We start from the raw sequence: 56,865 nt of genomic DNA, 5'->3' as shown, positions 1-56,865 counted from the left end.
CGGCAGCCGCTCGAGGAACGCGTCGAGCGCACCCTGGGCCGCACCCACCGGTGCTCCCATGCTGTTCACGAGCACGGTGGGGAAGAAGGCCGCCTTGTAGAGGGAGGAGTCCTTCGTGGCCTCTGAGAGGTTGAGCCCCCCGAGGGCCTCCATGAGCGGCAGTGTGCGGTGCTCGGGCACGAAGACGTCGTGGGCCACGACGGCGTTGCTTCCGGTGCCGGCGAGACCGGAGGGATCCCAGTCGTCCTCGATCGTGAGGTCCTCCACGCGCACGAGCGGCAGGAGCATGCGGGGTGGCCCGCCCGCGCCGGGCGTGCCCTCGTCGACGGCCGCGGCGAGCGCATCCCACGCCGCCGAGCGGCATCCGGTGTTGAACGGCCACCGGCCGCTCAGCCGGTACCCGCCCTCCACCGGGGTGAGCGTGCCGCCCGGGCTGAAGATCGCGGCCACACGGGCGTCGGGGCTCGTGAAGACCTCGTGCTGCGCCTCGTCCGGGTAGTGCCCCACGAAGTAGGTGCCGACGGTGTGCAGCGAGCACACCCAGGCGGTCGAGAGGTCGGCGCGGCCGATGGCCGAGAGGATGCGCACCTGGTCGGTGAGCGGCGCCTCGAGGCCTCCGTGCCCGACAGGCGCGGTGAGGCGGAAGACGCCGGCCTGCTCGAGCAGGTCGATCGACTCGTCGGGCACACGGTGCTCCGCCTCGGCGCGCAGGGCGTTCTCGCGGAGCGGGCCCCGGATGCGCTCGACGGCGCGCAGCACATCGTCACCCGAGGTGATCGACTCGGTCGCGGATTCGGTGATGGTCATGTCGGTCTCCTCCAGTGCAGTGCCGGTGACGCGACGCTAGTCGCACCACGCCCACGACTCGATCCGGTTCCGGCGGAGAGCATCCGGATCCGGCACCCGATGCGGTTGAGTTCGCACCGGCCGCGAGCGCATAATGCTGGAACGCCAGCAGGTACGACGAGGTACGAAGAGGTGTCGATGGAATCGATCCGGCCGCTCCGCGCCTTCCCGGTCGTCGCCGCCTCCGACCCCGACGACGTGTACCGTGCTGCCGCGAAGCTGATGAGCCGGCACCGCATGCACCTGCCGCAGCGCACCACCACCATGCACGCCCGCATCCAGGCGGCGCAGCTCGAGACCTCGGCGCTGCTGTGGTTCGAGTACGGCACGCCCACCGAGATCTTCTCCGACCCGCTGGAGGGCTACTCCACGGTGCATGTGCCGATGGCCGGTCACCTCGAGGTGGAGCATGACGGCGACTGGCACCCGGTGGGCACCGGCACGGGCGCCGTCTTCTCCGAGGGCAGCCCCGTGCGGATGCGCTGGAGCGGAGACCTGAGACTCCTGGTCGCCCGGATCGACCAGACCGCCCTGCTCGAGCGGCTCGGCCGCTTCACCCGGGTCGACTCACGCCCGCTCGTCTTCTCCCCTTTCCTCGACCGGCAGGGCGCCGGCGGCGCCGTCACGGGTGCCGTGATCGCCGCGAGCCGTGCCGTGGAGTCGGCGGGCGGCTCCGGCCCGCCCCCGCGGATGGCCCGCGCCTTCGACGACGCCCTCGTCGACGCCCTCCTTCTCGGCCACGGCCACAGCTACACCGACGACATCCTCGCCCCTGTGCCGCTGCCCTCGCCCCGAGTCGTCCGCACCGTCGTCGACCACCTCGAGGCCCACTACGCCGCCGACCTCACCGCCGCCGATCTCGCGCGCGTGGCCGGAGTCTCGCAGCGCTCCCTCTACGACGCCTTCCACCGCCGCTTCGGCGTGAGCCCCCTCCGCTACCTCCGTGACCTCCGCCTCGACCGGGCCCGCGCGGCCCTCCAGTCGGACCCCTCCGCGACGGTGGCGTCCGTAGCCCACGCAGTCGGCTTCCCCCACCCCAGCCGCTTCGCAGCGGCATTCAGAGCCCGCTTCGGCGAACCCCCGAGCAGAACCTCTCACTGACCCCACCCCCGAGTCGCCCCCACGCAACAGGCCCTACTCGCTGACCCAGAGCGATACCGTCGCCGGATGACGCCGCGAAGCGACGCCATCCGACGCCGGCATCGCATGTCGCCTGCGCCGCACAGGGGGCGGCGCAGCTACTTACCAGCCAGCGTGCGCACCAGCGCCACCGTCTCCTTCGCCGACATCGACGGGAGGTAGGCGCGGCCGATCGCCGCGCCGATCGCCGGGAGCCCCAGCGGATCCGGATACGCCATGTGGATCGTGGAGTAGGTGGGGTTGAACTTCGCCTTGAACTTGAAGAGGGAGGAGAAGCCGTAGGCGGGCTCGAGGGTCTTGGCGAGGAAGTCGGCGAGCTCCGTCATCACGGTCGGCGCTGGCGCCTCGGAGCCCTTCGGCACCGGGGCGGTGGCGAGCGGGGCCCCCGAGAGCGAGAGCACCTCCACGCCGAGCTCCTTCATGTGCAGCGCGGAGGAGGCGATGAGGTACTCCATGACTCCGGGCATCGATCCGTCGCCCCGACGCATGAAGTCGAGCGTGTAGCCCACGGCGACGCCGTCGCGGTACATCGGCAGCCAGCTGGTCACGGCCGCGATCCGCCCGTCGGCGTCGAGCGCGAGCATGAGCGCGACATCCGGATCCTTGATCTCCTCGAGCGCGCCGAGGGTGAAGCCCATCTCGGGCAGCTCCTTCTCGGAGACCCAGGCCTCCGAGATGGCGTTGATCTGCGAGATCATCGAGCGCGACAGCTCGTCGTAGGTCGTCCAGACCGTCGTCATGCCCTCGCGCACGCCCTTGTTGAGCGACGAGCGCACGTTCTGCCACGACTTGCCCGCCATCTCGAGCGTCTGCGGGTGCATGAGCGTCTCTTCGCCCACCGACATGTGCGACCAGCCCATCTCCTCGAAGAAGGGCAGGTACTGCGAGTGCACGCTGTAGAACACGGGGATCCAGCTGTGGCTGTCGCAGAAGCGCGCGAAGTCGCGCACGGTCTGCCGCTCGGCGCCGGGGGCGCAGACGGGGTCGGACATCGTGATGGCGACGTCGTTGATCACACGGTAGGCGACCGCGGCATCCCCGGCCTCATTGAACCAGTACACGTTGCCGGGCCAGGTGGTCATCCAGCCGAGCGTGCCACCGCCGCCACGGCGGAGCAGGGCGCGGATGCGCTGGTGGTCGCCCACCTGCACGCGCTGCTCCATCGAGGCGATGAGCTGGAAGGCGGCGAGGGTGAAGACGATCCAGAACACCGGTCCCACCCAGTGGAAGACGAACAGGGTGGGGCTCGGCGGCGGGATGATGACGTCTCCGGTGACGCCCACGAGGGTGACGGGGAGGAACCGGCGAGGCACGTCGAACACGACCTCGACCACCGTGGTGCCGGCGGGCGTCAGCGAGGTGAGGGTCAGGATGCACGCCACGATGTAGATCAGCGAGAGGGCGGCGAAGGCCCCCGCCACGATCACGGCGAAGCGGATGAACGCCTCCCGCGGCGCCTTGAGGGCGAACCGACGGCGGTTGACGAACAGCAGGATGGCGACGGCGAGCGGCACGAGCACCGTGGAGCCGAGCCACACCGCGTACTCGCCGATGTCGATGGCCTGGAGCGCCGGCAGGTCGTCGGTGGTGGCCGTGTCGCCGAGCACGAAGCTGCCCACGAGACCGAGGAACACCAGCGCGAGCGCGATCATGGCGAGGTTGGTGACGATGCCGAGCCAGAGCGCGAAGCGGCGGCCCTTGCGGAGCCCCCAGGCGGCCACGAGCAGCAGGGCGAGCGGCACGAAGGTCTGCACGATCGGCCCGACGCCGCCGAGGGCGGAGAGCTTCTTGACGTCGTCGCAGACCTGAGAGGTGGCGGTCGAGCAGAGCGACGAGATGTCCGAGGCGCTCGGGAAGATGTCGCCGTAGAAGCTCCCCGCGAGCCCGAACGCTCCGCTGCCGGAGGGGTCGAGCCACGACACCAGCGGGCCCACCGCCGTGATCAGCACGATCGTGGCGATGAGCACGCGCACCTCGCCGAACGAGCTCTTCAGCCAGAGCATCTTCTGCCCGCGCCGCGCCGAGAGAAGGTAGCCGATGACGAGCCCGGCGATGCCCGCGATCAGGCGGTAGACGGTGGAGGTGTCGCCCACGTAGAGGGCGAACATGATGAGGAAGCCGAAGGCCACGAGCCGCACCCGCCGCCGCCAGAGGGGCCCCATCATGCCGCTCGCCACGAGCAGGGAGCCGACGATGGGGGTGAGCGGGTCGACCGTGAGGTCGATGCTCGTGCCGTCGGCCCACCACTCGCCGGCGAGCGAGCCGAGCCACTGCAGCAGCACACCGAGGCCCACGCCCAGGATGCCCGTGGCGAAGAACGCGAGGATCAGGCGGCGCCGGCCGAGCAGCCGCTCCGCCACACCGAGGAGCACGAGCGAGAACACGACGCCCGCGACGAGCTGGAACGGGTCCCAGGGGATGAACATCGCGGTGAGGATGGTCCACCAGTGCCCGGCGTCGACCGTGGTCGTGACCCCGGCCGCCCACGTCTTCTGGGTGACCTCGGAGGCGGGGCCGAAGAAGGTTCCTGCGGCGAGGGAGGTGACGACGATGAGCACGGCGAAGCCGATGCTGAGCGGAACCGTCGCGAGGTACCGCCCCACGAATGCGATGGTCTTCTGCATGCCGGCGATTCCCCTTTGGTTGCTCGGTTCTAATGTAGCCTCGTCGATGTGGACGAATCGAACCTCCCGGACACCCCCCTTCAGGTGGTCTCGTCCGGCATCACCGCCGAAGAGCTCGCCGCGGTCACCGCGGTTCTCGACGCCGCGGTCGAGGAGGAGCTCGACGAGCTGCACTCCGAGGTGCTCATCGAGCCCTCGGCCTGGGAACGGAGCCAGCGGGCCCCCCGCGGCCCCCTGCATCCTGGCCCCGGGGTCTGGCGTTCGTTCTCGGGCTGACCCGCCGTCAACCTGAACGTCGTCTGGGCGAATTCTGTGCCGGGTCGCGAAAATGTCCTCCTAACAACGGACTGTGCACGCGCATTCGGGCCCGCAGGATAGGTAGTGCTAGGTGCGTCTCTTCGGAAACGCACTGCCGGATACGGGTCGACTAGGGTAAGCGGGCTCGTATTCCGGGGGCGAGTCAGGGCGGCATTCGGGTTGCCGCCCTGACTCGATATTCTTCTTCTCCGCCTCGAGGCCGGAGTTCAGACCGCGTCGCCCTGCCGCGGCACCTCGAGCCAGAGGTCGAGCTCGGGCTCCTCCTCCAGCCCCTCGGCGGTGAGCGCCGGATCGGCGTCGCGGAGGCCCACGATTGTCACGGCCACCTCGTCGTCGTCGTGCGCGGTGCGCACCACCACGCGATCCGCAGTCGTGCCACCGATCTCGCGCGCGATCACCCCGGTCACCCGGGAGTGCGCGGTGCGATCGAGGTCGTCGATGCCGCCGTCGTCGAGCAGCGTCACCTCCACCCCTCGCCGCCTGGCGTCGCGCACCGCGTTCCGCACCCTGTCGTCGAGCAGCCGCCGGCCGCGGATCTCGTCGCGCATCGCCGCCTCGAGGTGCAGGCACTCGCGCCGCTCGTCGGCGGTCAGCTCGCCGTCGGCCGTCACGATGCGCCGGAGCATGGGAGCCACCTCCGAGTCCATCTGGCCGAGCCGCAGGCGCCGCTCGAAGAACTCCGCCTCCTCCTGGGCCTGCCACTCCGCGGCCCGCTGCTCGGCGAGCTCGAGCAGGCGCGCGTCTCGCGAGGCCCGCACGATGGTGAGAGTCGTGGCGTGCGCGACGCCCACCCAGACCGGCCCCCCGATGGCGCCGAGTGCCGGGAGCTCGAGCGGGTCGCCCGTCCAGACCAGCACCGCGACGATCATCACCCCGATGCCCGCCCAGGCGAACCACGGCCGCTGGCGCACGGCCGTGATGGTCATGAGGGTGCCGACCGCCCCGATGATCCAGGTGGCGTAGCCGTTCTCCTCGGCGGCATCGAGCTGGCTGAGCACGAGGATGAGGCCCACGGCGGTCACCCCGATGTTGCCTGCCGCCACGCCGATGGGCAGCCGGAGCGTGGGCCATGGCGCGAGGCTCAGCACGGTCGCCGCGGCGTAGAGGGCCATCGCGACGACCGCGGGCACGGCCGATTCCGGCATCCGGATCGTGTAGACGCCGAGCACCACGTGAAAGGCGGAGAAGGCGGCGGCGAGGCCGACGAGCAGGTGCCGCGGGAGCGAGATCATGCGAACACCTCGTGCTGCCGGCCCGCGTGCCACTCGATGATCACCGACGTGCCGGCCTCGGGCACCGAGCGCACCTGCACCGAGCCGCCGATCGAGTTCACGCGCTCGCGGATGGAGATGCGCATGCCGAGTCGGTCGGCCGGGACGGCATCGGGGGCGAATCCGGATCCCGTGTCCGAGACCACCAGGGTGAAGCCCTCGTCCGCGTCGCCGAGCAGGGAGATGTGGCGAGCGACCGGGTGACCCAGCGCATCCGTGACCCCGGCGTGCTGGATGCTGTTCACGATGGCCTGCACGGCCGCCGCGTAGACGCCCTCGAGCACCCGCGCCGGCAGGGTGCCCTCGAACGAGCCCGTCGCTTCGAACCCCACGTCGGCCGGGAGGGCCTCGGCGAGTGCTCGGCAGCGCTCGACGAGCACGGTGCGGGGCAGGTCGGGCGAGGCCTCGGTCTCGGCGTCGGCGCTCTGCAGCGCCACCAGAGCGCGCTCGGCCATCTGCACCGCGATGCGGCGCTCCTCTTCTGTGGTGCTCCGGGCGGCCGCGAGCAGGGAGGAGAGCACACGGTCGTGGATGACCGTGTCGACCCTCGTGCGCTCCTGCTCGGTGGCGGCGCGCTTGGCGGCATCCGCGTATCGCGCCACGGCGGTGGCCTGCGCCTGGTCGACCCGCGAGGCGGCCTGGCGGAGCGAGGCGATCACGATCACGAGGAACGAGCCGAGCAGCAGCGTGTACGTGGCGTCGAGCAGGGCCAGCGGAACGGAGGCCCCTCCCCCGGCGGGCAGGATGCGCAGGACCGTGTAGACGATCGGCACGAGCACCGTGTAGACGCCCGCCCACGACGGCGTGAACGAGATGGCGGCCGCGCCGACCGACACGATGACGACGTACCAGAGCCACGGCTGGGTGCCGAGGGCCGCCTCGGGGCTCCGCACGGCGAACGGCCAGAGCGCGAGCGCCAGCACGAACAGGCACGCCACGACGGCCATCGACGCCCGGACGCCGCGGCCGAGGAACGAGCACACGCACGCGACCACGAGGCTGCCGAACAGGGCGATCAGGATCCCGATGGCCCAGTCGGGCTTGAGCGTGCCGATCGAATCGCTCAGCACCGGCAGGGAGAGCAGGGCGAAGCCGAGGCCGAAGATGCCCACGAGGCGGGCGAGCGCGCGGTCGATCTTGGCGCGGCTGAGCGGCACCACCCCGCGGGCGGAGAGACCGCTGCTAGTGGACATGTCCGTTGTCGTCGAAGGCGAGGATGCCGTCCTCCACCGCCCGGCGCAAGAGCTCCACCTTGCTGCGGGCGGGCCGGCCGACCTCCACGTACTTCGCGCGGATGCGGTCGAGGTACTCCTTGGCGGTCGACACCTTGATGTTGAGCTTGAGCGCCACCTGAGACAGCGGGAGGCCCGAGGCGTAGAGGTGCAGCACGTCGCGCTCGCGCTGCGCGAGCTGGGCCTTGCCGAACTCGCGGTCGGCGTCGATGGCGCTCGCCCACTCCAGGTTGTTGAGCACGTCGCCGCGTGCCACGGCCGCGATGGCGGCGATCACGGCGCTCGTGGCGGCCGATTTGGGGATGACCCCGGCGGCGCCGGCGGCGAGAGCTTCACGCACGAGCCCCACCCGGTCGGCGATGCTGTGCACGAGTACGGCGGCACCCATCGAACGGGCGTGCTGCACGTTCTCGGTCACCGTGAAGCCGTCGCCGAGGCTGAGGTCGAGCACCACGACGTCGCAGCGGATGCCGGCGAGCGCGACCCAGAGCTCGCTCACCGAGGCGCTGGCGGCCACCACCTCGAAGCCCGCCTCCTGGCAGGCGGCGCGGACGCCGAGGCGAACCGACTCGTGGTCGTCGACGATCGCCACTCGCACGGGCGCGGGGTCGAGATCGGGGTTCGGGTCCACCGCACCATCCTACGGGTGGGGCTCTCGGCGGGCAGGCCCGCCGGGGCCGCCTGCGGGTCAGGCCCGCACGAGCACGCCGACGGTCTCCACGTGGTGGGTGTGCGGGAAGAGGTCGTAGGCGCGGGCCGCGTCGAGCTCGTAGCCCGACTCGCGGAAGAGGGCGACGTCGCGCGCGAAGGCGACCGGATCGCACGCCACGTAGACGACCTGCGCCACGCCGAGGCGGGTGAGCGAGCCGACGACCTGCTTGCCTGCGCCCGAGCGCGGCGGGTCGATCACCATCGTGGCCGCTTCGAGCCGGCGCCGCTCCTCGGCGGAGGCCTGCTTCTCGAGATCGGTGAGGTAGCGGTCGACGCGGGCCGTGACGGCGCCGGCACCGATCCACTCGGCGAGGTTGTCGCCCGCGTGATCGGTGGCCGTCTCGTCGCTCTCGACGCTCGTGATGCGGGTGGCGGGGCCGAACTCGTCGGCCATCGCCGCGGCGAGGAGGCCGACGCCGCCGTAGAGGTCGTGATTGGCGGCGCGCGGATCGAAGAGGTCGTGCCGGGTGAGGGAGCGCACGGCGTCGGAGAGGGTGGCCGCGGCGTCGCGGTGCACCTGCCAGAAGCCGTTCTCGGCGAGGCGGAACTCGCGGTCGCCGACCCGTTCCACGATGGTGGCGGGGCGGTCGGCGCGGGCCGTGGAGGAGTCGGGGAGGCGGCGGTCTGCGCTGCCGCCGTTCTTGCCTGCGCCCCGGCTCTGGCCGGCTCGGCCTTTCTGCCCCCTGGCTCCGCCGCCGCCACCGCTGCGACCACCTGAGCCGCCGCCGGTCTTCGACTGCTCCTCGGCCACGAGCGACACGCGCACCTCACCCTCGGAGGTCTCGACGAACTCGACCGCTGCGGCGCCCTGGCGGTCGTGCCGCAGAGCCTCGGCCACCTGCAGCGCCTCGGCCTCGATGGCCTCGGTGGCGAGCGGGAGCGATTCGACGGGCACGACCGTGTGGCTGCGCGCGGCGTAGGGGCCGATGCGGCCGCCGGGGCCGATGTGCAGGCGCACGCGGGTGCGCCAGCGGGTACCCGGCGCGCGGCCGGCGATGGTGCCTGCGCGGGTGCCGGTGGTGGTGGTGCCCGTGGCCGGGGCGTCCGCGCCGATCGCCTCCACCTCGATCCTGCGGTCGACGCCGCCGAACCGGCGCAGCGCATCCTGGAGCACGTCGGCCTTGAGCTCGCGCTGGCGCGGCAGCGAGATGTGCCCGAACTCCGCACCGCCCGCGCGCTGCTCGGGAGCCCGGTCGAGGGCGGCCTCGGCCCAGACGTGCGGCACGCGATCGGCGGAGGCCTCGACGACCTCGACGGTGTCGGCGCGCCAGAACGACGACTTGGAGTCGTCGGCGATGCGCGCCAGCACGCGCTCGCCCGGGATGGCGTCGGCCACGAACACCACGCGGCCCTCGAGTCGTGCCACGGCGACGCCTCCGTGGGCTACATTGTCGATGTTCAGCTCGACGAGGTCGTTCCGGTTCTCAGGCATCCTCCGAGCATCCCACACCCCGCTCCACGAAGGCCGACACCGTGCGTCTCTACCTCGCCTCCACCTCTCCCGCCCGTCTCGCGCTGCTGCGGCAGATCGGCATCGAGCCGGTCGTGCTGCCCTCCGAGGTCGACGAGGACGCGGCGGTCGCGGCCTCGGCCGCCGCGCGGGAGGCGGCCGGCCGGCCGGCGATGACGACCGCCGAGATGGTGCAGCTGCTCGCCGAGGCGAAGGCCGAGGCCGTGGTCACCGCTGCGGCGGCCGGGCTCCTCCACGAGACGCTCGCGGCGCAGGGGGCACCCGGGCCACTCGACGGCTTCGTGCTCGGCGGCGACTCGGCGTTCGAGTTCAGCGGGGTCGCCTACGGCAAGCCGCACCGGCCCGAGGTGGCGCGCTCGCGCTGGCTCGCGCAGCGCGGCGGCACGGGGGTGCTGCACTCGGGGCACTGGTTGATCGACCATCGCGGCGGCGTGCATGGCGGCGGATCCGGTCGCACCGACCACGCCGAGCTCACCTTCGCCGACGACATCACCGACGCCGAGATCGACGCCTATGTCGCATCCGGCGAGCCGCTGCTCGTGGCGGGCGCCTTCACGATCGACGGCCTCGCGGCCCCCTTCATCCGCTCCATCACGGGCGCGCCCTCCGCCGTGATCGGCATGTCGCTCCCCGTGGTGCGCGACCTCCTCGAGGCCGCCGGCGCCCCCTGGACCAGCTTCTGGGCAACCCCCCACCCCTGAGCCCGCCCCGCCCCCACCTGACAGAAGGTGCGCGTAAGAGCGCCGACTTGACACATCTTGTGTCAAGTCGGGTCGTTTACGCGCATCGTGTGGCAAGTGGGTGAGGGCGGCGGATGCGCGCGGCGGCGTCAGGGGCGAGGAGCATCCGGCGGCGTCAGGGGCAGGCGGGCGCTCGTGCGCATGGTGAGGGTGAGGGCGCCGTCGGCGGGCTCGAGCTCGAGGGTCACGGACGTGGCGCGGAGCTCGGAGAGCGCCGCCGCGTGCGTGCCGCCGCAGGCGATCGAGACGGGGCGGCCGTCGAGCTCCGTCGTCCAGTACCGGCGGTCCGTCAGGCGCGGACCCTCGGCCTCGATGCGCGCGGCCGCCTCGCCGGCCACCCACCCGGCCAACGTCGAACCGATCGTCGCGGCCACCGCATCCGGAGCCCCATCGAGCCGCGCGGGCGCGAACCCCTTCTTGCGCAGCGACTTGCCCACCCGGTACCGGTCGACCGAACCGTCGGGCGTGATCGTCGACGTCGAGATCGCGAGGGCATCGAAGTCGGGCCGGCCGAGCGCATCCGGGGCCACCGGCTTCGTCCAGTCATCGGCGAGCGCGGCGTTGAGCGCGAGCGAGGCGAGGTGGCACGCTGTGTGTCCCACGGAGAGCGCGATGCGATGCGCCTCATCGACCTCGACCTGCACCTCCTCCCCCTCCTCCACCGGGGTGGACGCGTCGACCACATGCACCGCCACGAAGGCCCACCCGGGGGTGCCCTTCCGCACGGGCACGTCGGCGCCCACGAAGAGAGCCGATCCGTCGGTCGCCCCCACCACGCAGTCGAGCAGATCGAGCACCGCCTCGCCCACCGTGAGGGTGCCGCGGTCGGGCCCCTGGTCGGGCCAGGCCGAGTCCACCGGATGCGCCGCCGTCACGTCGAGCAGCACCGCCTGGCGGCCCTCGCCGTGCGGTTCCCGGTGCAGCACCCTCCCGCTGGAGCGGGTGTCGCCACGCGGGTAGGTGACCTCGGTGTCGTCGCTCGGGAGAACCATGCGGGCATCCTCTCACAGCACTCGAAGCGCGCCCTGCTTGTCGGCACTCGCCAGGGTCACCGAGGCATTTTTGGAGGTACGTGCCAAAGGTGGGATGCCCCTCGGCAATAAGCTAGGGAAATCATGCCGAGAATCACCAAGGTCCTCATCGCCAACCGGGGCGAGATCGCCGTTCGAGTCATCCGGGCCGCCCGCGACAGCGGGATCGCCTCCGTGGCGGTCTACGCCGACCAGGACCGCGACGCCCTGCACGCCCAGCTCGCCGACGAGGCCTACGCCCTCGAGGGCACCTCGAGCGCCGAGACGTACCTCGTGATCGAGAAGATCCTGTCGGTGGCCCGCCGCTCCGGAGCCGACGCCGTGCACCCCGGCTACGGGTTCCTGGCTGAGAACGCCGACTTCGCTCGTGCCGTCATCGGCGCGGGCCTCACCTGGATCGGCCCCTCCCCCGAGGCCATCGAGAAGCTCGGCGACAAGGTCTCGGCGCGCCACGTGGCCGAGAAGGTCGGCGCCCCCCTCGCCCCCGGCACCATCGACCCCGTCTCGGGTGCCGCCGACGTGCTCGACTTCGTGGCCGAGCACGGCCTGCCGGTCGCCATCAAGGCGGCCTTCGGCGGCGGCGGCCGCGGCCTCAAGGTGGCCCGCACACTCGAGGAGGTGCCCGAGCTCTTCGAGTCGGCCACCCGTGAGGCCATCGCGGCGTTCGGTCGCGGCGAGTGCTTCGTGGAGAAGTACCTCGACCAGCCGCGCCACGTCGAGACCCAGTGCCTCGCGGATGCGCACGGCAACGTCGTGGTCGTCTCCACCCGCGACTGCTCGCTGCAGCGCCGGCACCAGAAGCTCGTGGAGGAGGCGCCGGCGCCCTTCCTCACCGAGTGGCAGACCACGCTGCTCTACGAGTCGTCGAAGGCCATCCTCAAGGAGGTCGGCTACCTCGGTGCCGGCACGTGCGAGTTCCTGATCGGCAAAGACGGCACCGTCTCGTTCCTCGAGGTCAACACGCGACTGCAGGTCGAGCATCCGGTCTCGGAGGAGATCACGGGTATCGACCTCGTGCGCGAGCAGTTCCGGCTCGCCGAGGGCGGCGTGCTCGACTACGCCGATCCGGTGCCGCACGGCCACTCGTTCGAGTTCCGCATCAACGGTGAGGACCCGGGTCGTGGCTTCCTGCCCTCCCCCGGCCCCGTGCACGTCTTCAAGCCCGCCGGCGGCCCCGGCGTGCGCGTCGACTCGGGCGTGCAGGCCGGCGACGTGATCTCCGGATCGTTCGACTCCCTGCTCGCCAAGCTCATCGTCACCGGCTCCAGCCGGGAGGATGCGCTCGAGCGCTCCCGCCGCGCCCTCGACGAGTTCGAGGTGGCGGGGCTCCCCACGGTGCTCCCGTTCCACCGCGACGTCGTGCGGAACCCCGCCTTCGCGCCGGCCGACGGCGAGCCCTTCTCCGTCTACACCCGCTGGATCGAGACCGAGTACGACAACCCGGCCGAGCCGTGGTCCGGTTCGCTCGAAGACGCCGAGCCCGCTCCCGAGCGCCGCACGGTCATCGTGGAGGTCGCCGGCAAGCGCGTGGAGGTCGTGCTCCCCGCGCGCCTGGTCGCGGCGGGGGCACGCGTCGGGGGCACGTCCGCGCGTGCGGCGGGCGCGACAGCCGGTGCGCCGCCCAAGCGCCGTGGTGCGGGAACGGTGGGCGGTTCGACCGCCACCGGTGACTCGGTCAAGGCCCCGATGCAGGCCACTGTGGTGAAGCTCGCGGTCGCCGAGGGCGACGCCGTCGTCAAGGGCGACCTCGTGCTGGTGCTCGAGGCCATGAAGATGGAGCAGCCGATCACCGCCCACAAGGACGGCACGATCGCCAACGTCTCCGCGGTCGTCGGTGCCACGGTCTCGTCGGGCCATGTGCTCCTCGACATCACCGCCTAGCGGATGCCGCCCCGCCTCGGCGTGATCGGCGCCGGCTTCCACGCGAGCACGAACATCCTGCCGTCGATGGGGCTCGCCGGCCAGCCGATCGCAGCTCTGGCGACCCGAGATGTCGAGCGCTCACGCGCGGCCCTCCTCCGCTTCGGCTCCGAGGGCACACCGTACGGTTCGGCCTCCGAGCTGCTCGCGGATGCGTCGCTCGACGCGGTCGTGATCGTCGCCCAGCCTGCCGACCAGCTCCGCCTCACCCTGGAGGCCCTCGCCGCAGGCAAGCACGTGTTCGTCGACAAGCCGCTCGGCCTGACCCCGGCCGAGGCGCAGACCGCTGCGGATGCCGCGGCGGCAGCCGAGCGGATCGCCGTGGTCGGCTTCATGAAGCGCCACGCCCCGATCTACCGGCAGCTCCGCTCGGTGATGACGGATGGCGCGCTCGGCACCCTCCGCTCGTTCTCCCTCGAGTTCGCCTGCGACAGCACTCCCTTCTGCCGCGACGACGAGGAGTTCGTGACGCTCGCGGCGATCCACATGATCGACCTCACGCGCTTCCTCTTCGGTGAGGCAGTCTCGGTCTCGGCCATCAGCACGAGCGAGGGCTCGCACGTGGCCCTCTCGGCGGCGATCCGCTTCGACTCCGGCATCGCCGGCACCCTCTCCCTCGCCGGCGTCCCCTCCCGCACGAGCGAGACGGAGCGCCTCGTGGTCACCGGCGACCGCGGCCACGCCACCACCCTCGACAACGCCGAGCTCCGCCTCCACCGGCTCGCCCCCGATGACGCCGCCCCCACCTCCACGTCCCTGACGGAACGCACCGAGGCCTTCACCCCGGCCGAGAGCGCCATGTCCGGCACAGCCCGAGACCTCCACCTCCGCGGCTTCGTAGCAGAGCTCGCCGCCTTCTCGGCGGCCGTCGACGGCGCCGCCGCCGGAGGCGAGGCCCCCACCGCCGCGGACAACGCAGCCACGATGACCCTCTGCGACACCCTTCTAGCCGCCACCCACTAACGCACGCGAGCAACGCAACGGGCCGCACCCGACGACCCGGAGCGGTACCGACGCCGGGTGGCGCCGCGCAGCGACGCCGCACGACGACGGCACCGCATGTAGCCTGCGCCGGGCGAGGACCGGCGCAGCAGAAGCTACAGCACGATATGCATAGCCCGAGCCGCATCCGAGATCGACCCCGACAGCGACGGGTACACGGTGAAGGCACGCGACACCTGGTCGACGGTCAGCCGGTGCTCCACCGCGAGCGCGATCGGGAAGATCAACTCCGAGGCGTTCGGCGCCACGACCACGCCGCCGATGACGGTGCCCGATCCCGTGCGTGCGAACAGCTTCACGAAACCGTCCTTGATGCCCATCATCTTGGCGCGTGGGTTCGACGACAGGGGCAGCTTGTAGATGTCGCCCTGCGCGATCCCCTCTTCGATCTGCCGCTGCGTCCACCCCACCGTGGCGATCTGCGGCTGCGTGAAGATGTTCGAGGCCACGTTGCGCGGCTCGGTCGGGTTCACGGCGTCGCCCATCGCGTGGAACATCGCGGTGCGCCCCTGCATCGAGGCCACGGAGGCGAGCGGCAGGAAGGTCGTGCAGTCTCCGGCTGCGTAGACGTTCGGCACAGAGGTGCGCGCCACCCGGTTGACCCGGATGTGGCCGGAGTCCGTCATCTGCACCCCGGCCTCTTCGAGGCCCATCCCCCGCGTGTTCGGGATCGATCCGACCGCCATGAGGCAGTGCGAGCCCTCCACGCGCGTGCCATCCGACAGCACGGCCACGACTCCGTCGGCCGTGCGCTCCACCGAGTCGGCACGCGACTTCGAGAGCACCGTCATGCCGTTGCGCTTGAAGACGTTCTCGATCACGGCCGCGGCATCCGCGTCTTCACCCGGCAGCACCTGGTCGCGCGACGAGATGAGCGTCACCTTGGAGCCGAGCGCGGTGTACGCCGAGGCGAACTCGGCACCGGTGACGCCGGATCCGACGACGATGAGGTGATCGGGCACCGACTGCAGGTTGTAGAGCTGCGTCCAGGTGAAGATCCGCTCGCCGTCGGGCACGGCCGAGGGCAGGATGCGCGGGCTGGCACCCACGGAGACCACGACGGTGTCGGCCTCGATGTGATCGAAGTCGGTGCCCTCGGACCCGGACGATGTGGAGACGATCACGTTGTCGGGCCCGTCGAGCCGGCCGTGGCCGGAGACGATGCGCACGCCCGAGCGGATGAGGTTGGCCCGCATGTCCTCCGACTGCTGGCGCGCGAGGCTCAGCAGCCGCTTGTTGACCTGGGAGAGGTTGACGGCGACCTCGGGCCGCACGGGGCGCCCGGCCTCGTTCCGTGAGAAGAACTGCACGCCGAGGTCGGCGGCCTCGCCGATGCCGTTCGTGGCCTCGGCCACCGCGATGAGCGTCTTCGAGGGCACCACGTCGGTGATGACCGCGGATCCGCCCACGCCCACCTGCTCGACGAGGGTCACCTCCGCGCCCAGCTGGGCTCCCGCGATGGCGGCTTCGTACCCCCCGGGGCCTCCTCCGACGACGGCGACTCGCTGCTTGCGCTCGAACTCATAGGCCATGCCTCCATTCTCGCATTGCCGTCGAGCCCGTGCGCGCGGGCGGGAGGGCGCGCGGTGACGATCGAGTGAATAGAGTGGTCGGATGGCTGAAGCGCGCTCGAACCCCCTCGACCTCCCCGACACCGATCCCTTCGAGGTGGCCCGCGACGCCGCCGCGCAGATCGCCGATCTCACGGGTGTGGCTCGCCACGATGTGGCCCTCACCCTCGGCAGCGGCTGGGGCAGGGCCGCCGACCTGCTCGGCGAGACCGTCGCCGAGATCCCCGCCGCCGAGGTCGTGGGCTTCAGCGCCTCGGCCGTGCCGGGTCACGCCGGCACGCTGCGCTCGATCGCGCTCCCGAACGGTGAGCACGCGCTCGTGATCGGCGCCCGCACCCACTACTACGAGGGCCATGGCGTGCGCCGCGTGGTGCACAGCGTGCGCACGGCGGCCGCGACCGGCGCGAGGGTGATGGTGCTCACCAACGGCGCGGGCGGCATCAAGGAGACGTGGACCCCCGGAACCCCGGTGCTCATCAGCGACCACATCAACCTCACCGCCGACTCCCCCCTCGAGGGCGCGACCTTCATCGACCTCACCGACCTCTACTCCGCGCGCCTGCGCGACCTCGCACGCGGGGTCGACGCCTCGCTCGACGAGGGCGTCTACGTGCAGTTCCGCGGACCGCACTACGAGACCCCCGCCGAGGTGCAGATGGCGAAGGCCATCGGTGGCCACATCGTGGGCATGTCGACCGCCCTCGAGGCCATCGCCGCCCGCCAGGCCGGCATGGAGATCATCGGCTTCTCGCTCATCACCAACCTGGCCGCGGGCATCCAGAAGACCCCGCTCAGCCACGCCGAGGTGATCGAGGCCGGTAAGAACGCCGAGGCCGCCATCGGAGACCTCCTCGCCCGGGTGGTCACCGCGCTGTGACCGAGGTGGCCCCCGGCGCTCACGCCGACGAGACCCCCAACGAGGTCGAACTGCTCGCCGAGGAGGCGGCCGCGTGGATCGCCCAGGATCCGGATGCCGAGACCCGCGAGGAGCTGTCGGCGCTGCTCCGCCGGGTGGGCTCGAGCGAGACCGACGCCGTGGCCGAGCTGCGGTCGCGCTTCGGCGCCCGGCTCGCCTTCGGCACGGCCGGCCTCCGCGGAGAACTCGCCGCTGGCCCCAACCGCATGAACCGGGTGCTCGTGGGGCAGGCGGCCGCCGGCCTGGCCGCGTTCCTTCTCGAGCGCGCCGATCCGGGAACCCCGCCTTCGATCGTGGTCGGCTACGACGGCCGCAAGAACTCGCACGTCTTCGCCACCGACACCGCCGAGATCATGGCGGGCGCCGGGGTGCGGGCCGTGCTCCTGCCGCGACTGCTGCCCACCCCGCTCGTGGCGTTCGCGGTGCGCGATCTCGGAGTGTCGGCGGGGGTCATGGTGACCGCCTCGCACAACCCGCCGCGCGACAACGGCTACAAGGTCTACCTCGGCGACGCCGACGACGGGTCGCAGATCGTGTCGCCGTCGGATGCCGAGATCGCCGCCCACATCGACCGCGTGGCAGCCACGCTGCGGGTCGACGAGCTGCCGCGCTCGAGCTCGTACGAGGTGGCGGGAGAAGAGCTGATCGAACGCTACGTCTCCGCCACCGCGGCTCTGGCCGGCCCTCCCGCCGAACGGCCTGCCGCTGCCCTGTCCATCGTGTACACGGCCATGCACGGCGTCGGCTGGGAGACCTTCTCGCGCGTGCTCTCGGCCTCCGGATTCGCCGCCCCGCACCTCGTCGAGGCCCAGATCGCCCCCGACCCGGACTTCCCCACCGTGGCGTTCCCCAACCCCGAGGAGCCGGGCGCGCTCGACCTGGCTCTCGAGAAGGCGCGCGAGGTGGGCGCCGATCTCGTGATCGCGAACGATCCCGATGCCGACCGCCTGGCCGTCGCCATCCCGGATGCCTCGCGCGACACCGGCTACCGCTCCCTCACCGGCAACGAGGTCGGCCAGCTCCTCGGCTGGCGCGCGGCGGAGCTCGCGACCGCGGCCCCACTCACTCCCGCCGACCTGGAGGACGCCGTGGGCGGACCGCTCGACGGAGCCTCCGCGGCCGAGCCGGCGCTGGCCTGCTCGATCGTCTCCTCCCCCGCGCTCGGAGCTGTGGCGGCCGAATACGGTCTCGCCTTCACCGAGACCCTCACGGGCTTCAAGTGGGTCTCCCGCGCGCCCGGGCTCGTCTTCGGCTACGAGGAGGCTCTCGGCTACCTCGTGAACCCCGGCACGGTGCGCGACAAGGACGGCATCTCGGCCGCGATCGCCTTCCTCGACCTCGCCACCCGGCTGGCGGCCACAGGGCGCACGATCGCCGACAGGCTCGACGAGTTCAGCGGCCGGTTCGGCCACTACGCCTCGGCGCAGATCTCGGTGCGGGTGACCGACCTCAGCGAGATCGACCGCGTGATGGGGGCGCTGCGTTCGGCGCCGCCGAGCGACATCGGCGGGCTGCCTGTCGAGCGCATCGACGACCTGCTGCGCGGCTCGGCCTCGAGCGGTGTGCCGGCGTCGGACGTGCTGCGGATCTCGCTGCCCGGTGCCCGCGTGATGGTGCGGCCGAGCGGCACGGAGCCCAAGCTCAAGGTCTACCTCGACGCGTGGAGCGACGACGGCGGGCTCGTGGAGCGGCGCGAGGCCGCGGTCGAGCTGCTGACGCGGCTCGAGGCGGGGATGCGCGACCGACTGAGCTGAGGCGGGACGGGATCCGGGCCGCGATCCGGGCTGGGACCCGTGTCGGGGCACTGCGTCCTGGCCGGGCCGCGATCCGCGTCGTAGGTTCGGAGCATGACCACCATCGCGGACACCATCGTCGAGATCATCAAGGACGCCGGCGTGCAGCGCGTCTACGGCCTCCCGGGCGACTCGCTCAACGGCTTCACGGATGCGCTGCGGCGCGACGGAGACGTCGCCTGGGCGCACGTGCGGCACGAGGAGGCCGCCGCGTTCGCCGCCGCGGCCGAGGCGGCGCTCACGGGTGAGCTCGCGGTGTGCGCCGGCAGCTGCGGCCCGGGCAACCTGCACCTCATCAACGGGCTCTTCGACGCGAACCGCAGCCGGGTGCCCGTGCTCGCGATCGCCGCGCAGATCCCGGCATCCGAGATCGGCAGCAACTACTTCCAGGAGACCCACCCGCAGGAGCTGTTCCGCGAGTGCAGCGTCTACACCGAGCTCGTGAGTGTGCCCGAACAGCTTCCCCGCGTGCTCGAGATCGCGATGCGCACCGCGATCGAGCGGCGCGGGGTCGCCGTGGTCGTCATCCCGGGTGAGATCTTCCTCAAGAGCTCCTCGGGGCGCCCCAAGTCGGCGCCGATCGAGCGGGCCCGAACGGTGCTCCGGCCGGCCGATGCCGAGCTGGCTCGGGCCGCCGAGATCCTGAACGGCGCGAAGAGGGTCACGATCCTCGGTGGCGCGGGTACCGAGGGGGCGCACGACCAGGTGGTCGCCCTCGCCGAGCGGCTCCAGGCGCCCGTGGTGCACGCCTTGCGCGGCAAGGAGTTCCTCGAGTACGACAACCCCTACGACGTGGGCATGACCGGTCTCCTCGGCTTCTCGTCCGGCTACCGCGCCATGGAGAGCTGCGACGCCCTGCTCATGCTCGGCACCGACTTCCCGTACCCCCAGTTCTTCCCGTCGTCGGAGAAGGTGCCGATCATCCAGGTGGATGCGAGGGGCGAGCAGCTGGGGCGCCGCACGCCTCTCGCGCTCGGGCTCGTCGGCGACGTGGGCGACACGATCGACGCGCTGCTGCCGCTCCTGGCTGCCGACAGATCGTCGAAGCACCTCGACTCCTCGGTCAAGCACTACGCGAAGGCGCGGAAGGACCTCGACGAGCTCGCCGACAACGACCGCAATCGCGCGCCGATCCATCCGCAGTACGTGGCCCGGCTCGTGAGCGAGCTCGCGGATCCGGATGCCGTGTTCATCCCGGATGTCGGCTCACCCGTCGTATGGGCAGCCCGCTACCTGACCATGAACGGTCAGCGGCGGCTGATCGGATCCTTCAGCCACGGCACCATGGCCAACGCCGTGCCGCATGCCATCGGCGCCCAGTCGGCGTTCCCCGGGCGCCAGGTCGTGGCGCTCTCGGGCGACGGGGGGCTCGCGATGCTGCTCGGGGAGCTTCTGACGCTCAAGCAGAGCAAGCTGCCCGTGAAGATCGTGGTGTTCGACAACTCGTCGCTGAACTTCGTGGAGGTCGAGATGAAAGCGGCGGGCATCGTGAACTTCGGCACGGGGCTCGAGAATCCCGACTTCGCGGCCGTGGCGCAGTCGATGGGCATCCACGGGCAGCGGGTCGAGCGGCCCGACGACCTGCGGGGCGCCCTGGAGGCGGCGTTCGCGCACGACGGGCCCGCGCTGGTGGACGTCGTGACGGCGCGACAGGAGCTGTCGATCCCGCCGACCGTCTCGGCGGAGCAGGCGAAGGGGTTCGGGCTCTACGCCATCCGCACGATCATGTCGGGGCGGGGCGACGAGCTGATCGACCTCGCCGACACCAACGTCTTCCGTCGCCTCTTCGACTGATCTCCCGGGCGGGCGCCGTCGTCGCCGTTCCGACGTGACAGCAGGTGTGCGGAGGTGTGGAGCGGGTTCGCCGGTCAGCCGACGGCGATCTCGAGCTTGGCGGTGATCTCGTCGAGGTCGAAGTAGTTGTCGATCACCACGACGTCGGCGTTCGTGGCTCCGATGCGCGAGACGAGCTCGGCCGAGGTGAGGATGACCTGGGCGTCGGCCGCCGCAGCCGCCACGCTCGCCACGTCCGAGGCGGTGACCTCGGCGTCGATGTCGAGCCGGCCGAGCGCCCGCACGGCGTTCACCCGGAGGATCTCGGAGGTGCCGATGCCGGCACCGCAGATGGCAATGATCTTCACGAGTTCAGGATAGGTCAGAACGTGGGGCGGCGTCGGAGCCGTCGGCATCCGTCTCGGCGTCGTGCGCCGAGGCCCCGCCGGAGAGCAGCTGCCGAACCTCGACGGCGTCCCGCGCTGCGGCGAGCGCCGGCACCATGGACTCGTCGTTGAAGACGTTCGCGAGCGCGGCGACCGAGGCGACGTGGGAGTCGGCCTCGGTGGCGGCGAGCCCGATCACGACCGACACCGGGTCGTTGTGCGCGTGCCCGAAGGGCATCGGGGTGGCGAGGGTCACCACGGCCAGGCCCGAGGCGTGCACGTCGGGCCCCGGGCGAGCATGCGCCATGGCGAGCCCTGGAGCGATCACGATGTAGGGGCCGTACTCCTCGACCAGCGCGATCATCCGCTCGGAGTAGGAGGCGTCGGTGCATCCGGATGCCTCGAGCGCGCTGCCCACGCTGCGCACGGCGGCGCGCCAGTCCTCGGCCTCGACGCGGAGGGCGATCGCGGTGTCGGGAAGCGGCTCGGGCAACGTGTACGTCATCGTCTGAGCAGTATGCCAGTCCGCTCGCCCGGCAACCGGGGAGTTCGCCGCTCGCGCCCCTTCCGCCACTCCGGGGCCGGGCCGTACGGTGGACGCATCGGAGACGCCGGCCACCGAATGCCCGGTCCCGCCGGTACGACCTCCTGGAAGGAGATCCCATGACGCTCGACTGGAAGATCGAACTCATCGCCATTCCCGTGACCGACGTCGATCGCGCGAAGGACTTCTACACGCGCATCGGCTTCCACGCCGACCACGACCACGTGGTGTCGGACGACCTCCGCTTCGTGCAGCTCACCCCGCCTGGCTCCGCGTGCTCCATCGTGCTCGGCACCGGCATCACCGAGATGGCTCCCGGTTCGCAGAAGGGCGTGCAGATCGTGGTTCCGGATGCCGACGAGGCGCGTGAACATCTGCTAGCCCAGGGCGTGTCGACCGGCGAGGTCGACGAGCAGCAGTGGGGCCGCTTCGTGTACTTCAGCGACCCCGACGGCAACGAGTGGGCACTGCAGGAGCTGCCGGACTACGCCGCCGGAGCTCAGGCCTGACCGGAGCGGGTCAGGCCTGACCGCCGTGGCGTCGGGCCGGACCGTTGCAGCTCAGGCCTCGTCGAAGCCGTCCGAGATGGCGTCGGCGAGGTCTTCGCGGTCTTCGAGCGGAAGGAAGGTGGCGGCGGCCGCGTTGAGCTGGAAGACCTCGATGTCGGCGAGGTCGTAGCCGAACGCGTCGGTGAGGAGCGCCAGCTCCCGGCTGATGGTGGTGTTGCTCATCAGACGGTTGTCGGGGTTGACGGTGACCTGGAAGCCGAGCTGGTAGAGCAGATCGAAGGGGTGGTCGACGAGCTCCTCGCCCCAGGCCGCGATGGCCCCGGTCTGCAGGTTCGACGAGGGCGAGAGCTCGAGGGCGATCTCGCGGTCCTTGACCCACTGGGCCAGCCGGCCGAGTGAGACGTAGGTGTTGTCGTCGTCCTGGCGCTCGATCTCGATGTCCTCCGCGAGCCGCACACCATGACCGAGTCGGAGCGCCCGCCCGTCGAAGAGCGCACCGCGGATGCTCTCGGGGCCGTCGGCCTCGCCGGCGTGCACCGTGACGGGGAAGAAGTTCTGCGCGAGGTAGTCGAACGCCGCGCGCTGGTTGGCGGCGGGGAATCCGGCCTCGGCGCCTGCGATGTCGAACCCCACGACGCCGCGGTCGCGGTGACGCACGGCGAGCTCGGCGATCTCGAGACCGCGGTCGGCATGACGCATCGCTGTGATGAGCTGGCCGACGCGGATGTTGCGGCCGGCGCCGCGGGCGTCGTCGCTCCCGAGCTCGATGCCCTCCTGCACGGCCTCGACGACCTGGTCGAGCGTGAGCCCCTTGGTGAGGTGCTGCTCGGGGGCCCAGCGCACCTCGCCGTAGATGACACCGTCGGCCACGAGGTCGTTGACGAACTCCCGGGCCACGCGGATGAGCCCCTCGCGGGTCTGCATGACGCCGATCGTGACGTCGAAGGTAGCGAGGTAGGTGGGCAGCGAACCCGAGTCGGCGCTGTCCTCGAACCACTCGCCGAGCTCGATGTCGTCGGTCGACGGGATCTCGAGGCCGATCTCGTCGGCCAGCTCGATGATGGTCGCCGGGCGCAGGCCACCGTCGAGGTGGTCGTGCAGCGAGATCTTGGGGAGCGAGTTGAAGCTGATGTCGGTGCCGGGGACGAGGTATTCCTCAGGTGCTGCAGTCATGGCACCAGCCTAGGGTGTGGCGAGCCGGCGAGCGCGAGCGATTCCGCGATCTCCTCGGCCGCCCGCCGGGCCCTCTCGATGACCGTCGAAGGAGCCTTCGCACTGATGCTCGTGGCGACGTAGGGCACGGTCAGCGCGGCCACCGCGGTGCGGTCGGGCCGGAGGATGGGCACGACGACGTCGGTGATGGAGGGTTGACGGGAGTCGGGCAGCTCCAGGAACGTCTCGACGAGCATCTTCTCGAAGACCGAATGGTCGAGGATGCCTGGGGAGGCGACAGCCGCACCCGCGGCACCCGAACCGGTGGCGCGGAACGCGCCGAGCACGAGCCCCGTGGCGGTGTCGAGGGGGAACAGCGCCCCCACCCGCACCCGGAACCCGAAGTCGCTCGGGCTCTCGACCTGGGCGATCACCCGCACCATCTCGGCGTCGATCACGGCGAGGTTGCACGACTGCTGCAGTTCGTCGGCGAGCCGCCGCATGACAGGGAGCCCGGCGGCGCTGAGCGCGCGCACGGGTTCGTGCCGATGCGCGAGCTCGAACATGCGCATCGAGAGCGTGTAGAGGCCGGACTGCCGCTCGCGGAACACGTAGCCACGCCGTTCGAGCGTGGCGAGCATCCGGAAGATCTGCCCGGGCGACCGCCCGATCGCCTGCGCGATCTCGAGCTGCCCCAGCCCACCCTCGGTCTCGGCGAGCAGCTCGAGGATGTCGAGCCCCTTGTCGAGGGCCGGCGCCGAGTACTCCGGCGTCGACTTGGCCTCCGGCAGTCCCGCCTGCTCGTCCGACATGCTCACTCCGACGCGTGCATGGCCGCGAGCATGCGCCGCGCGATCGTGCGATCGATGTCGTCGGGCACCGGCTGCGCACCGGGCGTGAGAGCGGCCGCGTCGAGCGCGACGCGCTCGAGCGAGAGGGTCTGCAGCAGGAATCCCAGATCCATCGACTCGAGCGAGTTGCCCTTGGGCTCCTTGCCCGCGAGGTTGAACATCCGCCCACCGGCGAGCAGCACGACGTGACGGCCGCTCGGGAGGTCGATGCGCTCGACCGCTTCGATGATCTCGCGAGAGCCGGTGGCCACCGCCCGGAGGCCCTCGACGTCGATCTCCCACGGGAAGTGGCCGCAGTTCGCGAGCACCGCGCCGTCGTGCATGAGCTCGATCGCCTCGAGAGTGAGCACCCCGGGGTGACCGGTGGCCGTGATGAACACGTCTCCCCACGGCGCGAGGTCGGTGGCGGTCGACACCCGGAAGCCGTCGAGCGCGGCCTCGAAGGCTTTCAGCTCGTCGATCTCGACCACGGCCACCTTGCCACCGAGGGCCCGCAGGTAGTGCGCCACTCCACGACCGCACCAGCCGTAGCCGAACACGACGAACCTCCGCCCGGGCACCATGAGGTTGGTGATGCGCATGAAGCTCTCGACCACCGACTGCCCCACCGCGTGCTTGTTCTCGCCGATCGCCTTGAGCAGGCTGTCGTTGATGACGATCATCGGGAAGGGGACGGCGCCCGCGAGCTCGCTCCGCAGGCGGTCGCCTCCGGACGTGGTCTCCTCCGTGCCGCCGATCACCGAGGCCGTGACACCTCGGCTCACGATGCCGGCGGCGAGGTCTCCCCCGTTGTCGAGCAGCATGTCGGGCTCCGCGTCGAGCACGCGCGCGACGTTGGCGTGGTGCTGTTCGAGCGAGTCGTCGCGGCGGCCGAAGAGCGTGAGCGGAGCGGCGCCGTTCGCCGAGGCGTAGGCGTTGAGGTAGGCCACCACGTCGTCTTGAGTGGAGCCGTGGTTGCCGGTGCCCACGATCTCCGCGCCCCCGGCCGAGAGTGTCTCGAGGAGCACCGCGGTCTTCGGCTCGATGTGCAGCGACATGCCGATGCGGCGGCCGTCGAACGGGCGCGTGCGCGACAGCTCCTCGCGCGCGGCGGCGAGCAGGGGCATGCGGGAGCGGATCCACTCGACGCGCGCGGCGCCGGTGGCTTCGAGGCTGGTGTCGGTCATGCAGGGAGTATTGCACAGATCCGGACACATATGAAGGTCGTTTTCATATATGCTCGACGGATCGGCATGCAGGACCGAGACCAGGCAGAAGGAGACCCCGTGGCCCAGAAGATCATCCTCGATTGCGATCCCGGGCACGACGACGCGATCGCCATCCTTCTGGCGCACGGCAGCCCCGAGATCGAGCTGCTCGCCGTCACGACGGTCGCCGGCAACCAGACACTCGAGAAGGTCACCCGCAACGCCCTCGCCGTGGCCGAGATCGCCGGCATCACGGGAGTGCCGTTCGCCGCCGGCTGCGCCCGCCCGCTCGTGCGACCCGTCGAGGTGGCGCCCGACATCCACGGCGAGTCCGGGATGGACGGCCCGGTGCTGCCAGAGCCCACCCTCGAACTCGACTCCCGGCACGCCGTCGACCTCATCATCGAGACCGTGATGGCGCACGAGTCGGGCACCGTCACGCTCGTGCCCACCGGTGCCCTCACGAACATCGCGATCGCGGCGCGCAAGGAGCCGCGGATCGTTTCGCGCGTCAAGGAGATCGTGCTCATGGGCGGCGGCTACCACGGCGGCAACTGGAGCGCCACGAGCGAGTTCAACATCATCATCGACCCCGAGGCGGCTCACATCGTGTTCAACGAGAGCTGGCCGCTCACCATGGTGGGGATCGACCTCACCCACCAGGCCCTCGCCACCCCCGAAGTCGTCGAGAACTTCCGCGCGATGCCGACGGCGCCCGGCCGCTTCGTGGTCGACCTGCTCGAGTTCTTCGGCACCACCTATCTCGAAGCGCAGGGCTTCGAGCACCCGCCCGTGCACGACCCGTGCGCCGTGGCCTACGTGATCGACCCGAGCGTCATGACGGTGCGCAAGACCCCGCTCGACATCGAGCTCACGGGCACGCTCACGCTCGGCATGACGGTGGCCGACTTCCGCTCCCCCGCGCCCGCCGACTGCACCACCCAGGTGGCGGTCGACCTCGACCACGCCAAGTTCTGGGCACTCGTCGCCGATGCGGTCACCCGAATCGGCGACCCGCAGAGCACCGCGTGAGACGGACGAGCACGCGGCTCCACGCGAACGCGGTCCCGAGCGCCAGCTGCCGCACCGGGTAGCGCCATCTGCTTGAAAACCGCCAGGTTCGAGCAGTGAGCGCTACCCCGCGCACGTCCGAGCAAGGGACGCAGCACAACGCAGCGTCAGCCCTGCACATCGAAGCGGGGCCGGGAGCGCACACCGGCGTCAGCCGCGCACGTCGTGGAGGTGGTGCACCGGGTCGTGGATGATGTAGCGCGCGAGGGTGTCGACGGTGAAGACCGAGCCGTCGCTGCGTCGCCCGGACCGGTCCCAGGCATCCGCCGGCACCGCCTCGAGCTGCAGGGCGAGCACCTCGGCAGCCGCGAGCAACTCGCGCGTCACCTCCGCCGGATCCTGGGACCCGTAGCGCTCCTGCTCCGCCGTCGCGTCCTGGTCCCAGTCGGCGAACTCCGGATCCTCTTCGTCGAGCAGCAGGGCGAACCGCACGCTCGCGATGCGGAACACGTCGCGCACGTGCGCGCCGTACTCGAGCGCCGACCACGTCGCCGGATCCGGCCGCACCGCTGCGTCCGGCCGTGCCAGCACCGCCGGCCAGCCCTCCGCGTTGGAGCGCAACAGCCCGGGCACCGACGCCGCCGCCGTGGCGGAGGAGTCGAAGCCGCATTCGGGGCACTCGCGCTCGAGCACCCAGGTCCAGTTCTTGGTGTCGGGAACGATCGTCATGATCCGAGCGTAGGCATCCGGATGCCCACCCTCCACACGACGACGGCCACACCCCGCGCAGTTCCTGCCAGGAGCTACGAGATCCGCTCCGCCACCAGCGGCCCGAAGCCCTCGTACGCCCCGGCGTCGCCGATCTCCCACGCGCCTTCCAGCGACGAGAGCGCCCGCTCGAACCGCGACGGCTCGTCGGCCGACAGTGTGAACAGCGCCTGTCCCTCGGTCACCGTATCGCCCGGCTTCGCGTGCAGATCGATCCCCGCGGCGTGCTGCACGGCATCCTGGGCCCGGGCGCGCCCGGCACCGAGGCGCCACGCGGCGATCCCGAACGGCAGCGCCTCCTGGCGCAGCAGCACTCCGGCGCGCGGCGCGTACACCGTCGTGGTCTCGCGGGCGACCGGCAGCGGCGCCGTCGGGTCGCCGCCCTGGGCGCGGATGACGGCGTTCCAGGAGTCCATCGCGCGCCCGTCGGCGAGAGCGGCCGCCACGTCGGCGTCGGGCTGCCCGGCGAGCCGGAGCATCTCCGAGGCGAGGGCGAGCGTCAGCTCCACCACGTCGGCGGGCCCGCCGCCGGCGAGCACCTCCACCGATTCGCGCACCTCGTTGGCGTTGCCGATGGCGAGGCCGAGCGGCACGTTCATGTTCGTGAGCAGCGCCGTGGTGCGCACACCGGCGTCGTTGCCGAGGTCGACCATGGTCTTCGCGAGCTCGCGCGAGAGCGCGATGTCCTGCATGAACGCGCCCGAGCCGAACTTCACGTCGAGCACGAGCGAGTCGGTGCCCTCGGCGATCTTCTTCGACATGATCGACGAGGCGATGAGCGGGATGGCCTCCACGGTTCCCGTGATGTCGCGGAGCGCGTAGAGCTTCTTGTCGGCCGGTGCGAGGCCGGATCCCGCCGCGCAGATGACGCCGCCGACCGAGTCGAGCTGCGCGAGCATCTCCTCGTTCGAGAGCGACGCGCGCCAGCCGGGGATCGACTCGAGCTTGTCGAGCGTGCCGCCGGTGTGACCGAGCCCGCGGCCCGAGAGCTGCGGCACGGCCACTCCGAACGAAGCGACGAGCGGCATGAGCGGAAGGGTGATCTTGTCGCCCACACCACCGGTGGAGTGCTTGTCGACCGTCGGCTTGCCGAGCGAGGAGAAGTCCATCCGCTCGCCCGAGGCGATCATCGCGAGCGTCAGGTCGCGGATCTCGTCGCGCGACATCCCGTTGAGGAGGATGGCCATCGCGAGCGCGGCCATCTGCTCGTCGCCGACGAACCCGCGGGTGTAGGCGTCGATCAGCCAATCGATCTCGGGGGTCGACAGCGTTCCCTTGTCGCGCTTCGTGCGGATCAGATCCACGACATCGAACTTCTCTGCAGCCATGGCAGTCCTCCAGGTCTCTGCCGAGACGTCATTTCTCACACGACACCACGGCGGGAGGTGTGGAAAGTGACGGTTCGGCGCTATTCGGCGTTGTGGTAGGCGGCGAGGGTGCGGGGCCCGAAGGCATCCGGGATGACCTCGTCGATCGTCTTGATGCCCGAGACCGTCTCGAGCAGCATCCCCTCGGCCGAGTGCTCGTAGAGCAGCTGCCGGCAGCGGCCGCACGGCATGAGGGCGCCGCCGTTGCCGTCGACGCAGGTGAACGCCACGAGCTTGCCACCACCGGTCATGTGCAGCGTCGAGACGAGCGTGCATTCGGCGCACAGTGTGAGCCCGTAGGAGGCGTTCTCCACGTTGCAACCCGAGATGATGCGCCCGTCGTCGACGATGGCGGCGACCCCCACGGGGAACTTCGAGTACGGCACGTAGGCCTTCTCCATGGCCGACAGGGCGACGGCGCGGAGTGCATCCCAGTCGTAGGCAGAGTCCGAAGCAGAAGCCACGATCACGACCCCACGTACGGCTTGCCGGCCGCGGCCGGACCCCGCACGCGGCCCACGAGCCCCGCCACGGCGAAGATCGTGACCACGTAGGGCAGCATGAGCATGAACTCCGAGGGCACGGGCGACCCGATGATGCCGAGCACGTTCTGCAGGTTCGACGCGAAGCCGAACAGCAGCGCGGCGAGCGTGGCCCTGATCGGGTCCCACCGCCCGAAGATCACCGCCGCGAGGGCGATGAAGCCCGCGCCCGCCGTCATCTCCTTGTTGAACGCTCCGACCGACCCGAGCGTGAAGTACGCACCACCGAGTCCGGCGATCGCACCGGCGAGCGACACGTTCCAGAACCGGGTGGAGTTGACCTTGATGCCCACGGTGTCCGCAGCCTGCGGATGCTCGCCCACGGCGCGCACGCGCAGGCCCCACTTGGTGCGGAACAGGCCCCAGAAGACCAACGCCACGGCGATGTACATGAGGTACACCACGATGGTCTGGCGGAACAACGTGGGGCCGATGACCGGGATCTCGGACAGCAGCGGGATGGGGATGCGGTCGAAGCGCGGCGGCGAGTTGAGCAGCCCCGGGTCTTCGGTGAGCACCTGCGAGTAGAGGAACGACGTGAGTCCGGTGACGAGCACGTTGAGCACGACGCCGACGATCACCTGGTCGACGAGGTACTTGATGGAGAACGCAGCGAGCACGAACGACACGATCGCTCCGGCGACCACGGCGCCGATGAGCCCCACGAACGGGTTGCCCGTGACCGAGGCCACGACCGCCGAGACGAATGCCCCGGCCAGCAGCTGCCCCTCGATGGCGACGTTGACGACTCCCACGCGCTCGGAGATGACACCGCCGAGAGCACCGAAGATCAGCGGCACACTGAGCGAGACGGTGCCGATCAGGAGCCCCGGCACCGGGATGGTCTGTCCGGCCGCGGCCCAGGTGAGGAACCCCACGAGGAACAGCACCGCGAAGACCGCGATGACCCACAGCCGCACTCTGCGATCCTTCGAGACCAGCCACGCCGAGAAGGCGGTGAGCGCCACGAGCAGGACAGCGAGCACGATGCCCGTGCCGCGGGTGGGCAGCACGACCTCGGGCAGCTGGATCAGGTCGGAGTCGGTCGAGAGGCGGAACGTCGACGATCCGTCGCGGCCGAACACCACGAACAGCAGGATCGCGATGACGGTGAAGACGGCGAAGACGATCGGCGCCTTCCAGCTCTTGATGACGATCGTGGTGAGGCCGGACGTCGAGTCCGGGTTGTTGTGCTCGGTGGGCGGCACCCCGGCGTCGGAGGCCAGGTTGTTGGTCGAGACGTTCTCGCTCACTTGGCGATCACCGCCTTCTGGGTCGGTGCGGCCGGCGTCTTGCGCGCCTTGGGCTTCGTGGGTTTCGACGGATCCGGCAGCCGGAACACGGTGCGGATGAGCGGCGGTGCGGCGATGAACAGCACGATGAGCGACTGCACGACGAGCACGATGTCGATCGGGATGCCCTGCGAGGCCTGCATCGCGAACCCGCCGGCTTTGAAGGCGCCGAAGAGGATGCCGGCCACGAAGATGCCCCACGGCTTCGAGCGGCCGAGGAGCGCCACGGTGATGGCGTCGAAGCCGATGCCCGCGTCGAGCCCCGAGCTGAAGCCCGACGACAGCGGGCCGAGCACTTGCGAGACGCCCGCGAGACCCACGAGCGCACCGGAGATGAGCATCGCGTAGACGTACATGTTCTTGACGTCGATGCCGGCCACCCGCGCGGCGTTGGGGTTGAGGCCCACGGCACGGAACTTGAAGCCGAGCGACGAGCGGCTGAGCAGCCACCACACGAACACGGTGGCCGCGATCACGAGGATGAAGCCGAAGTTGAGGTTGAACTGCGGCCCGAGGAGGTCGGGGAACACCGCCGTGTCCATGATGGGCGGCGACTTCGGGTTGTTCGATCCGGGCGCCTGGAGGAGGGGCGTGCGGAGCAGGTAGGAGACCAGGTAGAACGCCACGTAGTTGAGCATGATCGTGACGATCACCTCGTGGGCTCCCGTGCGGGCCTTGAGGAGACCGGCGAGGCCGCCCCAGATGCCGCCGCCGATGAGACCGGCGAGCACCGCGAGCACCATGTGCAGCCCCCAGGGCAGGTCGAGGGTGAAGCCCACCCAGCCGGCGCACGCAGCAGCGATGAGCATCTGCCCACGGCCGCCGATGTTGAACATGCCGACGCGGAACGCCAGCCCCACGCCGAGGCCGGCCGCGATGAGCGGCGTCGCGAAGGCGAGGGTCTCGGTGAACGGCTTGATCTGCGCGGCGAACTCCGGCCGGTTCGGGTTGAACACCGATCCCTGGAACAGGGCGACGTAGGCGCCGGAGACGGCCTTCCAGATCTCGGCGAGCGTGTCGGCCGGGCGGGCGAAGAAGTAGCCGGCCGCCGCCTGCACGTTCTCGTCGGTGAGGGCGATCAGGATGCCGCCCGCGATCATCGCGAGCACGACGGCGAGGATCGAGATCATGACGCTTCCGCCGGTGATCTCGGTCAGCGTCCTGCGCCACCGAGACGGCGGCTCGGCCACCGGAGCGGGCTTGGTCAGGGTGGTGTCGCTCACGCGGCGGTTCCTTCCACGTCGATACCGGCGGGGACTTCGCCCGCCATCATGAGACCCAGCACGTCGCGCGAGGTGGTGCCCGGAACGATGCCCACGATGGATCCGCGGTACATCACGGCGATGCGATCGGCGAGCGCGACGACCTCGTCGAGCTCGGTGGAGACGACCACCACGGGGATGCCCTCGTCGCGCGTGGCCACGATGCGCTTGTGCACGAACTCGATCGATCCCACGTCGATGCCGCGGGTGGGCTGCGCCGCCACGAACAGCCGGAGCTCCCGCGAGAGCTCGCGCGCGAGCACGACCTTCTGCTGGTTACCACCGGAGAGGCGGCCGACAGCGGTCTGGATGCCCTGAGAGCGCACGTCGAACTCCTTCGACCTGTCCTCGGCGAAGCCGTTGAGGAACGACAGCTGCAGGTTGCCGCCCTTGACGAAGGGCTTGCCCTCGGAGCGGTCGAGCATGAGGTTCTCGGCGATCGTGAACTCCCCGACCAGGCCGTCCTCCTTGCGGTCCTCCGGCACGAACCCGACACCCGCGTCGAGCACCTTGCGCACGGACATGCCCACGAGGGAGCGGCCGTCGAGCGAGACGGTGCCGGAGACACGTGACTGCAGGCCCATGAGCGCTTCCGTGAGCTCGGTCTGGCCGTTGCCCTGCACGCCGGCGATGGCGAGGATCTCGCCCGCCCGCACCTCGAACGACACGTCGTTGACCACGACCTGGCCGCGGGGGTCGATGACCGAGAGGTTCGAGACCTGGAGGGCCGGCTTGCCGGGCTGTGCGGGCGCCTTCTGCACGGTCAGCTCGACCGCGCGGCCCACCATGAGCGAGGCGAGCTCGGCGTTGGTTGCGGTGGGCGAGGCCTCGCCCACGACCTTGCCGAGGCGGATGACCGTGATGCGGTCGGCGACCTCGCGCACCTCGCGCAGCTTGTGGGTGATGAAGACGATGGAGGTGCCGCGCTCCTTGAGCAGCCGCATGATCGCCATCAGCTCGTCGGTCTCCTGCGGCGTGAGCACGGCGGTGGGCTCGTCGAACACGAGTACCTTCGCGTCGCGCGAGAGGGCCTTGATGATCTCGACCCGCTGCTGCACGCCCACGGGGAGATCGTCGACGAGCGCATCCGGATCGACGTCGAAGCCGAACCTGTCGCTGATCTCGCGCACCTTCGCGCGAGCGGCGTTGAGGTCGAGGCGACCGCCGAACTTCGTCTGCTCGTGGCCGAGCATCACGTTCTCGGCGACGGTGAAGACGGGGATGAGCATGAAGTGCTGGTGCACCATGCCGATGCCGGCGTTCATGGCGTCGCCCGGGCCTGCGAAGTGCTGGACGACGTCGTCGAGCACGATCTCGCCCTCGTCGGCCTGGTAGAGACCATAGAGCACGTTCATGAGGGTGGACTTGCCCGCGCCGTTCTCACCGAGAAGGCAGTGGATCTCGCCCGGCTCGACCGTGAGGTCGATGTGGTCGTTCGCGGTGAGGGCACCGAATCGCTTCGTGATGCCCCGCAGTTCGAGTTTCATGGAGTCAATCTACCTACTCCCCGGAGGGGGGCCATGGAGTCCGCCAAAGAAGAGGTCGGGGGAACCAGCAGCGCTGGTCCCCCCGACCGGTGTCGCGTTCAGGACGCGGATTCCTTACGGGGTCGAGGGCGACTCGACCGTGATGTCACCGGAGATGATGCCCTCGCTGATCGTGTCGAGCTCCGCCTGCAGGTCGGGCGAGACCTTGTCCTCGAAGTCGTGGAACGGTGCGATGCCCACGCCGTCGTTCTCGAGCGTGCCCACGAACGGGGTGGCGTCGAAGTCGCCGGCGGCGGAGGAGTCGACCACGTCGACCACACCGGCCGCGACGCCCTTCATCACCGAGGTGAGGAAGAGGTCGGCCAGATCGGGAGCGGTCTCGTAGTTGTCGGAGTCGACGCCCACGAGGGCGATCTCCTTGCCGGAGTCGCGGATCGCCTCACCGGCGGAGAGGAAGATCGGTCCACCGACGGGGAGGATGACGTCGGCACCCTGGTCGATGAGGCCCTGCGCGACGGTCTTGGCCTCGACACCGGCGGCGAAGCCACCCGTGAACTGACCCGTCTGAGCGGCGACGTCCCAGCCGATGGCCTTGACGTCGGTGCCCTTCTGCTCGTTGTAGTAGCTCACACCGTCGACGAAGCCGTCCATGAAGATGGTGACCGACGGGATCTGGATGCCGCCGTAGGTGCCCACGGTGCCCGTCTTGCTGTAGCTCGCCGCTGCGTAGCCGGCCAGGAACGCCGCCTGAGCGGTGTCGAAGACGATCGGCTTGACGTTGTCGGCCTCGATCGACGAGTCGTCGATGATCGAGAAGTTCACGTCGGGGTTCGCCTCGGCGGCGGACTTGGTGGCGTCGGCGAGGAGGAAGCCGACCGAGATGATCAGGTTGCAGTTCTGCGAGACCAGGTTGTCGATGTTGGGCTCGAAGTCGGTCTCAGCGGCCGACTCGACCGTGACGGGCTCGACGCCGAGCGCGTCCGAGGCCTCCGTGAGGCCCTCGAAGCCGGCCTGGTTGAACGACTTGTCGTCGAATCCGCCCGAGTCGGAGACCATGCAGGGGATGAAGTCGCTCGCGGCCTCTCCGCCGCTCGTGGATGCGGTGTCCGACGGCGCGGACGCGCATCCGGCCAGAAGAGCTGCCACACCCAGTGTGGCGAAGCCGGCCACGCTGGCCCGGCGAAGGTTGATGCTCAAGATGTCCTCCAAGATGCTGCCCTGCAAGGTGCGCAGGGGCTGTGTGGGAGCAACGTTACTAAATGTGACGCCCCAGGACAGGGGTGACCGGTCTTAGCCGCCCAAGCGTTACAAAGCCGCGATCACGCCGTAATCTGCGCGAAATGTCCACTGCCCGACCATGAAACGTCAGGGAGCGCTCGGGGAGTCCACCACGATGCCGCCGGCCACGATCTCGGCCTGCAGGGCCTCGATCTCGGCGCGCAGCTCCTCCGGCACAGAAGCCTCGAGGTCGTGGAAGGGTGCGAGCGCCACGCCCTCGTTCTCGAGCGTGCCGATGTAGGGGTCGGCCGAGAACTCGCCATCGATGTCGTCGCCGACGATCTGCACCACGGCGTCGCCGGTGTTCTTCAGCACGCTCGTGAGCACCACGGGGCGGTACTCGGCCGGCAGTGTCTCGTAGCCGTCGTTGTCGACCCAGATGAGCGACGCCGATCCGGATTCGAGCACCGCTGACGCCGCGCCCTCCCCCACCTGACCGGCGACCGGCAGGATGACATCGGCGCCCTGGTCGAGGAAGCCCTGGGTGACGGTCTTGCCCTTGTTGATGTCCTCGAAGTCGCCCGTGAACACGCCGTCCTGGGCCGCCTTGTCCCAGCCGAGCGCCCGCACCTGGGTGCCGTGCACCTCGTTGTACTTGGCGACGCCGTCGACGAAGCCGTCCATGAACAGGGTGACCGGGGGCTGGTTGCCGCCCCCGAACGTGGCCACGACGCCCGTCTTGGAGACACCGGCGGCGAGGTAGCCCGCGAGGTACGAGGCCTGCGCGGTGTCGAAGACGATCGGCTTGACGTTGGGAGCGTCGACCGTCTCGTCGACGATGGCGAAGTGGGTGTCCGGGAAGTTCCCGGCCTCCTCGAGGGTGGCGTCGGCGAGCTCGTAGCCCACGGTGAGCACGAACGTGCAGCCGCTGTCGACAGCCTGCGTGACGTTGGGGGCGAGGTCGGTCTCGCCGGTCGAGACGAGCACCTGCGCGTCGATGCCGAACTCCTCCTGGGCCTCCTGCAGGCCGGCCCAGCTGGACTGGTTGAAGGAGCGGTCCTCGAGCCCGCCCGAATTCGTCACCATCCGCGCGCAGTAGTCTCCACCCGCGTCGGCGCCGCCGGTGGGGGCGGAGGGCGCAGGAGCGCACCCTGCGAGGACGAGGGCCACGGCCCCGGACAGGATCCCGGCGGTGAGGGTGCTTCTTCTCATCCTCGAATTCTAGAGAACATCTCCGGATCCACCGGCGCGCAGCGCGTCGACGACCGACTTGACCCGCTGAGCGTGCTCGCTGGTCGTGACCAGGAGCGCATCCGGGGTGTCGACCACGACGATGTCGGTCACACCGATGAGGCTGATCACGCGTTTGGAGTGCGACACCACGATGCCGGTGGAGGAGTCGGCCAGCACCCGGGCGTTCTTGCCCAGGATGGCGAGATCGGTGCCGCGTCCCGAGCTGTGCAGCTTGGCGATGGAGGCGAAGTCGCCCACGTCGTCCCAGTCGAAGTCGCCCGGGATGACGGCGAGGATGCCCGCGGCCGCGGCCGGCTCGGCGACCGAGTAGTCGATCGCGATCTTCTTGAGGGTGGGCCAGACCTTGTCGACGACCTCGCCGCGCCTGGAAGTGTCCCAGGCCTCGGCGAGCTCGAGCACCCCGGCCAGCAGCTCGGGCTCGGAGGCGCCGAGCTGCTCGAGCAGGCGGTCGGCCCGGGCGATGAACATGCCGGCGTTCCAGAGGTAGTTGCCTGCCTTGAGGTACTTGCGGGCCGTCGGCAGATCGGGCTTCTCCACGAAGTTGTCCACGCGGAGGGCCGCCTCGGCGCCCTCCACCGAGAGCGGCTCGGCGCAGCGGATGTAGCCGAAGCCCACGGCGGGATCGGTGGGCGTGATGCCGATCGTGGCGATGTAGCCCTCGTCGGCCACGGCGACGGCCTGCATCACTGCCGAGCGGAAGCGCTCGGGGTTGGCGATCACGTGGTCGGCGGCGAAGGAGCCGATGATGACGCCGGGCTCACGGCGCTCGAGGATGGCGGCGGCGAGGGCGATGGCGGCGGTGGAGTCGCGCGGTTCCGACTCGAGCACCACGTTGAGGTCGGCGAGGTGCGGCAGCTGCTCCTCCACGGCGGCGCGATGGGCGCGGCCGGTGACCACCATGATCCGCTGCTCGCCCGAGAGGGGGGCCAGGCGCTCCCACGTGTCGCGCAGCAGGCTCTGGCCCGAACCGCTCAGGTCGTGCAGGAACTTCGGGGCGTCGGCCCGGGAGAGCGGCCACAACCGCGATCCGATGCCGCCCGCCGGGATGACGCTGTAGAGACGGCCGAGCGCGGAGGGGGTGGTCTTCATGGGGCACAGCCTATACAGGGGGTCTGAACCCCCTGACGTTCGCCCACCGAGAACCCTCCCGTCACCCTCCGTGCACCCTCCGGGCACCCGTGATTCCTACGGTGGAGCCGTGACCGGGCTCAGCCCGAGCCGACAGGGTCGCACCCACACCGGAGGCGCTTCATGCGTGTTGCCATCGTCAGTGAGAGTTTCCTACCGACCGTCAACGGAGTGACCGGCAGTGTCTGCAAGGTGCTCGACCACCTCGCCGACAACGGCCACGAGGCGATGGTGATCTGCCCGGCCGCGGGCTCGCCCTCGCACTACCGGGGATTCCCCGTGCACCAGGTGCCCGCGGTGGCCTACCGCCAGTTCCCGGTGGGCATCCCGAACGCGCAGCTGGCACGACTGATCGGGCGCTTCCGCCCCGATGTCGTGCACGCGGCCTCCCCCTTCCTCCTCGGCGCGCAGGCCATCGCGGCCGCCAACCGGCAGGACATCCCCTCGGTCGCGATCTTCCAGACGGATGTCGCGGGCTACGCCCGTCGCAACCGGCTCGGCTCGGCCTCGAAGCTCGCCTGGCGCTTCGTGCGCTGGATCCACGACGGCGCCGACCGCACTCTCGCCCCCTCCACCTCCTCGCGGAACGACCTCGAGGGCGCCGGCGTGCAGCGCATCGAGCTCTGGGGCCGCGGCGTCGACCTCGACCGCTACCACCCGAACCACCGCACCCGCCCGGCCGCGGCGGCTCTGCGCTCCCTCCTCTCCTCGAACGGCCGTGACGTCGTCGTCGGCTACGTCGGCCGCGTCGCACCCGAGAAGGGCCTCGAGCGATTCGCGGCCCTCCGTGGCATCCCCGGCATCCACCTCGCGATCGTGGGCGACGGCCCCTCCGACGCGTCGGTGCGCAAGCTCCTGCGCGGAATGCCCGTGACCTACCTCGGCCGGCTCTCCGGCGAACAGCTGGCGGATGCCTACGCGAGCTTCGACGTGTTCGCCCACACCGGCACGGAGGAGACCTTCGGCCAGACACTGCAGGAGGCGCACGCGGCCGGCCTCCCGGTCATCGCCCCCGCCGCAGGCGGCCCGATCGACCTCGTGCGGCACGGCGAGAACGGCTACCTCTTCGATCCGGACGACGACCGCGACTTCGCCCTGCGGGTGGCCTCGCTCGTCGTCGATCCCGAACTCCGGATGCGGATGGGCGAGGCGGGGCGGCGCACCGTCATCGGCACATCGTGGTCGTCGGTCTGCGACGAACTGCTCGGCCACTACCAGGCGGTGATCGCGGCCCGCGCCGCCCGCCGCCGCACTCCGGTCGGCTCACACGTCTGAATACAAGACCGTATGCGGTAGCCTTCCCGGCTTGTGTTTGTGCGGGAGGGCTGCCCTCGCGGGGCTGTATACAAGTTAGGCGTGCCTTACAAGCGGGTTCGCCGAACTCGACATAGACTGCCCATGGTCGCGCATCGGGTTCTCACCATCCGCAGTGGGGGCGATGGCGAGCTCTATCTAAGCCAAGGAGGGTTGTTCATGCCTGAGAATTCGGCAGGAACGATGACGCCGAGGCGGCCCGCCGGAACTCTGTACCGCGGCCGTGAAGGCATGTGGTCCTGGGTCCTGCACCGCATCACCGGCGTAGCGATCTTCTTCTTCCTACTCGTCCACATCCTCGACACCGCGATGGTGCGGGTGGCGCCGGAGGCCTACAACGCGGTCATCTCGACCTACCAGAACCCGATCATGGGCCTCGGCGAAGTCGCCCTGGTCGGTGCTATCGCGTTCCACGCGTTCAACGGCATCCGCATCATCCTGATCGACCTGTGGTCGAAGGGCGCGAAGTACCACCGTCAGATGTTCTGGATCGTCATCGGCGTCTGGGTCGTCACGATGCTGGCGTTCACCCCGCGCCACCTGATCAATGTGTTCAGCCACCTCCCGGGAGCAGGTCACTGATGGCGACGACGATCGAGACCCCCCGCGCCCCGCACTCCGTGCGCCGCAACCGAGGCGTGAACTGGGAGAAGTGGGGCTGGATCTACATGCGCGCCTCGGGCGTCGTGCTCCTCATCCTGATCTTCGGGCACCTCTTCGTGAACCTCATGGTGGGCGACGGCATCAAGGCCATCGACTTCGCCTTCGTGGGCGGAAAGTGGAGCGACCCGTTCTGGCAGGTGTGGGACACGCTGATGCTCTGGCTCGCCCTCATCCACGGCTCCAACGGCATGCGCACGATCGTGAACGACTACTCGACGCGTCCGCTCGTGCGGAAGATCCTGCTCGGCGCCATCGCGGTCTCGGCCGTGACCCTGATCACCCTGGGAACCCTCGTGGTCTTCACCTTCGATCCGTGCCCCGCGGGCTCGCCGGCCGATCTGCTGCCGTCGTTCTGCCCCGTCAACCAGTAGTCCCCGAGCGTGAGTGAATCCGTGACCCAATACGAAGATGGTGCCGTCGTCGACGGCGTGCACTACCACCAGTTCGACATCGTGATCGTGGGCGCCGGCGGCGCCGGCATGCGCGCGGCGATCGAGGCGGGCCCCAAGGCCAAGACCGCCGTGATCTCGAAGCTCTACCCCACCCGGTCCCACACCGGCGCGGCGCAGGGCGGCATGGCCGCCGCCCTCGCCAACGTCGAGGAGGACAACTGGGAGTGGCACACCTTCGACACCGTCAAGGGCGGCGACTACCTCGTCGACCAGGACGCGGCGGAGATCCTCGCCAAGGAGGCCATCGACGCGGTCATCGACCTCGAGAACATGGGCCTGCCGTTCAACCGCACGCCCGAGGGCAAGATCGACCAGCGCCGCTTCGGCGGGCACACCCGCGACCACGGCAAGGCGCCCGTGCGCCGAGCCTGCTACGCGGCCGACCGCACCGGTCACATGATCCTGCAGACGCTGTTCCAGAACTGCGTCAAGCTCGGCATCAACTTCTTCAACGAGTTCTATGTGCTCGACCTCGTGATGACGAAGGTCGACGGGGTCGACAAGCCCTCCGGCGTCGTGGCGTTCGAGCTCAAGACCGGTGAGATCCACGTCTTCCAGGCCAAGGCCGTGATCTTCGCGACCGGCGGCTTCGGCAAGATCTACAAGACCACTTCGAACGCCCACACCCTCACGGGCGACGGCGTCGGCATCATCTGGCGCAAGGGCCTGCCGCTCGAGGACATGGAGTTCTTCCAGTTCCACCCCACCGGGCTCGCAGGTCTCGGCATCCTCCTCACCGAGGGAGCGCGAGGCGAGGGTGCCATCCTCCGCAACGCCTCGGGCGAGCGCTTCATGGAGCGCTACGCCCCCACCATCAAAGACCTCGCGCCCCGCGACATCGTGGCTAGGTGCATGGTGCAGGAGGTCGCAGAGGGCCGGGGCGCCGGGCCGCACAAGGACTACGTGCTGCTGGACTGCACGCACCTGGGCGCCGAGGTGCTCGAGACCAAGCTCCCCGACATCACCGAATTCGCCCGCACCTACCTGGGCGTCGACCCGGTGGTCGAGCCTGTTCCCGTGATGCCCACCGCGCACTACGCTATGGGCGGCATCCCCACGAACATCAAGGCCGAGGTGCTCTCGGACAACGACACCGTGGTGCCCGGCCTCTACGCCGCCGGCGAGTGCGCCTGCGTGTCGGTGCACGGCTCGAACCGTCTCGGCACCAACTCGCTGCTCGACATCAACGTGTTCGGCAAGCGCTCGGGCAACAACGCCGCGGAGTACGTGCAGACCGTCGACTTCACGCCGCTGCCTCCCGACCCCGCGGGCGCCATCGTGTCGCTCGTGGCTTCGCTGCGGGCCGGCACCGGCACCGAGCGCATCTCCGCGATCCGCAAGGAGCTGCAGGACGAGATGGACAAGAACGCGCAGGTGTTCCGCACCGACGAGTCGCTGGCCCGGGTCACCGAGACCATCCACGGCCTCCGCAACCGGTACCGCAACATCCAGGTGCAGGACAAGGGCAAGCGGTTCAACACCGACCTGCTCGAGGCGATCGAGCTGGGCTTCCTGCTCGACCTCGCCGAGGTGGTCGTGTTCTCGGCGCGCAACCGCCAGGAGTCACGCGGTGGCCACATGCGCGACGACTTCCCGAAGCGCGACGACGACAAGTACATGAAGCACACCATGGCGTACCTCTCGGGTGACCCTCACTCGAGCGACGCCGCCGATCACATCCGGCTCGACTGGAAGCCCGTCGTGATCACGCGCTACCAGCCGATGGAGAGGAAGTACTGATGACCCTGGTCGTTGACGAGGCCCCTGCGGGCGGCCCGGCTCCCGAGGCCCCCATCGAGGCGTTCACCGTGACGCTGATCATCCGCCGATTCGACCCCGACGTGGATTCCGAGCCGAGATGGCAGGACTTCGACGTGCAGATGTTCGCGACCGACCGCATCCTCGACGCGCTGCACAAGATCAAGTGGGAGCAGGACGGGTCGCTGACCTTCCGCCGCTCCTGCGCCCACGGCATCTGCGGGTCGGATGCGATGCGCATCAACGGCCGCAACCGTCTGGCCTGCAAGACGCTCATCAAGGACCTCGACATCACGAAGCCCATCTACGTGGAGGCCATCAAGGGCCTGCCGCTGGAGAAGGACCTCATCGTCGACATGGACCCGTTCTTCGAGTCGTTCCGCGAGGTGCAGCCGTTCCTGCAGTCGAACACGGCGCCGCCGAAGGACAAGGAGCGCATCCAGTCGGTCGCCGACCGCGCCCGCTTCGACGACACCACCAAGTGCATCCTCTGCGCCGCGTGCACCTCGTCGTGCCCCGTGTTCTGGACCGACGGGCAGTACTTCGGGCCCGCCGCGATCGTGAACGCGCACCGGTTCATCTTCGACTCGCGCGACGAGGCGGCCTCGACGCGCCTCGACATCCTGAACGACAAGGAGGGCGTGTGGCGCTGCCGCACGACCTTCAACTGCACGGATGCCTGCCCCCGCGGCATCCAGGTGACGCAGGCCATCGCCGAGGTCAAGCAGGCCATCATGCGCGGCAAGCCGTAGGCTCGGCGGAGTCGACGGAGCCCCAGCCCCTTCGGGGGTTGGGGCTCCGTCGTTTCCGCCCGGGCGCCCTTTTCTCCGTCGTCTCCGGGGTCGACTTCTCCTGCACAGGTGGGGTGACGGAGGGCTCCCTCCCCTGATCTCCTGGCTCGGTCCGGGCTGGGCCGTCGGCGGGGCATCCTGGCGGCATGGAACACTTGGGGCCGCTGCCCGCCGTAGCCGACACCGCAGTGCTGCGCTCACTCGGCCTCAGTGAGAAGCTCCTGTCCCGCGAGGTGCGGACCGGCCGGCTGGTGCGAGTTCGCCACGGGGTGTACGCGCGTCCGGATGCGCCGCGCGAGCAGGTGCGGGCGGCCAGGGTCGGCGGCCGGCTGACCTCGTACTCAGCCCTCCGCGATCGGGGGCTCTGGTGTCCGCCCGGCGACGAACGGCTGCACGTGGCGGTGGGCGCACATGCCCGAGCCTTACGAGATCCGGATTCGGGTGCGCCGCTCGCGCCCCGGGCCGACGTGGTCGTGCACTGGCGTGCGCAGCCATCGCGGCTCTCCCGGCTGCACGAACCGCTGCCTGTGCCGCTCGTCATCCGGCATATGCCAGTCGAACTCGACTCCGCGTTCGTGGTGGCGGTCCTCGACTCGGCACTCCGGATCGGGGTCGGCACCACCTGGGAGCTGTCGCGTTCGTTCGAGGGCGCACCCCGGTTGGTCCGGGCACTGGCACGAGTCGATCCGCGCGCCGAGTCCGGCGTCGAGTCCGTCGCGCGCTGCCGCCTGCTCGAAGCACGGCTGGAAGTACGCCCGCAGGTGCGGATCGGCCGGTACCGCGTGGATCTGCTCGTGGGCGACCGGGTGGTGGTGGAGATCGACGGAAGGGAGTTCCACGATGATCCTGCCGCGTTCGAGCGGGATCGACGGCGGGCCGCCGAACTGACGCGACTGGGGTACCGCGTGCTGCACTTCAGCTACTCTCAGGTGCTCTTCGACTGGGCCTCGTGCCTGGCGGCCGTCCGTGCCGCCCTCGTGCTGTGAGGCCCGGGTGCAGACGACGGAGCCTCGCTGGGAACAGGAGCCTCTGGTCCGTCGTTTCCCACCGGCCGGCGATTTCCCCGCCGACTTCTCCGGGAAGCAGCCGGGCGGGAAGGGGGCGGGCGTGACAGGCTGGGAACATGAGCGAGGTGCGTGGGAAGTCGGGCTCCGGCAGCGGGAACACGGCGGTCGACGACGACAGGGCCACCACGAAGGTCGCGGCGGGTGCGCCTCCGGCGATCGAGGTGGCGAAGAAGGACGAGGGGCCCGAGAAGCCGCCCACCGGCATCGCGAAGCTGATCGCGTGGGTGATGCAGCTCAAGCCGGTGCGGGTGTTCCTGAGGTTCGGCGCGAGTGGCGGCGAGATCATGGCCTCAGGGATGTCGTTCCAGGCCGTCTTCGCCATCTTCGCGGGCATCTGGGTGGGCTTCTCGATCTTCGGGATCGTGCTCGCCGGCAACCCGGCGCTGCTCGACTCGATCGTGGCGCAGCTCGGCAACGCCATCCCGGGCCTGATCGGCGAGGGCGGTGCGATCGATCCGGACGCCCTGATGGAGGCGAGGATTCTCGGCTGGACCGGAGCCATCGCCCTCGTGGGGTTGATCCTGACCGCGATCGGCTGGCTTGCGTCGACGCGGGACTCCATCCGGCGCCTGTTCGTGCTGGAGCCGCCGAAGACCCTGTTCATCCTGCTCAAGGTGAAAGATCTCGGCCTGGCACTCACCTTCGGTGTGGCCATCGTGCTGTCGGCCGTCGTGAGCCTCGTGAGCAACCAGGGCCTCTCCTTCGCCTTCGGCCTGCTGGGGATCGACACCCGCTCCCCCTTCGCCCTCTTCGTGGCGTGGCTCGTGGGCGTGCTCGTGGTGTTCGTGTTCGACTCGCTCGTGCTGGCGGGCGCCTTCCGGGTGCTCTCGGGCGTGAAGATCCCGAAGAAGCGGCTGTTCGCCGGTGCCGCCATCGGTGGTGCGGCGCTCGGCGTGCTGAAGATCCTCGGCACGCAGCTGCTCGGCGGAGCGACGTCGAACCCGCTGCTGGCGTCCTTCGCGGTGATCATCGGCATCATGATCTTCCTCAACCTCGTCTGCCGGGTCATCCTGATCTCGGCGACCTGGATCGCGGTCGGCATGGACGACGCAGGGATCGACCCCCGCTCGCTCAGCCCCGAGGAGATCGAGAACGACAGGGAACGCCGCGTGGCGGAAGCCCGCGACGTGCTGGTGTCTGCCGAGCGGGAGCGCCTGCAGGAGCAGATGGCGAAGACGAGCGGCCTGCAACGCCGTCGCCTGCGCAAGAAGCTCGAGAAGCTCGACGACCTCGACCAGGCCGAGAAGGTGGAGCTGGCCAAGAAGCGCTGAGCGGCACGCAGTCGTGCACCCGTGTCGCGCACGACTTCAGTTGTCGAATAGAGTGTGACCCGACGACGTTCTGGGGGACGGCGATGGGGGAAGACACGATGGAAACACGCGCTCGAACGCGCCTGCGCACTGCACTCCGCACGATCGCGGTCGCGGTGGCTCTCGCCGGTCTCACGGGTTCCGGCGGTATCGCCGCTGCCGGAGCAGCCGCCTTGCCCGAGCCCGTCTCCGTGGCACGGTTCGATGTGGTCGTCCCCGCCGAGGGGGTCTCCGCCTGGATCGATGTGGAATCGGGCGGCACCCAGGCATCCGCGCTCAGCCTCGTGATCGAGCAGGCCTCGACAGCGGGCGTGCCGGTCTCGCCCACGAGCTTCGGCGCGGGAGCTGTCGTGCCCGTGACCCCTGGGGCCACGTCCGTCTACGTGAGCTCCACGATCGCCATCACTCCCGACGTCTCGATCACGGTCGTCGACGCCTCCGGCGTGGTGCTGGCAGTCGTCGGGGCGCAGGTCCCCCTCTCGGCCAACCCCGACACCGATCCGGGAACGATCCCCGGCGACGGAGAGCCTGTCCCCTCCGACATCACCGACCCGGGCACTTCTCGCCCGGCCGGTTCGCGCGGCGGCGACCTCGCCGACACGGGGGCAGCGGTCGCTCCCTTCGTCGTGCTGGCTCTCCTGCTCGCCGCCGGCGGCGCACTGATGCTGGCGCGAACGCGCCGCACCGGCGAGAGGAGCACGCGATGAAGCGGCTCTCTCTGCTCGCGTCCGCCACCGCAGCCGCTGTGGTCGCGGGCTCCGTCCTCGGCACGGGAGGCCTCGCGGCGAGTGCCGCCGCCGCGTCCCCCGTACCTCCGGCGGCGACGGCCGGGTACACCGCGATCGCCCCGTCGGTCCCCGTGGTCGACTCGCAGCTGTCCGTGGGCAGCACCCTGGGCTCGGATCCGGTGCAGATCGATGTCACGCCCGGCACACCCACCGGCCCCGCCCCGGCCTCGGCACTCGTGCGCCTCACCGGTCTCGAGCCCGCCGCCGCCACAGCCGTCTCCGCATCCGGCGCCGAAGCGCTGCGTCTCTCCGCCGGCGCTTCCGGCAGCACGACCGTGCTCGTTCCGCTCACCGGGGACGGCTCCTTCGCGCTGCAGGCCACGACGCCGGTCGACGTGCGCGTCGAGACCATCGCCGTCTTCGCGTCGGCTGCCCAGCTGCCCGGCTCGCTCGTGGCACTGCCGATGCCCGTGCTCCGCACCCCGCAGGAGGGCCCGCTCCCCCTCGGCGCGACGGGCGTCAGCATCGGCGTGGTCGGCCTCGGCGGTGTGCCGAGCACCGATGTCCGCGGAGTGTTCGTGACCGCGGCCGTGCACGGCGACAGCACGGCATCCGGAACCCTCGAGCTCGGCGGACTCGCGCTCCCGGTGCGCGGCGGCGACACCATCTCCACGATCGCCTTCCCCGACGCCGACGGTGACATCTCGATCTCGGGTCCGGAGTCGCTGTCGATCGCCCTCACCGTGCGCGGCTACATGGGCGACGCCCCGCAGGGCCCACTCGGCGAGATCCTGCCCGCGAACGTCGCCGGCAGCCTGGTCCCCGCCCCCGCATCCGATCCGCAACGGGTGAAGGTGTCTGCAGGCGCCCCTTCCCCGGTCTCCACCGCCGGACTCGCGGAAGCCGCCCACGCACTCGCGCTGGTCTGGGCCGCAGGCGCCCCGGAGCGCAGCGCACTCACCCCCGACACCGGGGCGTCCGGTCGCAGCAACGGCGTCCTCGTCGACGGCGCGGCGGGTGCCGCTCCTCAGCTCGTGCTCCTCGGGGAGGACTCGGCTCTGTCGACCAAGCGCGGTTCGTTCACCGCCGGCGCCGTCGTTGTCGCGGGCATCCTCGGTGAAGCCACCACGGCATCCGACGAACTGGCGGTCACCGTGACCAGTCACGGATCCGGCGATCGGGTCGACCTCGCTGAGACCGGCGGTGTGATCGCCCTCGAGGGCGGCCTGAAGGTCGACGGCGGCACCATCGCCACGGTCACCGTGCGCTCCGGTGACACCCTGATCGGCTCGGCGGCCGTGCGCCAGACTCCGGAGGGAACCTCCTGGAGCCTCGACACCGCCGTCCCCACCTCGGGCGAACGGACTTTCGAGGTGGTCGCCACGGATCGCGACGGCACGACGGCGCGCACGAGCATCGACCTCGACGTGGTGCTGCCGGACGAGGGCGAGACAGTGATCGTCGACGACGTGCAGATCCTCGACGATCCGGTCGCCATCGCGGTCACGGCCGTGACCGCCGACACGGTGGTCGTGGTCTGCGACCTCACGGTGGGTGCCGGCGACTACCTCGTCGCCTCTGCCATCCCGAATGCTCCTCAGGGCTTCCTGCGGAAGATCGTGGCCGTCGACCGCACGGCGACGGGCACGGTGCTGCACACCGAGTCCGCCGTCATCACAGACGTCGTCGTGCAGGCGAAGGCCGATCAGGAGTTCCAGCTCGGCGCAGGTGAGACCCCGACGGCCGTGGTCGAGGTCACGGAGGCGGCGGCTGCCGGAGTCGACGAGATCGTCGCCGGTGACGGCCTCGCGGCCTGGGTCGACGACACGGCCGTCGACGACACGGACATGGTCGAGCTCACGGACGGCGAGGAGATCACGGAGGGCGGGTCCGCCGAGGGCGACCGCCCGGCCGCGTCGTCGCTCGAAAGCCGTTCCGCCACCGCAGGGAAGGCCGTTCCCTCGGTCGTGGGCGGGGAGGTCTCTGCCTCCAAGACCATGAGCAGTGCGATCAAGCTCGGCTACATGAAGGAGTCGGACAGCACCGAGGACTCCTCGAAGACCGACGGCAAGAAGACCAAGGCGAAGGTCAAGGTCGAGGGCGGCTTCTACCTCGAAGCCTCGCAGTCGACGACGGCGACGCTCTCGATCTCGGCGGAGGTCTGGGTCACCTGGTCGTGGGCGATCCCGAAGCCGCACCTGAACTTCGAGACGTCGTTCACACTCTCGAGTGAGGTGAAGAGCGAGATCGCGATCTACCTCGAAGCCTCCGTCTCACAGTCGCTCAAGAAGTTCGAACGCGACATCGCCAAGTACTACTTCCCGGGCATCACGGTGTATCTCGGCATTCCCGTCTACGTCAGCCCGAGCGTGTCGCTCGCGCTCACGGGTTCGGTCACCGCGACGGCCAACCTGCAGTACTCCATGTCCGAGAAGGTCGAGAAGAAGATCGGCGTGCAGTGCCTCGACGGCACGTGCACGAAGATCGACGAGGCTCCGAGCGGCACCAAGGGCGACCCCCAGATCGCGACCTACGACGACGAGGTGACGGGCGGGGGTGCGCTCGACGCGTCATTCGGCCCCAGGTTCTCGGCGTCGGCGCTCCTGTATGGCGCGGCCGGACCGGAGGTGTCGATGTCGTTCCTGCTGGGCGCATCCGTGTCGGTCGAAGGCAGCTCGGCGGGCACGCTCACGGCCGCAGTCGAGGTCTACGTGAAGATCGCCGCAGGGCTCGCCCTGGTGGTCGAGGTGCCGGTGTTCAACATCACCCTCCTGGACTGGACGCTCGGCGAGGTCACCTACAAGTTCGTACTGCTGAAGCTCAGCAAGACCTTCGGGGTGACGCCGGACACCGATCCGCCGGTAGACGGCGGCTCGGGCGGGGGCTCGTCCGGGCCGGTCCCGGGGGAGGACGGCGGCGGCACGGTCCGTGAGGCCATCGACCTGATGTTCGTCATCGACACCACGGGTTCGATGGGCAGCTACATCTCGGCTGCCGTCGACAACGCCCGCACCATCGCCGGCAAGCTCGCCTCGACAGCGAAGAGCGCCAGGGTGGGGCTCGTGGAGTACCGCGATTACGGAGACGAGTTCATCGCCCGCACGGTGCAGCCGCTCACGAGCGATCTCGCCTCGCTCGACTCGGCGCTGTCGACGCTCTACGCCTCGGGCGGCGGCGACCTCCCCGAAGCCGTCTACTCGGGCGTGGCCACGGCCCTCACCGAGGAGTGGCGTTCCTCGGCCGCGCGCGCCATGGTCGTGATGGGCGATGCACCCTCGCACGATCCCGAGGTGCACACGGCCTTCACGGGAGCTCAGATCGCCGGCTTCCTGGCGGGCACCGCCTCGGTCTGTCAGAACGGCGCCGGCAACATCATCGGTGGACCAGCGCTGCCCGTCTGCCCCGGAACCGAGGGCCTGGCCGGCGAGGGCACGGGCGGCGGCGTCTCAGCCCTCTCCGGGGCCGTCCCGCTCGCCGAGGCCACGGGTCTCCCGGTCGGACTCTACGGGCTGAGCTCTGACGGCCAGCTCACCGAGCAGCTGAACCCGCTCGCCGCGGCGAGCGGCGGCACCGTCGCCGACATCTCGGGCGCCTCCGAGGTCGGCGACGAGATCATCGCCGCGATCGAGGATGCGAGCACCGCTCCGAGTCCTCACGTCGCCTGGTCGGGTGCGGTCGTTCCCGGAGTCGCCACCTCGTTCGACGCGAGCGCCAGCCTCTACGAGGGCGCGTCGCCGGTCTATTCGTTCGACTTCGGCGACGGCACCGCCGTGGTGTCCGGCAGCGAGTCCGTCGTGCCGCACGTCTACGAGGCCGAAGGCGAGTACACGATCACGCTCACCGTCACCGACGAGCGCGGTCGCGCTTCCGTCGCCACGGCGACCGTCGTGGTGAGCGAGGCCGAGGTCGCTTGGACGGAGTTCGACGTCACCGCCGACCGCGCCGATGTGGTGCAGGGCGAGGCGATCACGGTGAGCGCATCCGGACTCGCCCCGGGAACCGTCGTCTCCTTCACGTGGGCGGCGGCGGAGGGCCGTTACTCCGCGGTCGTCGACGCCGAGGGTCTGCTCCGCCTGCGCGTGACGGTGCCGCCCGGCACGCCGCCAGGCGCCCTCGCCTTCCGGCTCGAGGCGCCGGCCGTCGCGGGCTTCGCCACGGGGTCCGTGACCGTGCTGGCCGCAGCGACCGTCTGCGCGGTCTGAGCGGTCCCGCCGAGGGCCACCGGCACCGCGCTCGGTGTCGGTGGCCGCCGGTAAGCTTGCCGCATGCCCCGCAAGCCCCTCAGAGTCGCATCCGTCAACGTCAACGGCGTCCGTGCCGCGTTCCGGAAGGGCATGGGCGAGTGGCTGGAGAAGCGTGACGTCGACATCCTGGCCCTGCAGGAGGTGCGCGCCGCCACGGAAGACCTGGAGAACCTCCTCGGCCCCGAGTGGAACATCCTGCACGATCCCGCCACGGCGAAGGGCCGGGCCGGTGTGGCCATCGCGAGCCGCGATGCCGCGTCGATCCACCGGGTGGTGCTCGGGCCCGACGAGTTCGACAGCGCCGGGCGCTGGCTCGAGGCCGACTACGAGTGGGAGGGCCAGGTGGTCACCGTGGTGTCGGCCTACGTGCACTCCGGCGAGGTCGGCACGCCCAAGCAGGTCGAGAAGATCAGATTCCTCGACGCCATGCTCGAGCGCCTGCCCGCCATGCAGGCGCACAGCCCGCTCGCGCTCGTGGTGGGCGACCTCAACGTGGGCCACCGCACCCTCGACATCAAGAACTGGAAGGGCAACCAGAAGAAGGCCGGGTTCCTGCCCGAGGAGCGCGCCTACTTCGACAGGATCGTGGGAGCCGAGGGCGAGGAGGGCTACAACGCCGGAGCCGGACTCGGCTGGGTCGACCTGGGCCGCCGCTTCGCCGGTGAGGTGGAGGGGCCCTACACGTGGTGGTCGCAGCGGGGCAAGGCCTTCGACACCGACACGGGCTGGCGCATCGACTACCAGCTCGCCACCCCCGAACTCGCCGCCACCGCCACCTCGTACACCATCGACAAGGCCGATGCGTGGGACACCAGGTGGAGTGACCACGCCCCCGTCGTCGTCGACTACGCACTCTGAACCAGGAACCGCACCCCATGAACGAACCGAAGCCCCGCCTGCTCTCCGGCATGCAGCCCTCCGCCGACTCCCTGCACCTCGGCAACTACATCGGCGCCCTGCTCAGCTGGAAAGAGCTTCAGCAGAGCCACGACGCCTTCTTCTTCCTGGCCGATCTGCACGCCATCACGGTGCCGCAGGATCCCGAGGCGCTCCGCACCAACACCCGCCGCACGGCCGCGCAGTACATCGCCGCCGGCATCGACCCCTCGGCCTCCACGCTGTTCGTGCAGTCGCACGTGCCGGCCCACGCCGAGCTCGCCTGGGTGCTCAACACCCTCACCGGGTTCGGCGAGGCCGCCCGGATGACGCAGTTCAAAGACAAGTCGGCCAAGCAGGGCCAGGAGGCCGCCTCGGTGGGCCTGTTCACCTATCCCATCCTGCAGGCCGCCGACATCCTGCTCTATCAGCCGCACGAGGTGCCGGTGGGTGAGGATCAGCGCCAGCACATCGAGCTCACCCGTGACCTCGCGGGCCGCTTCAACTCCCGCTTCGGCGAGACCTTCCGCATTCCGCGGCCGTACATCCTCAAGGAGACGGCCAAGATCTTCGATCTGCAGAACCCCACGGCCAAGATGTCGAAGTCGTCGGAGTCGACGGCCGGCATCGTGTGGCTGCTCGACGAGCCCGCGGTGAGCGCGAAGAAGATCATGCGCGCGGTCACGGATGCCGACGGCGAGGTGCGCTTCGACCGCGAGGCCAAGCCGGGGCTGGCCAACCTGCTCACGGTCTTCTCCATGCTCTCCGGCCGGAGCGTCGACGACGTGGTGGCCGAGTTCGCAGGCGGCGGCTACGGCACGCTCAAGAAGGCGCTGGCCGAGGTGATCGCCGAGACGCTCGGCCCGATCCGCGCCCGCACCCTCGAGCTGCTCGACGACCCGGCCGAGCTCGACCGGCTGCTCGCCGTGAACGCCGACCGCGCGAACGCGGTGGCCGAGGAGACCCTCGCCACGGTGTACGACCGCGTCGGGCTCCTCCCCCGCCGCCGCTGACGGCACCCGGTCCGCGTCAGCGGAGGTCGCTCGAGGCTCCCACGATCTCCTCGCGCACGCGGCGGAGATCCTCGAGGAGCGAGCCGATCAGGATCCAGTGGGTCGGGTCGGGCGCGATGGTCTGCAGCGGCGCCGTGAGCGTGAGCTCGTCCTCGCCGAGCGACTCCTCCTCGTCGACCGGCAGGTTCGAGTGCTGCATCACGAGTCGGAGGTCGTGGGCGGCCCGCCGGAGCTCCTCGCCGATGGCCCGCGCCGTCGGCTCGCGGTGCAGCGTGTCGTCGAAGCGGTCGTTGAGCGCCCTGGCCATGCCGAGCACGCGGGTGACCACGATCACGAGCATCGCGAGCAGCTCCCGATCCGAGTCGATCTGCTCGCGGTGGTTGGAGCGCCGCGGATTGAAGCGGAGGCTCTCGACCGCCGCTGTGATGGCCGCGTCGGCCTTGGCCTGCATGGGCCGGAGCAGCCGCGCCTCCACGAGCAGCCCCGAGCGGTAGGCCTCGTCGGTGGGCCCGCTCAGCACGGCGGCAAGGCCGTCCATGGTGGCCGCGACCTCGCGTCCGAGCGCCGCGATCGCCTCGTGCGCGGGCTGCAGGGCGATGGGCGGCACGATCAGCCAGTTGATGAAGATGCCGATCAGTGCCCCCAGCACCGTCTCGATGATCCGCGCGATCGCGTAGTCGGGCGTCTGCGCCCCGAGCGCCAGCACGAGCATCGCGCTGATCGGGATCTGCACCGTGGAGGACTGCGGGAACCGCAGCGCCCAGCCCACGAGCAGCGACACGGCGATGGCCACCAGGATGACCCACCCGGCGGAGCCGAGCACGAGCGCCGAGAGGTATGCCACCACCACGCCCACGATCACGCCGATCGACCGCTCGATGCCGCGGCTGAGCGACTGATTGACGCTCGGCTGCACCACGATGATCGCGGCGATCGCGCCGAACACCGGCACCTGGCCCGGCGCCACGAACGAGCACACGATCCAGGCGAGCACGGCGGCCGCTGCGGTCTTCAGCACCTGCAGCAGGGGCGTGCGGGCGGTCTGGAACGCCCGGGCGGGTGCGAGCGTGCGGCGGAGCGCCGAGGCCAGGCGCGCGCCGGCCCCCGGCTTGCCCTTCGAGCTCGCGGCGTGGCTGGTCACCCGTCCACCGTAGCCCCGCGCAGCACTCGACCACTCAGCACTCAGCACTCCACGACGCTGACGGCGAGTCCGCCGAGTGAGGTCTCCTTGTACTTCGAGTTCATGTCCCGCCCGGTCTCGCGCATCGTCGCGATCACCTGGTCGAGGCTCACGTGGTGGCTGCCATCGCCCCACAGCGCCATCCGCGCCGCGTTGATGGCCTTCGCGGCGGCGAGCGCGTTGCGCTCGATGCACGGGATCTGCACGAGTCCGCCGATCGGATCGCAGGTCAGCCCGAGGTTGTGCTCCATCGCGATCTCGGCGGCGTTCTCGACCTGCGCGGGGGTGCCGCCCATCACCTCGGCGAGACCGGCGGCCGCCATCGACGACGCGGAGCCCACCTCGCCCTGACAGCCCACCTCCGCCCCCGAGATCGACGCCTGCTCCTTGTAGAGCACGCCCACCGCGGCCGCTGCGAGCAGGAACCGCACGCACACCTCGTCGGCGCTGAGCCCCGCGCCCGCGCCACCCTCGTCGCCGCCCGCGCCGTCGCCGCCGCTCGCACCTTCACCCCGCCGCAGGTAGTTCCGCGCGTAGTGCAGCACGGCGGGCACGATGCCCGCGGCCCCGTTCGTGGGCGCCGTCACAACCCGCCCGCCGGATGCGTTCTCCTCGTTCACGGCGAGCGCCACGAGGTTCACCCACTCCTGCCAGTACTCCGGTGCCCCGAGCGGATCGGCTGCCTCGAGCCGCGCCAGCCACTCGGGGGCCCGCCGCCGCACGGACAGCCCGCCCGGGAGCACCCCGGTGCGGCCGAGGCTCGTGGCCACGCACTCGTCCATCACGTCGCGGACGACGAGGAGGCGACGACTCACCTCGGCCTCGTCGCACCCGGACACCTCGACCTCGTTGCGGAGCATCACGCCCGCGAACGACAATCCGGAGGCTGCGCAATGCCCCAGCAGCTCGGCGGCCGTGCGGAACGGGAACGGCACGGCACCGACGCGCACGTCACCCTCACCGGAACCCGCCGCCCCATCGGCGATGTCCCCCTCCCGCTCGACGAACCCACCGCCCACCGAGTAGTACGTCTCCGACGCCAGCACCTCGCCACCGACCGCGACCGCCGTGAACCTCAGCGCGTTGCTGTGCCGGGGCAGCACGGTGAGCGGATGCAGCACGAGGTCGTCCTCCCGGAGCGGTATCGAGCGCTCCCCGCCCAGCAGCACGCATCCGGACGCCGCAATGGCCGAGCGCCGCGCCTCGACGGTCTCGGGGAGGATCTCCTCGGGCCGGTGCCCCTCGAGCCCGAGCAGCACCGCGCCGAAGGTGCCGTGCCCGCGGCCGGTGGCGGCGAGCGATCCGTAGAGGTCGACGCGCACGGAGGCGACCACCGGCAGCCGCCCTTCGGCGACGAGAAGGGCGGCGAAGGCGGAGGCGGCCCGCATGGGCCCCACGGTGTGCGACGACGACGGACCGATGCCCACAGAGAACAGGTCGAAGGTGCTGAGCGTCATGGGACTCCGTCTCCGGCGCGCGGGCGCCGCTCGAGTCCTCTCCGCTCTGTCGTGGTACCTGAGAGATTCCGCGGCGTTCGGCCGCTTGCCCCGTCGGTGGAGACGGCCGGCGCGGGTGGCGACGGTGCCTCGCTCTCCAGAGTCGCCTCGCTGCGGCGGTGCGGGGGCCTGAGAGTTTCCCGGAGAGGGATTGCTCCTACGGCGCCGGCCGATGGCTGCGACCGGACTCTCCCGCCGCAGATGTCACGGCGTGTTCAGATGTGCGTGCCGGTCAGTCTACGAGACGGACGGGGTCTTGCCCATGGTCTCGATCTCGACGGCGCTGCGGCTGTGCTTGCGCTTGTCGCCGAACACCCACACGCGGTACAGCACGAAGCGGAACGCGGCCCCGAGCGCGAGCCCGATCACGTTGCCGGCGATGTTGTCGGCGAGAAGGGACGTGAAGCCCAGTACGTAGTGCGAGAACCACAGGCAGGCGAGCCCGATCCCCATGCCCGCGATGCTCACGGCGAAGAACTCGAGGCTCTCGCGCAGCACGTCGTGCCGCCGGCGTTCGCGGAAGGTCCAGAACCGGTTGCCGAGCCAGTTCACCACGATGGCGAGCGCCGTCGAGATGAGCTTGGCCACCACGGGGCCCTCGTGCATGTTCTCGGGACTCATCACCGTGAGCCTCAGGAGGTTGAACACTCCCACGTCGACCACGAAGCCGACGCCGCCCACCAGGCCGAACCTGATGAACTCGGAGAAGAGGACACGCCACCGCGACCGGGGAGCCGGGGCACTGCTCATGTAGGGATCTGCCGTTTCTGCACAGAGAGAGAGGAAGCGAACATTTCGTATCTTCCAGGTCAATGCTGAGCGTAACGGGCGAGAATGAACGGGAGTAGTCAGTACGCTTTCGAGCGAAGACAGCAGTCCTGATCGAACGAGGAGCACGTGGCGAAGACCGTGGTCGTGATACCGACCTACAACGAGATCGGTTCGATCGCGGGCGTCGTCGAGCGCGTGCTCGCGACGGAGCCCACCGCCCACGTGCTCGTGGTCGACGACGGTTCCCCCGACGGCACCGGTGAGCTCGCCGATCGCCTCGCCGCGGCAGACGACCGCGTGCAGGTGCTGCACCGCACCGAGAAGAACGGCCTGGGCGCGGCCTACGGCGCCGGCTTCCGCTGGGCTCTCGCCCGCGACTACGACTTCGTGGTGGAGATGGACGCCGACGGCTCGCACCAGCCCGAGGAGCTCCCCCGCCTGATCGCCCTGCTCGAGGGCGGGAACGACCTCGCCATCGGCACGAGGTGGATCCCGGGTGGCGTGATCGTGAACTGGCCCGCCTACCGCAAGCTCATCTCCCGCACCGGCACGGCCTACGCGCGTGTGCTGCTGCAGTCGAGGCTGCACGACCTCACGAGCGGCTACCGCGGTTTCCGGGCCGACTCGCTCCGCACCATCGATCTCACCACGGTCAACTCGCAGGGCTACTGCTTCCAGATCGAGATGGCGTGGCTGTTCGAGCGCAGCGGCGCCCGGATCGGCGAGTTCCCGATCACCTTCGTCGAGCGCGCCGAGGGCGCCTCGAAGATGTCGACCGGCATCGTGGTCGAGGCCCTCGCCAAGGTCACCGGCTGGGGTCTGTCGAGCATGATCGGCCGCGCGCCCGAGCGGCTGGCGCTGCCGACGGCGGGCCCGGCCTCTCGCTGAGGTGTACGATATTCGATACGTGCTCCGGGGTCAGTGAGATTCTGAACCGGCGGTGAAAGTCCGCGAGCCCGAGATGAGAGAAGCACCGCCCAGGCGGTGCGGATCGCGACGAAGGCTGATCTGGTGCAATTCCAGAACCGACGGTAATGGCGAGGCCCAGGCCTCCCTCAGTCCGGATGAGAGGCGCACGGGCGGTTCTGCCGAGGGCGGGGCCGTCGGCGCTTCAGCGCACCCCGGGGCTCGTCCGACGACGAGGAACCCGATGACGACAGCACCGCGCGAGGCCGACGCGATCACCGCGCCCGTGCGTGACGCCATGATCCGGGCGCTCGAGCTGGCCCGTCGCGGGCCCCGTCACGGCGTGAACCCGCAGGTCGGTTGCGTGCTGCTCTCCCCTGAGGGCGACGTGCTCGCCGAGGGCTGGCACGAGGGTGCGGGCACCCCGCACGCCGAGGTCGCCGCCCTCCGGGCACTGGTGCGCCCCGAGCTCGCCCGCGGCGCCACCGCCGTGGTGAGCCTCGAGCCCTGCAACCACCACGGTCGCACCGGCCCTTGCAGCGTGGCCCTCATCGAAGCCGGCGTCTCGCGCGTGGTCTACGCGGTCCCCGACCCCGGGGTCCGCTCCGGCGGCGGGGGCGAGCGGATGCGCGAGGCCGGACTCGACGTGCAGCAGGGTCTCCTCGCCCACGAGGCCGCCGAGACCATCCGGCCGTGGCTCACCGCCATGCGGCTCGGCCGGCCTTTCGTGACCGTGAAGTGGGCCTCGAGCCTCGACGGCCGCGCGGCGGCGGCCGACGGTTCGAGCCGCTGGATCACGGGCGCACAGGCCCGCGCCGACGTGCACCGTCGGCGGGCCGACGCCGACGCGATCCTGGTGGGCACCGGAACCCTGCTCGCCGACGATCCCGAGCTCACCGCTCGGGGCGACGACGGCCTCCTCCCGCACCAGCCCGCACCCGTGGTCGTGGGCCGCCGTGCGGTGCCGGCCACGGCGCGCGTGCACGCGCATCCGCTGCCCCTGCGCACCTTCGACGGCCTCGACCTGCACGCCATGCTCCGGGAGCTCTTCGACGAGGAGGTGCGCTCGGTGCTCGTGGAGGGCGGCCCCACGCTCGCGAGCGCGTTCCTCGCGGCCGGGCTCGCCGACGAACTGCTCGTGTACCTCGCGCCGACCCTCATCGGGGGGCCGATGACGGCGGTCGGCGACCTCGGGGTCGAGTCGATCGGCGAGCAGCGGCGGCTCGTCTTCACAGACCTGCGACGACTGGGCGACGACGTCCTCCTCGTCGCACGACCGGACGCCTCGGCGCCCACGAAGGAGTAGACGGTGTTCACCGGAATCATCGAAGAGCTCGGCGAGGTCCTCGCCCTCGAGCGCACCGCCGACGCGGCCGTCATCACGGTACGAGCCCCCCTCGCGGTCAGCGACGCCGCGCACGGGGACTCGATCGCCGTCTCGGGCGTGTGCCTCACGGTCATCGACCAGACCCCCGACACCTTCCGGGCCGACGTGATGGCGCAGACCCTCGCCATGTCGACCATCGGATCGCTCACGGTCGGCGACACCGTCAACCTCGAGCGCGCCGCGCGGGTGGGCGACCGCCTCGGCGGCCACATCGTGCAAGGGCACGTCGACGGCACCTCCACCGTGATCTCGGTGACTCCGGGCGAGGCCTGGAGCGTGCTGCGCTTCTCGCTCGACGACGCGCTCGCGCCGCTCGTTGTCGACAAGGGCTCGATCTCGGTCTCCGGGGTCTCGCTCACCGTCTCGTCGGTAGGCCAGAAGGCTTCAGGTGACGCGGCGGACGGCGCGGCGGCCGGCGCGGCGGACGGCGGTCACTGGTTCGAGGTCTCCCTCATCCCCGAGACGCTCACCGCCACCACCCTCGGCACCCTGCGCCCAGGGGACCGCGTGAACATCGAGACCGACATCCTGGCCCGCCACGTCGAGCGACTCGTCTCGCTCGGCCTCACCACGAGGAGCGGATCATGACGCT

General features: G+C 70.4%; 50 protein-coding genes and 2 riboswitches (2 of these 52 only partly in view). Of the genes, 25 read left to right on the top strand and 25 right to left on the bottom strand.

Going from position 1 to position 56,865, the window contains the following annotated elements:
* Window positions 1–807: the 5' portion of an acyl-CoA dehydrogenase family protein gene (locus tag N1028_RS06655; RefSeq protein WP_259526090.1), read on the bottom strand. 399 nt of this gene lie to the left of the window's left edge; only the first 807 of its 1,206 coding nucleotides appear in the window; it begins with the start codon at window positions 805–807; its stop codon lies off the left edge, out of view.
* Window positions 808–984: 177 nt separating this feature from the next.
* Between N1028_RS06655 and N1028_RS06650 the strand changes: the two genes are divergently transcribed.
* Window positions 985–1,947: an AraC family transcriptional regulator gene (locus tag N1028_RS06650; RefSeq protein WP_259526087.1), complete on the top strand. Its 963-nt coding sequence runs from the start codon at window positions 985–987 to the stop codon at window positions 1,945–1,947.
* Window positions 1,948–2,084: 137 nt separating this feature from the next.
* Here N1028_RS06650 and N1028_RS06645 read toward each other — a convergent pair whose 3' ends face one another.
* Complete coding sequence (locus tag N1028_RS06645) at window positions 2,085–4,610, bottom strand: MprF family protein (RefSeq protein ID WP_259526086.1); 2,526 nt, start codon at window positions 4,608–4,610, stop codon at window positions 2,085–2,087.
* A 48-nt stretch (window positions 4,611–4,658) separates the two neighbouring features.
* On the opposite strand from N1028_RS06645, the gene N1028_RS06640 reads away from it, so the two are divergent.
* Window positions 4,659–4,886 (top strand): acyl-CoA carboxylase subunit epsilon, encoded by a 228-nt coding sequence (locus N1028_RS06640; protein ID WP_259526084.1) that lies wholly within the window; start codon window positions 4,659–4,661, stop codon window positions 4,884–4,886.
* A gap of 248 nt (window positions 4,887–5,134) precedes the next feature.
* Here the strand turns inward: N1028_RS06640 and N1028_RS06635 are convergent, their stop codons facing one another.
* The 4 genes from N1028_RS06635 to N1028_RS06620 are packed head-to-tail and all read right to left on the bottom strand — an operon-like array spanning window position 5,135 to window position 9,574.
* Entirely contained in the window at window positions 5,135–6,160 is a 1,026-nt protein-coding gene (locus N1028_RS06635; RefSeq protein WP_259526083.1) for a DUF8320 family protein, read from the bottom strand.
* Window positions 6,157–7,392 (bottom strand): sensor histidine kinase, encoded by a 1,236-nt coding sequence (locus N1028_RS06630; RefSeq protein ID WP_259526082.1) that lies wholly within the window; start codon window positions 7,390–7,392, stop codon window positions 6,157–6,159. The genes N1028_RS06635 and N1028_RS06630 overlap by 4 nt, the downstream gene beginning before the upstream one ends.
* Window positions 7,382–8,062, bottom strand: coding sequence for a response regulator transcription factor (locus tag N1028_RS06625; RefSeq protein ID WP_259526081.1), 681 nt, complete (start codon window positions 8,060–8,062; stop codon window positions 7,382–7,384). The genes N1028_RS06630 and N1028_RS06625 overlap by 11 nt, the downstream gene beginning before the upstream one ends.
* A gap of 57 nt (window positions 8,063–8,119) precedes the next feature.
* On the bottom strand, window positions 8,120–9,574 hold the full coding sequence (locus N1028_RS06620) for a class I SAM-dependent RNA methyltransferase (RefSeq protein ID WP_259526080.1): 1,455 nt from the start codon (window positions 9,572–9,574) through the stop codon (window positions 8,120–8,122).
* Between the two features lie 41 nt (window positions 9,575–9,615).
* Between N1028_RS06620 and N1028_RS06615 the strand changes: the two genes are divergently transcribed.
* On the top strand, window positions 9,616–10,314 hold the full coding sequence (locus N1028_RS06615) for a Maf family protein (RefSeq protein ID WP_259526079.1): 699 nt from the start codon (window positions 9,616–9,618) through the stop codon (window positions 10,312–10,314).
* 128 nt (window positions 10,315–10,442) lie between these two features.
* Here the strand turns inward: N1028_RS06615 and N1028_RS06610 are convergent, their stop codons facing one another.
* Window positions 10,443–11,345: a metal-dependent hydrolase gene (locus N1028_RS06610; RefSeq protein ID WP_259526077.1), complete on the bottom strand. Its 903-nt coding sequence runs from the start codon at window positions 11,343–11,345 to the stop codon at window positions 10,443–10,445.
* 123 nt (window positions 11,346–11,468) lie between these two features.
* Between N1028_RS06610 and N1028_RS06605 the strand changes: the two genes are divergently transcribed.
* Complete coding sequence (locus N1028_RS06605; RefSeq protein ID WP_259526076.1) at window positions 11,469–13,265, top strand: ATP-binding protein; 1,797 nt, start codon at window positions 11,469–11,471, stop codon at window positions 13,263–13,265.
* A 3-nt stretch (window positions 13,266–13,268) separates the two neighbouring features.
* Window positions 13,269–14,267, top strand: coding sequence for a Gfo/Idh/MocA family protein (locus N1028_RS06600; protein WP_259526075.1), 999 nt, complete (start codon window positions 13,269–13,271; stop codon window positions 14,265–14,267).
* Between the two features lie 134 nt (window positions 14,268–14,401).
* Here the strand turns inward: N1028_RS06600 and N1028_RS06595 are convergent, their stop codons facing one another.
* Window positions 14,402–15,838, bottom strand: a complete 1,437-nt coding sequence (locus N1028_RS06595; protein WP_259526073.1) for an NAD(P)H-quinone dehydrogenase — start codon at window positions 15,836–15,838, stop codon at window positions 14,402–14,404.
* Window positions 15,839–15,920: 82 nt separating this feature from the next.
* Here N1028_RS06595 and N1028_RS06590 point away from each other — a divergent pair, with 82 nt between their 5' ends.
* From N1028_RS06590 to poxB, 3 genes are all read left to right on the top strand, one after another.
* Window positions 15,921–16,754 carry a purine-nucleoside phosphorylase gene (locus N1028_RS06590; RefSeq protein ID WP_259526072.1) on the top strand — a complete coding sequence of 278 codons (834 nt, stop codon included), beginning with the start codon at window positions 15,921–15,923 and terminating at the stop codon, window positions 16,752–16,754.
* 5 nt (window positions 16,755–16,759) lie between these two features.
* Window positions 16,760–18,547, top strand: a complete 1,788-nt coding sequence (locus N1028_RS06585; protein ID WP_259526558.1) for a phospho-sugar mutase — start codon at window positions 16,760–16,762, stop codon at window positions 18,545–18,547.
* A gap of 93 nt (window positions 18,548–18,640) precedes the next feature.
* A complete protein-coding gene (gene poxB / locus N1028_RS06580; RefSeq protein WP_259526071.1) occupies window positions 18,641–20,380 on the top strand; it encodes a ubiquinone-dependent pyruvate dehydrogenase in 1,740 nt (579 codons plus the stop codon).
* A gap of 74 nt (window positions 20,381–20,454) precedes the next feature.
* On the opposite strand, the gene N1028_RS06575 is transcribed toward poxB, so the two are convergent.
* Together N1028_RS06575 and N1028_RS06570 are read right to left on the bottom strand one after the other, a co-directional pair.
* Entirely contained in the window at window positions 20,455–20,727 is a 273-nt protein-coding gene (locus tag N1028_RS06575; protein ID WP_259526070.1) for a PTS sugar transporter subunit IIB, read from the bottom strand.
* A gap of 4 nt (window positions 20,728–20,731) precedes the next feature.
* Window positions 20,732–21,250 carry a PTS sugar transporter subunit IIA gene (locus N1028_RS06570; protein WP_259526069.1) on the bottom strand — a complete coding sequence of 173 codons (519 nt, stop codon included), beginning with the start codon at window positions 21,248–21,250 and terminating at the stop codon, window positions 20,732–20,734.
* A gap of 158 nt (window positions 21,251–21,408) precedes the next feature.
* On the opposite strand from N1028_RS06570, the gene N1028_RS06565 reads away from it, so the two are divergent.
* On the top strand, window positions 21,409–21,798 hold the full coding sequence (locus N1028_RS06565; protein ID WP_259526068.1) for a VOC family protein: 390 nt from the start codon (window positions 21,409–21,411) through the stop codon (window positions 21,796–21,798).
* A 51-nt stretch (window positions 21,799–21,849) separates the two neighbouring features.
* On the opposite strand, the gene N1028_RS06560 is transcribed toward N1028_RS06565, so the two are convergent.
* Genes N1028_RS06560 through N1028_RS06550 form a run of 3 tightly spaced genes read right to left on the bottom strand, consistent with a single transcriptional unit; the run spans window position 21,850 to window position 24,967 of the window.
* The gene (locus tag N1028_RS06560) at window positions 21,850–22,971 is read right to left on the bottom strand and encodes an adenosine deaminase (RefSeq protein ID WP_259526067.1); all 1,122 of its coding nucleotides are present in this window, start codon (window positions 22,969–22,971) and stop codon (window positions 21,850–21,852) included.
* The gene (locus N1028_RS06555) at window positions 22,968–23,762 is read right to left on the bottom strand and encodes an IclR family transcriptional regulator (RefSeq protein WP_259526066.1); all 795 of its coding nucleotides are present in this window, start codon (window positions 23,760–23,762) and stop codon (window positions 22,968–22,970) included. Before N1028_RS06555 ends, N1028_RS06560 begins: the two co-directional genes overlap by 4 nt.
* Before the next feature lie 2 nt (window positions 23,763–23,764).
* Window positions 23,765–24,967 carry an adenosylhomocysteinase gene (locus N1028_RS06550; protein ID WP_259526065.1) on the bottom strand — a complete coding sequence of 401 codons (1,203 nt, stop codon included), beginning with the start codon at window positions 24,965–24,967 and terminating at the stop codon, window positions 23,765–23,767.
* A gap of 66 nt (window positions 24,968–25,033) precedes the next feature.
* On the opposite strand from N1028_RS06550, the gene uriH reads away from it, so the two are divergent.
* Window positions 25,034–26,020 (top strand): uridine-preferring nucleoside hydrolase UriH, encoded by a 987-nt coding sequence (gene uriH / locus N1028_RS06545; protein WP_375163420.1) that lies wholly within the window; start codon window positions 25,034–25,036, stop codon window positions 26,018–26,020.
* Window positions 26,021–26,209: 189 nt separating this feature from the next.
* Here uriH and N1028_RS06540 read toward each other — a convergent pair whose 3' ends face one another.
* The 9 genes from N1028_RS06540 to N1028_RS06500 all read right to left on the bottom strand — a co-directional run bounded on the left by N1028_RS06540 (window position 26,210) and on the right by N1028_RS06500 (window position 36,278).
* Window positions 26,210–26,728 carry a DinB family protein gene (locus N1028_RS06540; RefSeq protein ID WP_259526063.1) on the bottom strand — a complete coding sequence of 173 codons (519 nt, stop codon included), beginning with the start codon at window positions 26,726–26,728 and terminating at the stop codon, window positions 26,210–26,212.
* A 74-nt stretch (window positions 26,729–26,802) separates the two neighbouring features.
* Window positions 26,803–28,095, bottom strand: coding sequence for a thymidine phosphorylase (locus tag N1028_RS06535; protein WP_259526062.1), 1,293 nt, complete (start codon window positions 28,093–28,095; stop codon window positions 26,803–26,805).
* Between the two features lie 80 nt (window positions 28,096–28,175).
* Window positions 28,176–28,598: a cytidine deaminase gene (locus tag N1028_RS06530; RefSeq protein WP_259526061.1), complete on the bottom strand. Its 423-nt coding sequence runs from the start codon at window positions 28,596–28,598 to the stop codon at window positions 28,176–28,178.
* 2 nt (window positions 28,599–28,600) lie between these two features.
* Window positions 28,601–29,884 (bottom strand): ABC transporter permease, encoded by a 1,284-nt coding sequence (locus N1028_RS06525; RefSeq protein ID WP_375163421.1) that lies wholly within the window; start codon window positions 29,882–29,884, stop codon window positions 28,601–28,603.
* A gap of 41 nt (window positions 29,885–29,925) precedes the next feature.
* Entirely contained in the window at window positions 29,926–31,191 is a 1,266-nt protein-coding gene (locus N1028_RS06520) for an ABC transporter permease (RefSeq protein WP_259526060.1), read from the bottom strand.
* The gene (locus N1028_RS06515; RefSeq protein WP_259526059.1) at window positions 31,188–32,717 is read right to left on the bottom strand and encodes an ABC transporter ATP-binding protein; all 1,530 of its coding nucleotides are present in this window, start codon (window positions 32,715–32,717) and stop codon (window positions 31,188–31,190) included. The genes N1028_RS06520 and N1028_RS06515 overlap by 4 nt, the downstream gene beginning before the upstream one ends.
* 114 nt (window positions 32,718–32,831) lie before the next feature.
* Window positions 32,832–33,914 carry a BMP family lipoprotein gene (locus tag N1028_RS06510; protein ID WP_259526057.1) on the bottom strand — a complete coding sequence of 361 codons (1,083 nt, stop codon included), beginning with the start codon at window positions 33,912–33,914 and terminating at the stop codon, window positions 32,832–32,834.
* A 168-nt stretch (window positions 33,915–34,082) separates the two neighbouring features.
* Window positions 34,083–35,147, bottom strand: coding sequence for a BMP family lipoprotein (locus tag N1028_RS06505; protein WP_259526056.1), 1,065 nt, complete (start codon window positions 35,145–35,147; stop codon window positions 34,083–34,085).
* 9 nt (window positions 35,148–35,156) lie between these two features.
* Window positions 35,157–36,278: a mannose-1-phosphate guanylyltransferase gene (locus tag N1028_RS06500; protein WP_259526055.1), complete on the bottom strand. Its 1,122-nt coding sequence runs from the start codon at window positions 36,276–36,278 to the stop codon at window positions 35,157–35,159.
* Between the two features lie 162 nt (window positions 36,279–36,440).
* On the opposite strand from N1028_RS06500, the gene N1028_RS06495 reads away from it, so the two are divergent.
* The 11 genes from N1028_RS06495 (at window position 36,441) to trpS (ending at window position 50,533) form a co-directional block, all read left to right on the top strand.
* On the top strand, window positions 36,441–37,592 hold the full coding sequence (locus N1028_RS06495) for a glycosyltransferase family 4 protein (RefSeq protein WP_259526054.1): 1,152 nt from the start codon (window positions 36,441–36,443) through the stop codon (window positions 37,590–37,592).
* Window positions 37,593–37,790: 198 nt separating this feature from the next.
* Window positions 37,791–38,213, top strand: coding sequence for a succinate dehydrogenase, cytochrome b556 subunit (gene sdhC / locus N1028_RS06490; protein WP_259526556.1), 423 nt, complete (start codon window positions 37,791–37,793; stop codon window positions 38,211–38,213).
* Window positions 38,213–38,665: a succinate dehydrogenase hydrophobic membrane anchor subunit gene (locus N1028_RS06485; protein WP_259526053.1), complete on the top strand. Its 453-nt coding sequence runs from the start codon at window positions 38,213–38,215 to the stop codon at window positions 38,663–38,665. Before sdhC ends, N1028_RS06485 begins: the two co-directional genes overlap by 1 nt.
* Window positions 38,666–38,686: 21 nt before the next feature.
* Window positions 38,687–40,486 carry a succinate dehydrogenase flavoprotein subunit gene (sdhA, locus tag N1028_RS06480; RefSeq protein WP_259526052.1) on the top strand — a complete coding sequence of 600 codons (1,800 nt, stop codon included), beginning with the start codon at window positions 38,687–38,689 and terminating at the stop codon, window positions 40,484–40,486.
* Window positions 40,486–41,256, top strand: coding sequence for a succinate dehydrogenase iron-sulfur subunit (locus N1028_RS06475; RefSeq protein ID WP_259526050.1), 771 nt, complete (start codon window positions 40,486–40,488; stop codon window positions 41,254–41,256). The genes sdhA and N1028_RS06475 overlap by 1 nt, the downstream gene beginning before the upstream one ends.
* A 185-nt stretch (window positions 41,257–41,441) precedes the next feature.
* A complete protein-coding gene (locus N1028_RS06470; protein WP_259526049.1) occupies window positions 41,442–42,281 on the top strand; it encodes a PDDEXK-like endonuclease domain-containing protein in 840 nt (279 codons plus the stop codon).
* A 137-nt stretch (window positions 42,282–42,418) separates the two neighbouring features.
* Window positions 42,419–43,633, top strand: coding sequence for a YhjD/YihY/BrkB family envelope integrity protein (locus N1028_RS06465; RefSeq protein WP_259526047.1), 1,215 nt, complete (start codon window positions 42,419–42,421; stop codon window positions 43,631–43,633).
* A 98-nt stretch (window positions 43,634–43,731) separates the two neighbouring features.
* Window positions 43,732–44,379: a hypothetical protein gene (locus N1028_RS06460; RefSeq protein ID WP_259526045.1), complete on the top strand. Its 648-nt coding sequence runs from the start codon at window positions 43,732–43,734 to the stop codon at window positions 44,377–44,379.
* Window positions 44,376–48,602 carry a PKD domain-containing protein gene (locus tag N1028_RS06455; protein WP_259526044.1) on the top strand — a complete coding sequence of 1,409 codons (4,227 nt, stop codon included), beginning with the start codon at window positions 44,376–44,378 and terminating at the stop codon, window positions 48,600–48,602. The genes N1028_RS06460 and N1028_RS06455 overlap by 4 nt, the downstream gene beginning before the upstream one ends.
* A 63-nt stretch (window positions 48,603–48,665) precedes the next feature.
* On the top strand, window positions 48,666–49,502 hold the full coding sequence (locus tag N1028_RS06450) for an exodeoxyribonuclease III (RefSeq protein WP_259526043.1): 837 nt from the start codon (window positions 48,666–48,668) through the stop codon (window positions 49,500–49,502).
* Window positions 49,503–49,519: 17 nt separating this feature from the next.
* Entirely contained in the window at window positions 49,520–50,533 is a 1,014-nt protein-coding gene (gene trpS / locus N1028_RS06445; protein WP_259526041.1) for a tryptophan--tRNA ligase, read from the top strand.
* A 16-nt stretch (window positions 50,534–50,549) separates the two neighbouring features.
* Here the strand turns inward: trpS and N1028_RS06440 are convergent, their stop codons facing one another.
* From N1028_RS06440 to N1028_RS06430, 3 genes are all read right to left on the bottom strand, one after another.
* The gene (locus tag N1028_RS06440) at window positions 50,550–51,674 is read right to left on the bottom strand and encodes an FUSC family protein (protein WP_259526039.1); all 1,125 of its coding nucleotides are present in this window, start codon (window positions 51,672–51,674) and stop codon (window positions 50,550–50,552) included.
* 41 nt (window positions 51,675–51,715) lie between these two features.
* The gene (locus N1028_RS06435; protein WP_259526038.1) at window positions 51,716–53,170 is read right to left on the bottom strand and encodes an L-serine ammonia-lyase; all 1,455 of its coding nucleotides are present in this window, start codon (window positions 53,168–53,170) and stop codon (window positions 51,716–51,718) included.
* Window positions 53,171–53,316: 146 nt separating this feature from the next.
* A riboswitch (glycine riboswitch) is annotated at window positions 53,317–53,414 on the bottom strand.
* A 32-nt stretch (window positions 53,415–53,446) separates the two neighbouring features.
* Window positions 53,447–53,959, bottom strand: coding sequence for a GtrA family protein (locus N1028_RS06430; RefSeq protein ID WP_259526036.1), 513 nt, complete (start codon window positions 53,957–53,959; stop codon window positions 53,447–53,449).
* Window positions 53,960–54,106: 147 nt separating this feature from the next.
* Here N1028_RS06430 and N1028_RS06425 point away from each other — a divergent pair, with 147 nt between their 5' ends.
* From N1028_RS06425 to ribA, 4 genes are all read left to right on the top strand, one after another.
* Entirely contained in the window at window positions 54,107–54,868 is a 762-nt protein-coding gene (locus N1028_RS06425; protein ID WP_259526035.1) for a polyprenol monophosphomannose synthase, read from the top strand.
* Between the two features lie 16 nt (window positions 54,869–54,884).
* A riboswitch (FMN riboswitch) is annotated at window positions 54,885–55,060 on the top strand.
* Window positions 55,061–55,130: 70 nt separating this feature from the next.
* The gene (gene ribD / locus N1028_RS06420) at window positions 55,131–56,192 is read left to right on the top strand and encodes a bifunctional diaminohydroxyphosphoribosylaminopyrimidine deaminase/5-amino-6-(5-phosphoribosylamino)uracil reductase RibD (protein WP_259526034.1); all 1,062 of its coding nucleotides are present in this window, start codon (window positions 55,131–55,133) and stop codon (window positions 56,190–56,192) included.
* 3 nt (window positions 56,193–56,195) lie between these two features.
* On the top strand, window positions 56,196–56,861 hold the full coding sequence (locus N1028_RS06415) for a riboflavin synthase (protein WP_259526033.1): 666 nt from the start codon (window positions 56,196–56,198) through the stop codon (window positions 56,859–56,861).
* A protein-coding gene (ribA, locus tag N1028_RS06410) for a GTP cyclohydrolase II (protein ID WP_259526032.1) crosses the window boundary here: on the top strand, window positions 56,858–56,865 show its 5' portion. Its footprint extends 1,354 nt past the window's final position; the window shows 8 of its 1,362 coding nt (coding positions 1–8); its start codon is at window positions 56,858–56,860; the stop codon falls past the right edge of the window. Before N1028_RS06415 ends, ribA begins: the two co-directional genes overlap by 4 nt.

The sequence above is a fragment of the Herbiconiux oxytropis genome, from assembly GCF_024979315.1.
GTDB classification, from domain to species: Bacteria; Actinomycetota; Actinomycetes; order Actinomycetales; family Microbacteriaceae; genus Herbiconiux; species Herbiconiux oxytropis.
Note: the sequence above shows the minus strand (reverse complement) of the source record. Positions and strands in the feature narration are given on the sequence as shown.

What these genes read in the sequence shown, in the direction of transcription:
- N1028_RS06650 (WP_259526087.1), top strand. Translation starts at nt 985, where the DNA reads ATGGAATCGATCCGGCCGCTCCGCGCCTTCCCGGTCGTCGCCGCCTCC.
- N1028_RS06560 (WP_259526067.1), bottom strand. Translation starts at nt 22,971, where the DNA reads ATGACTGCAGCACCTGAGGAATACCTCGTCCCCGGCACCGACATCAGC.
- N1028_RS06475 (WP_259526050.1), top strand. Translation starts at nt 40,486, where the DNA reads ATGACCCTGGTCGTTGACGAGGCCCCTGCGGGCGGCCCGGCTCCCGAG.
- sdhC (WP_259526556.1), top strand. Translation starts at nt 37,791, where the DNA reads ATGCCTGAGAATTCGGCAGGAACGATGACGCCGAGGCGGCCCGCCGGA.
- N1028_RS06645 (WP_259526086.1), bottom strand. Translation starts at nt 4,610, where the DNA reads ATGCAGAAGACCATCGCATTCGTGGGGCGGTACCTCGCGACGGTTCCG.
- N1028_RS06555 (WP_259526066.1), bottom strand. Translation starts at nt 23,762, where the DNA reads ATGTCGGACGAGCAGGCGGGACTGCCGGAGGCCAAGTCGACGCCGGAG.
- N1028_RS06485 (WP_259526053.1), top strand. Translation starts at nt 38,213, where the DNA reads ATGGCGACGACGATCGAGACCCCCCGCGCCCCGCACTCCGTGCGCCGC.
- N1028_RS06630 (WP_259526082.1), bottom strand. Translation starts at nt 7,392, where the DNA reads ATGTCCACTAGCAGCGGTCTCTCCGCCCGCGGGGTGGTGCCGCTCAGC.
- ribD (WP_259526034.1), top strand. Translation starts at nt 55,131, where the DNA reads ATGACGACAGCACCGCGCGAGGCCGACGCGATCACCGCGCCCGTGCGT.
- N1028_RS06435 (WP_259526038.1), bottom strand. Translation starts at nt 53,170, where the DNA reads ATGACGCTCAGCACCTTCGACCTGTTCTCTGTGGGCATCGGTCCGTCG.
- N1028_RS06570 (WP_259526069.1), bottom strand. Translation starts at nt 21,250, where the DNA reads ATGACGTACACGTTGCCCGAGCCGCTTCCCGACACCGCGATCGCCCTC.
- N1028_RS06430 (WP_259526036.1), bottom strand. Translation starts at nt 53,959, where the DNA reads ATGAGCAGTGCCCCGGCTCCCCGGTCGCGGTGGCGTGTCCTCTTCTCC.
- N1028_RS06450 (WP_259526043.1), top strand. Translation starts at nt 48,666, where the DNA reads ATGCCCCGCAAGCCCCTCAGAGTCGCATCCGTCAACGTCAACGGCGTC.
- N1028_RS06620 (WP_259526080.1), bottom strand. Translation starts at nt 9,574, where the DNA reads ATGCCTGAGAACCGGAACGACCTCGTCGAGCTGAACATCGACAATGTA.
- N1028_RS06515 (WP_259526059.1), bottom strand. Translation starts at nt 32,717, where the DNA reads ATGAAACTCGAACTGCGGGGCATCACGAAGCGATTCGGTGCCCTCACC.
- trpS (WP_259526041.1), top strand. Translation starts at nt 49,520, where the DNA reads ATGAACGAACCGAAGCCCCGCCTGCTCTCCGGCATGCAGCCCTCCGCC.
- N1028_RS06495 (WP_259526054.1), top strand. Translation starts at nt 36,441, where the DNA reads ATGCGTGTTGCCATCGTCAGTGAGAGTTTCCTACCGACCGTCAACGGA.
- N1028_RS06455 (WP_259526044.1), top strand. Translation starts at nt 44,376, where the DNA reads ATGAAGCGGCTCTCTCTGCTCGCGTCCGCCACCGCAGCCGCTGTGGTC.
- N1028_RS06535 (WP_259526062.1), bottom strand. Translation starts at nt 28,095, where the DNA reads ATGGCTGCAGAGAAGTTCGATGTCGTGGATCTGATCCGCACGAAGCGC.
- N1028_RS06635 (WP_259526083.1), bottom strand. Translation starts at nt 6,160, where the DNA reads ATGATCTCGCTCCCGCGGCACCTGCTCGTCGGCCTCGCCGCCGCCTTC.
- N1028_RS06600 (WP_259526075.1), top strand. Translation starts at nt 13,269, where the DNA reads ATGCCGCCCCGCCTCGGCGTGATCGGCGCCGGCTTCCACGCGAGCACG.
- N1028_RS06470 (WP_259526049.1), top strand. Translation starts at nt 41,442, where the DNA reads ATGGAACACTTGGGGCCGCTGCCCGCCGTAGCCGACACCGCAGTGCTG.
- N1028_RS06540 (WP_259526063.1), bottom strand. Translation starts at nt 26,728, where the DNA reads ATGACGATCGTTCCCGACACCAAGAACTGGACCTGGGTGCTCGAGCGC.
- N1028_RS06500 (WP_259526055.1), bottom strand. Translation starts at nt 36,278, where the DNA reads ATGAAGACCACCCCCTCCGCGCTCGGCCGTCTCTACAGCGTCATCCCG.
- N1028_RS06550 (WP_259526065.1), bottom strand. Translation starts at nt 24,967, where the DNA reads ATGACCGACACCAGCCTCGAAGCCACCGGCGCCGCGCGCGTCGAGTGG.
- poxB (WP_259526071.1), top strand. Translation starts at nt 18,641, where the DNA reads ATGACCACCATCGCGGACACCATCGTCGAGATCATCAAGGACGCCGGC.
- N1028_RS06465 (WP_259526047.1), top strand. Translation starts at nt 42,419, where the DNA reads ATGAGCGAGGTGCGTGGGAAGTCGGGCTCCGGCAGCGGGAACACGGCG.
- N1028_RS06595 (WP_259526073.1), bottom strand. Translation starts at nt 15,838, where the DNA reads ATGGCCTATGAGTTCGAGCGCAAGCAGCGAGTCGCCGTCGTCGGAGGA.
- N1028_RS06460 (WP_259526045.1), top strand. Translation starts at nt 43,732, where the DNA reads ATGGAAACACGCGCTCGAACGCGCCTGCGCACTGCACTCCGCACGATC.
- uriH (WP_375163420.1), top strand. Translation starts at nt 25,034, where the DNA reads ATGCAGGACCGAGACCAGGCAGAAGGAGACCCCGTGGCCCAGAAGATC.
- N1028_RS06505 (WP_259526056.1), bottom strand. Translation starts at nt 35,147, where the DNA reads ATGAGAAGAAGCACCCTCACCGCCGGGATCCTGTCCGGGGCCGTGGCC.
- N1028_RS06590 (WP_259526072.1), top strand. Translation starts at nt 15,921, where the DNA reads ATGGCTGAAGCGCGCTCGAACCCCCTCGACCTCCCCGACACCGATCCC.
- N1028_RS06605 (WP_259526076.1), top strand. Translation starts at nt 11,469, where the DNA reads ATGCCGAGAATCACCAAGGTCCTCATCGCCAACCGGGGCGAGATCGCC.
- N1028_RS06610 (WP_259526077.1), bottom strand. Translation starts at nt 11,345, where the DNA reads ATGGTTCTCCCGAGCGACGACACCGAGGTCACCTACCCGCGTGGCGAC.
- N1028_RS06565 (WP_259526068.1), top strand. Translation starts at nt 21,409, where the DNA reads ATGACGCTCGACTGGAAGATCGAACTCATCGCCATTCCCGTGACCGAC.